The sequence below is a fragment of the Pseudomonas sp. LBUM1648 genome, assembly GCF_059716145.1.
The window spans coordinates 2015687-2073191 of record NZ_CP166808.1 but is presented as its reverse complement, the minus strand read 5'-3'; the positions used below and the strand labels follow the sequence as shown (position 1 = coordinate 2073191).

At 58.9% G+C, this 57505-nt stretch carries 51 protein-coding genes and 1 tRNA gene (2 of these 52 cut by a window edge); 18 read left to right on the top strand and 34 right to left on the bottom strand.

What is annotated here, in order from left to right:
- On the bottom strand, positions 1-1388 hold the 5' portion of the coding sequence (locus ACA043_RS09570) for a sensor domain-containing diguanylate cyclase (protein ID WP_187680658.1). 994 nt of this gene lie to the left of the window's left edge; 1388 of the gene's 2382 nt are visible here — the first part of the coding sequence; the start codon lies at positions 1386-1388; its stop codon lies off the left edge, out of view.
- Between the two features lie 145 nt (positions 1389-1533).
- Positions 1534-3804: a bifunctional 23S rRNA (guanine(2069)-N(7))-methyltransferase RlmK/23S rRNA (guanine(2445)-N(2))-methyltransferase RlmL gene (gene rlmKL, locus ACA043_RS09565; protein WP_497659050.1), complete on the bottom strand. Its 2271-nt coding sequence runs from the start codon at positions 3802-3804 to the stop codon at positions 1534-1536.
- Between the two features lie 530 nt (positions 3805-4334).
- On the opposite strand from rlmKL, the gene rmf reads away from it, so the two are divergent.
- The gene (gene rmf / locus ACA043_RS09560; protein WP_003223300.1) at positions 4335-4550 is read left to right on the top strand and encodes a ribosome modulation factor; all 216 of its coding nucleotides are present in this window, start codon (positions 4335-4337) and stop codon (positions 4548-4550) included.
- 146 nt (positions 4551-4696) lie between these two features.
- On the opposite strand, the gene ACA043_RS09555 is transcribed toward rmf, so the two are convergent.
- The 9 genes from ACA043_RS09555 to ppsA all read right to left on the bottom strand — a co-directional run bounded on the left by ACA043_RS09555 (position 4697) and on the right by ppsA (position 14024).
- A complete protein-coding gene (locus ACA043_RS09555) occupies positions 4697-5716 on the bottom strand; it encodes a quinone-dependent dihydroorotate dehydrogenase (protein ID WP_497659049.1) in 1020 nt (339 codons plus the stop codon).
- Positions 5717-5862: 146 nt separating this feature from the next.
- Positions 5863-6897, bottom strand: a complete 1035-nt coding sequence (locus ACA043_RS09550; RefSeq protein WP_095120047.1) for an OmpA family protein — start codon at positions 6895-6897, stop codon at positions 5863-5865.
- Between the two features lie 107 nt (positions 6898-7004).
- Complete coding sequence (sigX, locus tag ACA043_RS09545; protein WP_166222309.1) at positions 7005-7595, bottom strand: RNA polymerase sigma factor SigX; 591 nt, start codon at positions 7593-7595, stop codon at positions 7005-7007.
- Between the two features lie 90 nt (positions 7596-7685).
- The gene (locus ACA043_RS09540) at positions 7686-8510 is read right to left on the bottom strand and encodes a mechanosensitive ion channel family protein (RefSeq protein ID WP_007916401.1); all 825 of its coding nucleotides are present in this window, start codon (positions 8508-8510) and stop codon (positions 7686-7688) included.
- A 2-nt stretch (positions 8511-8512) separates the two neighbouring features.
- Complete coding sequence (locus tag ACA043_RS09535; protein ID WP_008076827.1) at positions 8513-8761, bottom strand: hypothetical protein; 249 nt, start codon at positions 8759-8761, stop codon at positions 8513-8515.
- Between the two features lie 63 nt (positions 8762-8824).
- Positions 8825-9820: a divalent cation transporter CmaX gene (gene cmaX, locus ACA043_RS09530; RefSeq protein ID WP_187680655.1), complete on the bottom strand. Its 996-nt coding sequence runs from the start codon at positions 9818-9820 to the stop codon at positions 8825-8827.
- Between the two features lie 21 nt (positions 9821-9841).
- Positions 9842-10333, bottom strand: coding sequence for a ribonuclease E activity regulator RraA (gene rraA / locus ACA043_RS09525; RefSeq protein ID WP_008061717.1), 492 nt, complete (start codon positions 10331-10333; stop codon positions 9842-9844).
- A 226-nt stretch (positions 10334-10559) separates the two neighbouring features.
- Positions 10560-11549, bottom strand: a complete 990-nt coding sequence (locus ACA043_RS09520) for an alpha/beta fold hydrolase (RefSeq protein WP_489878659.1) — start codon at positions 11547-11549, stop codon at positions 10560-10562.
- A 99-nt stretch (positions 11550-11648) separates the two neighbouring features.
- Positions 11649-14024 carry a phosphoenolpyruvate synthase gene (gene ppsA / locus ACA043_RS09515; protein ID WP_489878658.1) on the bottom strand — a complete coding sequence of 792 codons (2376 nt, stop codon included), beginning with the start codon at positions 14022-14024 and terminating at the stop codon, positions 11649-11651.
- A gap of 174 nt (positions 14025-14198) precedes the next feature.
- Between ppsA and ppsR the strand changes: the two genes are divergently transcribed.
- Complete coding sequence (ppsR, locus tag ACA043_RS09510) at positions 14199-15017, top strand: posphoenolpyruvate synthetase regulatory kinase/phosphorylase PpsR (protein WP_008076822.1); 819 nt, start codon at positions 14199-14201, stop codon at positions 15015-15017.
- Positions 15018-15113: 96 nt separating this feature from the next.
- Here the strand turns inward: ppsR and ACA043_RS09505 are convergent, their stop codons facing one another.
- Positions 15114-16523, bottom strand: a complete 1410-nt coding sequence (locus tag ACA043_RS09505) for an aminotransferase-like domain-containing protein (protein WP_497659048.1) — start codon at positions 16521-16523, stop codon at positions 15114-15116.
- A 90-nt stretch (positions 16524-16613) separates the two neighbouring features.
- On the opposite strand from ACA043_RS09505, the gene ACA043_RS09500 reads away from it, so the two are divergent.
- The gene (locus tag ACA043_RS09500) at positions 16614-17534 is read left to right on the top strand and encodes a DMT family transporter (RefSeq protein ID WP_489878656.1); all 921 of its coding nucleotides are present in this window, start codon (positions 16614-16616) and stop codon (positions 17532-17534) included.
- A gap of 30 nt (positions 17535-17564) precedes the next feature.
- Positions 17565-18293 (top strand): alanyl-tRNA editing protein, encoded by a 729-nt coding sequence (locus ACA043_RS09495; RefSeq protein ID WP_497659047.1) that lies wholly within the window; start codon positions 17565-17567, stop codon positions 18291-18293.
- Between the two features lie 3 nt (positions 18294-18296).
- Here the strand turns inward: ACA043_RS09495 and prpD are convergent, their stop codons facing one another.
- The 6 genes from prpD to ACA043_RS09465 form a co-directional block, all read right to left on the bottom strand.
- Positions 18297-19781, bottom strand: coding sequence for a 2-methylcitrate dehydratase (gene prpD, locus ACA043_RS09490; RefSeq protein ID WP_497659046.1), 1485 nt, complete (start codon positions 19779-19781; stop codon positions 18297-18299).
- 177 nt (positions 19782-19958) lie between these two features.
- Positions 19959-21149, bottom strand: coding sequence for a 2-methylaconitate cis-trans isomerase PrpF (prpF, locus tag ACA043_RS09485; RefSeq protein WP_497659045.1), 1191 nt, complete (start codon positions 21147-21149; stop codon positions 19959-19961).
- A 54-nt stretch (positions 21150-21203) separates the two neighbouring features.
- Positions 21204-23798, bottom strand: a complete 2595-nt coding sequence (acnD, locus tag ACA043_RS09480) for a Fe/S-dependent 2-methylisocitrate dehydratase AcnD (protein ID WP_497659044.1) — start codon at positions 23796-23798, stop codon at positions 21204-21206.
- A gap of 196 nt (positions 23799-23994) precedes the next feature.
- Complete coding sequence (gene prpC / locus ACA043_RS09475; RefSeq protein WP_187680646.1) at positions 23995-25122, bottom strand: bifunctional 2-methylcitrate synthase/citrate synthase; 1128 nt, start codon at positions 25120-25122, stop codon at positions 23995-23997.
- Positions 25123-25165: 43 nt separating this feature from the next.
- A complete protein-coding gene (gene prpB / locus ACA043_RS09470) occupies positions 25166-26056 on the bottom strand; it encodes a methylisocitrate lyase (protein WP_489878653.1) in 891 nt (296 codons plus the stop codon).
- Positions 26053-26775 (bottom strand): GntR family transcriptional regulator, encoded by a 723-nt coding sequence (locus tag ACA043_RS09465; RefSeq protein ID WP_174244498.1) that lies wholly within the window; start codon positions 26773-26775, stop codon positions 26053-26055. The genes prpB and ACA043_RS09465 overlap by 4 nt, the downstream gene beginning before the upstream one ends.
- 292 nt (positions 26776-27067) lie before the next feature.
- Here ACA043_RS09465 and rloA point away from each other — a divergent pair, with 292 nt between their 5' ends.
- From rloA to pabB, 4 genes are all read left to right on the top strand, one after another.
- Positions 27068-27604: a retropepsin-like aspartic peptidase RloA gene (gene rloA / locus ACA043_RS09460; RefSeq protein WP_489878652.1), complete on the top strand. Its 537-nt coding sequence runs from the start codon at positions 27068-27070 to the stop codon at positions 27602-27604.
- Positions 27605-27609: 5 nt separating this feature from the next.
- Complete coding sequence (rloB, locus tag ACA043_RS09455) at positions 27610-29145, top strand: osmotic stress tolerance membrane protein RloB (RefSeq protein WP_187680644.1); 1536 nt, start codon at positions 27610-27612, stop codon at positions 29143-29145.
- Entirely contained in the window at positions 29145-30131 is a 987-nt protein-coding gene (locus tag ACA043_RS09450) for an alpha-L-glutamate ligase-like protein (RefSeq protein WP_095189425.1), read from the top strand. The genes rloB and ACA043_RS09450 overlap by 1 nt, the downstream gene beginning before the upstream one ends.
- Positions 30132-30344: 213 nt before the next feature.
- Complete coding sequence (pabB, locus tag ACA043_RS09445; RefSeq protein ID WP_497659043.1) at positions 30345-31688, top strand: aminodeoxychorismate synthase component I; 1344 nt, start codon at positions 30345-30347, stop codon at positions 31686-31688.
- Positions 31689-31782: 94 nt separating this feature from the next.
- Here the strand turns inward: pabB and thrH are convergent, their stop codons facing one another.
- Entirely contained in the window at positions 31783-32400 is a 618-nt protein-coding gene (thrH, locus tag ACA043_RS09440) for a bifunctional phosphoserine phosphatase/homoserine phosphotransferase ThrH (protein ID WP_497659042.1), read from the bottom strand.
- Between the two features lie 163 nt (positions 32401-32563).
- Here thrH and ACA043_RS09435 point away from each other — a divergent pair, with 163 nt between their 5' ends.
- From ACA043_RS09435 to ACA043_RS09425, 3 genes are all read left to right on the top strand, one after another.
- Positions 32564-33298, top strand: a complete 735-nt coding sequence (locus tag ACA043_RS09435) for a phosphoadenylyl-sulfate reductase (RefSeq protein ID WP_347907781.1) — start codon at positions 32564-32566, stop codon at positions 33296-33298.
- Between the two features lie 486 nt (positions 33299-33784).
- On the top strand, positions 33785-35323 hold the full coding sequence (locus ACA043_RS09430; protein WP_497659041.1) for an NCS1 family nucleobase:cation symporter-1: 1539 nt from the start codon (positions 33785-33787) through the stop codon (positions 35321-35323).
- A 55-nt stretch (positions 35324-35378) separates the two neighbouring features.
- On the top strand, positions 35379-36107 hold the full coding sequence (locus ACA043_RS09425) for an aspartate/glutamate racemase family protein (protein WP_497659040.1): 729 nt from the start codon (positions 35379-35381) through the stop codon (positions 36105-36107).
- 131 nt (positions 36108-36238) lie between these two features.
- On the opposite strand, the gene ACA043_RS09420 is transcribed toward ACA043_RS09425, so the two are convergent.
- Positions 36239-37165, bottom strand: a complete 927-nt coding sequence (locus ACA043_RS09420; RefSeq protein WP_497659039.1) for a LysR family transcriptional regulator — start codon at positions 37163-37165, stop codon at positions 36239-36241.
- A gap of 126 nt (positions 37166-37291) precedes the next feature.
- Here ACA043_RS09420 and ACA043_RS09415 point away from each other — a divergent pair, with 126 nt between their 5' ends.
- Positions 37292-38038 (top strand): 3-oxoacyl-ACP reductase family protein, encoded by a 747-nt coding sequence (locus ACA043_RS09415; protein WP_187680108.1) that lies wholly within the window; start codon positions 37292-37294, stop codon positions 38036-38038.
- An 82-nt stretch (positions 38039-38120) separates the two neighbouring features.
- Here ACA043_RS09415 and ACA043_RS09410 read toward each other — a convergent pair whose 3' ends face one another.
- Positions 38121-38816 carry an HAD-IA family hydrolase gene (locus tag ACA043_RS09410; RefSeq protein ID WP_489878648.1) on the bottom strand — a complete coding sequence of 232 codons (696 nt, stop codon included), beginning with the start codon at positions 38814-38816 and terminating at the stop codon, positions 38121-38123.
- Positions 38817-39062: 246 nt separating this feature from the next.
- On the opposite strand from ACA043_RS09410, the gene ACA043_RS09405 reads away from it, so the two are divergent.
- Together ACA043_RS09405 and ACA043_RS09400 are read left to right on the top strand one after the other, a co-directional pair.
- The gene (locus ACA043_RS09405) at positions 39063-43916 is read left to right on the top strand and encodes an RHS repeat-associated core domain-containing protein (RefSeq protein WP_497659038.1); all 4854 of its coding nucleotides are present in this window, start codon (positions 39063-39065) and stop codon (positions 43914-43916) included.
- Positions 43913-44299: a hypothetical protein gene (locus ACA043_RS09400; RefSeq protein WP_489878646.1), complete on the top strand. Its 387-nt coding sequence runs from the start codon at positions 43913-43915 to the stop codon at positions 44297-44299. Before ACA043_RS09405 ends, ACA043_RS09400 begins: the two co-directional genes overlap by 4 nt.
- A 113-nt stretch (positions 44300-44412) precedes the next feature.
- Here the strand turns inward: ACA043_RS09400 and ACA043_RS09395 are convergent, their stop codons facing one another.
- The 7 genes from ACA043_RS09395 to ACA043_RS09365 all read right to left on the bottom strand — a co-directional run bounded on the left by ACA043_RS09395 (position 44413) and on the right by ACA043_RS09365 (position 47135).
- On the bottom strand, positions 44413-44571 hold the full coding sequence (locus tag ACA043_RS09395; RefSeq protein WP_187680104.1) for a hypothetical protein: 159 nt from the start codon (positions 44569-44571) through the stop codon (positions 44413-44415).
- 122 nt (positions 44572-44693) lie between these two features.
- The gene (locus tag ACA043_RS09390) at positions 44694-45116 is read right to left on the bottom strand and encodes a glycine zipper domain-containing protein (RefSeq protein ID WP_497659037.1); all 423 of its coding nucleotides are present in this window, start codon (positions 45114-45116) and stop codon (positions 44694-44696) included.
- Positions 45117-45250: 134 nt separating this feature from the next.
- Complete coding sequence (locus tag ACA043_RS09385; RefSeq protein ID WP_489878644.1) at positions 45251-45622, bottom strand: bacteriocin; 372 nt, start codon at positions 45620-45622, stop codon at positions 45251-45253.
- Between the two features lie 329 nt (positions 45623-45951).
- Positions 45952-46140, bottom strand: a complete 189-nt coding sequence (locus ACA043_RS09380; RefSeq protein WP_187680101.1) for a hypothetical protein — start codon at positions 46138-46140, stop codon at positions 45952-45954.
- Between the two features lie 201 nt (positions 46141-46341).
- Positions 46342-46662, bottom strand: a complete 321-nt coding sequence (locus ACA043_RS09375) for a YbjQ family protein (RefSeq protein WP_187680100.1) — start codon at positions 46660-46662, stop codon at positions 46342-46344.
- A gap of 151 nt (positions 46663-46813) precedes the next feature.
- Positions 46814-46903: transfer RNA gene (locus tag ACA043_RS09370), tRNA-Ser, on the bottom strand.
- The gene (locus ACA043_RS09365; RefSeq protein WP_497617207.1) at positions 46899-47135 is read right to left on the bottom strand and encodes a hypothetical protein; all 237 of its coding nucleotides are present in this window, start codon (positions 47133-47135) and stop codon (positions 46899-46901) included. The genes ACA043_RS09370 and ACA043_RS09365 overlap by 5 nt, the downstream gene beginning before the upstream one ends.
- A 63-nt stretch (positions 47136-47198) precedes the next feature.
- Between ACA043_RS09365 and ACA043_RS09360 the strand changes: the two genes are divergently transcribed.
- From ACA043_RS09360 to ACA043_RS09350, 3 genes are all read left to right on the top strand, one after another.
- Entirely contained in the window at positions 47199-47888 is a 690-nt protein-coding gene (locus tag ACA043_RS09360; protein WP_187680099.1) for a crotonase/enoyl-CoA hydratase family protein, read from the top strand.
- 217 nt (positions 47889-48105) lie between these two features.
- On the top strand, positions 48106-48828 hold the full coding sequence (locus ACA043_RS09355; RefSeq protein WP_187680098.1) for a 1-acylglycerol-3-phosphate O-acyltransferase: 723 nt from the start codon (positions 48106-48108) through the stop codon (positions 48826-48828).
- Between the two features lie 134 nt (positions 48829-48962).
- Positions 48963-49934, top strand: coding sequence for a magnesium and cobalt transport protein CorA (locus ACA043_RS09350; protein ID WP_187680097.1), 972 nt, complete (start codon positions 48963-48965; stop codon positions 49932-49934).
- Positions 49935-49981: 47 nt separating this feature from the next.
- On the opposite strand, the gene ACA043_RS09345 is transcribed toward ACA043_RS09350, so the two are convergent.
- From ACA043_RS09345 to ACA043_RS09335, 3 genes are all read right to left on the bottom strand, one after another.
- Entirely contained in the window at positions 49982-50710 is a 729-nt protein-coding gene (locus ACA043_RS09345; protein WP_187680096.1) for an amidotransferase, read from the bottom strand.
- A gap of 94 nt (positions 50711-50804) precedes the next feature.
- The gene (locus tag ACA043_RS09340; RefSeq protein ID WP_497659036.1) at positions 50805-52949 is read right to left on the bottom strand and encodes a 3-hydroxyacyl-CoA dehydrogenase NAD-binding domain-containing protein; all 2145 of its coding nucleotides are present in this window, start codon (positions 52947-52949) and stop codon (positions 50805-50807) included.
- A 24-nt stretch (positions 52950-52973) separates the two neighbouring features.
- The gene (locus tag ACA043_RS09335; protein WP_401269751.1) at positions 52974-54179 is read right to left on the bottom strand and encodes an acetyl-CoA C-acetyltransferase; all 1206 of its coding nucleotides are present in this window, start codon (positions 54177-54179) and stop codon (positions 52974-52976) included.
- A gap of 585 nt (positions 54180-54764) precedes the next feature.
- Between ACA043_RS09335 and ACA043_RS09330 the strand changes: the two genes are divergently transcribed.
- Positions 54765-55586 carry a c-type cytochrome gene (locus ACA043_RS09330; protein ID WP_497659631.1) on the top strand — a complete coding sequence of 274 codons (822 nt, stop codon included), beginning with the start codon at positions 54765-54767 and terminating at the stop codon, positions 55584-55586.
- Positions 55587-55699: 113 nt separating this feature from the next.
- Here the strand turns inward: ACA043_RS09330 and ACA043_RS09325 are convergent, their stop codons facing one another.
- The 3 genes in view from ACA043_RS09325 to ACA043_RS09315 are tightly spaced (at most 12 nt apart) and all read right to left on the bottom strand, a layout consistent with a single transcriptional unit that may run on beyond the window.
- The gene (locus ACA043_RS09325) at positions 55700-56509 is read right to left on the bottom strand and encodes a transglutaminase family protein (RefSeq protein WP_401269748.1); all 810 of its coding nucleotides are present in this window, start codon (positions 56507-56509) and stop codon (positions 55700-55702) included.
- Positions 56506-57456 (bottom strand): alpha-E domain-containing protein, encoded by a 951-nt coding sequence (locus ACA043_RS09320; RefSeq protein WP_007914063.1) that lies wholly within the window; start codon positions 57454-57456, stop codon positions 56506-56508. Before ACA043_RS09320 ends, ACA043_RS09325 begins: the two co-directional genes overlap by 4 nt.
- Positions 57457-57468: 12 nt before the next feature.
- Positions 57469-57505, bottom strand: partial view of a circularly permuted type 2 ATP-grasp protein gene (locus ACA043_RS09315; protein ID WP_187680092.1) — the 3' end only. The gene runs 1373 nt beyond the window's last position; 37 of the gene's 1410 nt are visible here — the last part of the coding sequence; the start codon falls outside the window, past its right edge — the gene reads right to left on this strand; its stop codon occupies positions 57469-57471.

Below are 57505 nucleotides of genomic sequence, written 5' to 3'. Positions count from 1 at the left end.
TGACTGCCATCGCTGCGCACCAGCGTCCATTCGCGTGCCTCATGACCGCCGACTTCACCGCCCTCGACCAGCATCGCCTGGCAGGTCGGAATGCTCTTGCCGTAACGCGCGCTCAACTCCGCAGAACGCGCCGTCAGCTCGCGTGGCAAGTGCAGGTTTTCCAGGGTCATATGACCAACAACATCGACGCTTCTGTATCCGAGCAACTGTTCCGCGCCGGGATTGAAGGTGTTGATTACGCCGCGCAAATCGGTAGCAATGATTGCGACTTGCGTGGCGGCATTCAGCACCCCGCGTAATTGACCGTGAGTGCCGCGCAGTTCCTGTTCGCGCTCGTGCAGCTCCTGTGTGCGTAGCTCGACCAGACGCAAGGCACGTTGGCGCTGGCTGACCAGGACATAGAGCAGCGCGCTGAGCAGCAAACTGAGCAAACCACCCAGTATGACGACGCTGCTGACTGACGAGTGGTTAGCCTGCATAAAGGCATCGCTCGGCAGGATATCGACCTGATAGTCGTGATCGGCCATGCGCACCAGTCGCGTCGCCGACAAATCACTGGGGGCCGGCTCATTGATCGACTCGAACAGCACTTCATGTTGGTCATTAGTCGACAAGTCGAGGATGCGCACCGAAAGGTAGTCATGAAACGCTTCCGGTAAACCATCCGCCAGCAACTGGCGCATGCTGATCACCGCCATCACGTAACCGAACGGCTTTTTTTCGCCAGCGCGCGTCACCGGCGCGACCAGCAGCACACCACGCGCGTAAGACGCTTCGATACTGACGAGATGCATGGGTTGCGACACCGCCAGACTGCCCAGCTTGTCTGCGCGTTGCAGAGTGTCGCGGCGTAGCGGTTGCGCCAGCAAGTCATAACCCAGCGGCGAGCCCAGACGACTTTGCGTCTGGCTGTACAGCACCGACACGTATTCATCACGGTCGGCGGCCAGTTGCAGTTCGCCCTGCGCATTGAGTTCACGAATGGTGAAGTTGCTCAGCCCTTCCTCACGCACTCGCTGCTCGAACGCCGCGCGTTCGGCAGCGCTGACCCTGAGTGCGAACGAATAGGCCTGGGTGCGCAGCAATAGAGGTTGGGTGTAGCCGTCGAATTCGGCGCGAGAAACCGATTCAGAGTTGGCGAAGAAGCGGCGCAAGCCGTCCAGACGCTGTTCCTGGTCCTGAAAGCGCTCTTCGATGCGGCTGTAGCGTTCGTTGGCCAGCAATTGAAAGCGCTGACGCAATTGTTGCTGAAACTGATTGAGGGTGCCCCAGGCGAGCAGCCCCGTGAGAATCCCGCCGACGAGCAATACCAGCATCGCGACCAGCCAGGCCGAAACTTCTTCGCTGATAAAACCCAGTATCTTCGGGCGCACGGGGTGCAACGACATAAGGGCAACTCACTACGCCAGTATTCCGGGAAAACCCCTTTGGCCGTGAGTTGAGTTATAGCTATTAGCCACTAATTTGGCTAGCTCGGAAAGAGTCCAAGAGCCTTTAAAAATCAAGGCTCTGTGGATCCAATATTTCCGAGTGTCAACGAGCCGTGATTTTCCAGGCGCGGTGGATCTTGGTATTACGGGCAAAATCCGGATCAATGGTCTGCGCGCTGATTTCCTCGACCGCATAACGCTCGGCGAGGTTTTCTTCCAACTGGAACTTGCGGAAGTTGTTGGAGAAGTACAACACGCCACCTGGCGCCAGACGGGCCATGGCCAGGTCGATCAGTTGAACCTGGTCACGCTGCACGTCGAAGATGCCTTCCATGCGCTTGGAGTTGGAGAAGGTCGGCGGATCGATAAAGATCAGGTCGTACTCTTCACGGCAGCTTTCCAGCCACGACATCACGTCGCCCTGCTCCAGACGGTTCTTGTCCGAATAGCCGTTCAGCGACAAGTTGCGGCGCGCCCAGTCGAGGTAGGTTTTCGACAGGTCGACGCTGGTGGTGCTGCGCGCGCCGCCCTTGGCCGCGTGCACACTGGCGGTCGCGGTGTAGCAATACAGATTGAGGAAGCGCTTGCCGGCCGCCTCTTTCTGAATGCGCAGGCGCATCGGCCGGTGATCGAGGAACAGGCCCGTGTCGAGATAGTCGGTGAGGTTGACCAACAGCTTCACGCCGCCCTCGCTGACTTCATTGAACTTGCCCTGCGCAGCCTGACGCTCGTACTGCTTGGTGCCACTCTGGCGCTCACGGCGTTTGACCACTACGCGGCTCTTGTCGACGTTCAGCGCCTGTGGAATGGCTGCTAGTGCGTCGAACATGCGTGCAGAGGCTTTTTCCGGGTCAATCGACTTCGGCGCGGCGTATTCCTGGACGTGCACCCAATCGTGGTACAGGTCGATGGCCATCGCGTATTCCGGCATGTCGGCATCGTAGACGCGGTAGCAATCGATGCCTTCGCGCTTGACCCACTTGCCCATCGCCTTGAGATTCTTCTGCAAACGGTTGGCAAACATCTGCCCGCCTTCGCTCAAGCGCGGCTGCTCGATCACCGGAGCCGGGGCTGGCGTCGGTTTGATCGGGTTGCCGTTCTTGTTGAACTTGCGCTCTTGCGGCTCGTCCGGGGTTTGATCGTAAGCTGCTTGCTCACGCTCGGCCTGACGCTGCTCCGGAGTACGACGCTCGCCCGTGACGAACTGATCCGGCAGCACTTTGATCAACAACAGCTTGCACGGCAGCGCGCCGTTCCAGAACGAATACTGTTTGTGGCTGCGGATGCCCATGCGCTTGCCAAGATCCGGGGCACCGGTGAATACCGCCGCTTCCCAGTTCAGGCAGGCCTGACGCAGACGTTCGCCGAGGTTCTGGTAGAGATAAAGCAGGCTGGCTTCGTCACCCAGACGCTCACCGTACGGCGGGTTGCAGATGACCAGACCTTTCTGGTTCTGGTCCGGACGCGGCTCAAAGGTCGCGACCTCACCTTGATAGATCTTGATCCACTCGCTCAGGCCGGCGCGTTCGACGTTGTTGCGGCCCGGTTGAATCAGTCGTGGGTCAGCTTCGTAACCGCGAATCCACAGCGGTGGCTTGGCCAGACCGGCAGCGGCGCGCTGGGCGGCTTCTTCATGAAGTTTTTTCCACAGCGCCGGCACGTGACCGAGCCACGCGGTGAAGCCCCACTGTTCGCGACGCAAGTTCGGCGCCATATCGGCGGCGATCATCCCGGCTTCGACGAGGAACGTACCGACACCGCACATCGGGTCAGCGAGCGCGCCGCCTTCTGCCGCAATACGCGGCCAGCCGGAACGGATCAGGATGGCTGCCGCGAGGTTTTCCTTCAGCGGCGCCGCACCCTGCTGCAAGCGATAGCCGCGCTGGTGCAGGCTGTGGCCAGAGAGGTCTAGGGAAAGAATGGCTTCGCCACGATCCAGACGCAGGTGAATGCGCAGATCCGGGTTGAGCTTGTCGATCGACGGACGGTCGCCTTGCGGCGTACGCAGTTTGTCGACGATGGCGTCTTTGACTTTCAGCGCGCCGAAGTGAGTGTTGTCGATGCCCGAGCCGTGGCCGCTGAATTCGACGGCCAGGGTGCCATCGCTGAGCATGTGATCCTGCCACTCGACATCGAGCACGCCGTGGTAAAGGTCTTCGGCGTCCTTCATCGGAAAGCGCTTGAGCACCAGCAGCACACGGTTGGCCAGACGCGACCACAGGCACAGGCGATAGGCGGTTTCCATGGTCGCCATGCCACGCACCGCGGACGTGTGCTCGCGGGCTTCTTCAAGGCCAAGCCCGACGGCTTCCTCGATAAGCAGGCCTTCGAGGCCTTTGGGGCAAGTGAGGAAGAGTTCAAAACTGTCGGACATGGTATTTCCAGAGCCTTTGGCTAGTGGATCGGCAACGCATTGCCGACCCGGTTTTCAATCAGGCGCTTTTCTAAAAGAACGCCCGCGTGGCACGAAGGTGTGCCGTTCCATCCCCGCTGCTCGGGTTAACAGAGCTTAGATGCAAGGACAGATAAAAAAGTTGGTGTAACAAATTGCCTGAAATCGACCCTTCGTCGAATAGTACCTGACGCTAAACGTAGGTCATTCTCACTAAAGAATTAACCCCATCATCCAGCGCGGGGCCGATCATACCGGGGTTTGCTGAAAAAACGTGCATGAAACCCAAAGTTACTTATGGCCTAAGCACTAATTTCGTTACGTCCTTATGACAAAACGATCATTCCATCGGTGTGACTCATTGGTTAGAACTGACAACAGGTTGACGTCGCAACGGCGTCAACACCTTGGCTCGCCACGCCGGCAGCGAGCCGCCCCCGGCAGAGTTTTTCTGCCAGACCTCGGTTGAGGTCAACGCGACACAAACAGTCAACAAGTGAGGGAAACACCCTATGAGAAGACTTAAGCGTGATCCGTTGGAAAGAGCATTTTTGCGCGGATATCAATATGGCGTTGGTGGCAAATCCCGTGAGCTTTGCCCATTTACTCTACCGTCGGTACGTCAAGCCTGGATTAACGGCTGGCGAGAAGGACGCGGCGACAACTGGGACGGTATGACCGGCACTGCGGGAATCCACAGACTCAACGAACTTCACGCCGTCGGCTGACACAGGGCATTTATTCCGACACGACAATCTGAATTTGTAACGCACTAACCACGCACGTCCTTCCCGGACGGCGGGCTTCGGCCCAGGGGCTCCTTCGAGGAGCCCTTTTTATTGCCTTGGTGTTTTGATGCCCTGTAGGAGGATGATCAGCGCAGGGCTGCGATGGCGTCTACCGACTCACGAATCAGCGCCGGGCCCTTATAGATGAAGCCCGAATAAATCTGCACCAGGCTCGCACCCGCGGTGATCTTCTGCGCCGCATGCTTGCCTTCAGTAATCCCGCCCGCCGCAATAATCGGCAAACGACCCGCCAGCTCAGCCGCCAGCACCTTCACGGTGTGGGTGCTCTTGTCGCGCACGGGTGCGCCGGACAAGCCGCCCGCCTCGTCACCATGCTCCATGCCTTCAACCCCAACACGGCTCAGGGTGGTGTTGGTCGCGATAACCGCGTCCATCCCGGTTTCGATCAGCGCTTGCGCCACCTGCGCGGTTTCTTCGTCGGTCATGTCCGGCGCGATCTTGATCGCCAGCGGCACGTGCTTGCCATGGCGCAGCGCCAGTTCGGCACGGCGCGTGGCCAAATCCGCGAGCAACTGCTTGAGCGAGTCACCGAACTGCAGACTGCGTAAACCCGGGGTGTTCGGCGAGCTGACGTTGACCGTGATGTAACTGGCGTGGGCATAGACCTTGTCCAGGCAGATCAGGTAGTCGTCCACCGCGCGCTCGACCGGCGTGTCGAAGTTCTTGCCGATGTTGATGCCCAGCACACCCTTGTATTTCGCCGCTGCCACCCGCTCCAGCAGGTTATCGACACCGAGGTTGTTGAAACCCATGCGGTTGATGATCGCCTCGGCTTCCGGCAGACGGAAGATTCGTGGTTTCGGGTTGCCCGGCTGTGGACGCGGGGTCACGGTGCCGATTTCGACAAAACCGAAACCCAATTGCGCGAAGCCGTCGATGGCCGCGCCGTTCTTGTCCAGACCGGCCGCCAGACCCACCGGGTTCGGGAATTCCAGGCCCATGACTGTCACCGGCATCTTCGCCGGCGCCTTGCACAGCAAGCCGTTGAGGCCCAAACGCCCACCCGCGCCGATCAGATCCAACGACAGATCATGGGAGGTTTCCGGGGAAAGTTTAAACAACAGCTGACGGGCCAGGGAATACATGGGCGGCGATGACTCGGACGGCGAAATGAGGCGGCGATTATAGCCGGGCATCGACCTACCGCGCGAGGCGCGAATACCGACATTATTCAAATCGCAGACAAAGAAAAGCCCGGCCTAAGCCGGGCTTTTCTCAGAGCGGCAGCTAATTACTTAGCTTGAGCTTCAACCTGCGCTTCTACGCGACGGTTAACAGCACGGCCAGCTTCAGTTTTGTTGTCAGCAACTGGGCGGGATTCGCCGTAGCCAACAGACTGAACGCGGGACGATTCAACACCGTACTGGTTGGTCAGAACTTGCTTAACGGCGTTTGCACGACGCTCGGACAGTTTCTGGTTGTAAGCGTCAGGACCGACGGAGTCAGTGTGACCTTCAACAGTAGTGGTGGTGGATGGGTACTGCTTCATGAAGTCAGCCAGGTTCTTGATGTCGCCGTAGCTGTTGGTCTTAACGACCGACTTGTCGAAGTCGAACTTGACGTCCAGCTCAACACGAACAACTTCAGCAACTGCAGGGCAGCCGTCAGCGTCAACAGTTACGTTGGCTGGGGTGTCTGGGCACTTGTCAACGTTGTCGCAAACGCCGTCGTTGTCGCTGTCGGAGCAGACTTCAGCTGGTGCTGGAACTGGAGCAGCAGCAGGCTTGGAGCCGCCACCGAAGTTCACACCGATACCGACGCTAGGAGCCCACTCGGTGTCGCCCTGGTCGATGTTGTACTGAGCTTCAACGCCGGCACGGGCGTAGAAGTTCTCGGTGAAGTACAGCTTGGCACCGCCGCCAACGTTGGCGAAGGTGGAACGGTTACGACCGTTCGAACCGTTCTGGTCGATGCTCTGGTCAGAGAAACCGGCCGAAACGTACGGACGCAGCATGTCGCCCGGGTTGTTGAAGTGGTACAGAGCGTCCAGAGCGGTGTTAGCGCCTTTAACGTTCTTGCCATCATCGGCACGTACGTTGTGAACTTCGTCGTAGCCCAGACGCAGTTCAACGTCGTCGGTCAGGAAGTAACCGATCGAGCCGCCGAACAGGTTGCCGTTGTTCTTGAAGTTACGAGCGCTGTCGAATTGTTCTTTCTTAGCGAAGCCTTCGATTTCAACTGCGCCTTGGCCTTGTGCCAGAGCGCCGAACGAAGTGGCAGCGATAAGAGAACCAATGGCCAAGCCCAAGGTGTTTTTCAGTTTCATCCGTTAAATCCCCATCTGGTGATTGTGAAGCAGTCCCGCAAACCGGGGGACAACTCGGCGGCAAGTCTATCAGAACTTGCCTACACGTAAGAGATATTTGCGCTGAACTAAGTTTCAGCAATGCCTGCAAATTTCTCACGCAATTTATCTAGAGCACGTTTGTAACGCATTTTTGTCGCACTCAAACCCATGTGCATGATGTCTGCGATCTCCTGAAATTCAAGCTCTGCGACAAATCGCAGCACCAGAATTTCGCGGTCAATCGGGTTCACATACACCAGCCAGCGATCAAGCCCGCCCTTCTCCTCGGGTTTCGGCGCCTTTTCTTCGGACGCCTCTTCGAGGGGGTCAAGACTCAATGCGTCCATCAAGCGACGCTTTCGCCGTTCCTTTCGATACTGCGTAATACATTCGTTGTACGTGATGCTGTAGAGCCACGTTTTGAACTTCGATTTCCCCTCGAAGTTCTTCAGGCCGTACAGCACCTTTAACATGACTTCCTGACAGACATCGTCTGCATCGCGATCGTTCCCAAGATATCTCGCGCAGACGTTAAATAATGTTCGCTGGTAACGCCGCATCAGTTCTTCATAAGCGCGCGTTACGTGAAAAAGCTCGGTATGCGAGCGCGCGACCAACTCCTCATCAGAGAGCTCGCGGGGGTCGTAGCGCGTGGATAGCGTATGGGCTTTATTCAAAACAAGTCGTGCCGACAGTCAGGTCAATGTCCGCCGCAACCAGCATCAGCTGGCATTTTGCGGCGGCATACATTAGCAGGGTTTGCCGGGTTAGCGGCTACTCACATGCTGTTCCAGCAGGATCCGATTGGAAAGAGAGACTAGCTCACCCTCATCGGTCAGCAATGTGGTTTTAACCGTGCCGATCTCTTCGATCTGGCCTTCGACCTCGCCAACACGCACTTGTTGCCCAACCTGATACAACTCACGCACATAGATTCCCGCAAGAATCTGACCGGCAATTTCCCGGCTTCCCAGGCCCATGGCCAGCGCAACCGCCAGACCAACGGTAATCAAAACGATGACGATCACATGGTTCAGCAGGTCGGTCTTGACCTCAAGCTGACTGATCGCTACCGAGATGCTGATGATGATCACCAGCCCCTGAGCAATTCGCCCCAGCCCCGAAGCGTAGTCCAGGCCTACGCCCTCTGCCGCCCCGCGCACCAGTCCGTTCGCCAGTTGAGCAAGCAAAACCCCCACCAGCAACACCAGCGCGGCGCCGAAAACCTTCGGCAAATACAGCGCCAACATATCAAGCGTAGCTGAAACTCGCTCAAGTCCAAGGGATTCTGCTGCAGAAACCAGGAATATCAGCAGAACGAACCAGTAAACAATCTTGCCAATCAGAGTCGAGATCGGTACTTGCAGCCCCGCCCGCGACATCAATTTGGTCAGCCCGGTGCCGCCCATCAGGCGATCAAGACCCAGTTTGGCGAGCAGTTTGGACAGCAAGGTATCGAGCAGCTTGGCCACGACGAAACCCAACAGCAGCACGACCAGTGCGCCGAACAGGTTCGGAATGAAGTTGGCGACTTTGGTCCACAACGCAGTCATTGCAGTGACGAGGCTCTGAGTCCAGAGATCAAGTTCCATATTCAATCAGCCTTATCAGCAGTGCGAGCGGTAGGTTTACGAAGACGGGAAACCGGCGACACGTGGGCCGATCCGTTATTCAGGGCGATCATCAGCGCGGGCAGCCAGCGGCCCAGCAGACTGAACAGATCACCGGCGCCGACCTGACGGTTGGCGGTTTTGAGTACGCGGCCCAGGCATGCATCGTCGTCGCGGCTGGACGGCGAGGCGTTGAGCATGTCGCGCAAAGACTGTTCAAACGGATCGTGCATACGCACCTCTCGTGATGTCTGTGAAAGACGCGGGCAAATTTGGTCGGGTCACATGCGCCATTTTCAAACCCAGCGCAAACGGCGGAATAACCACCATTGTCCGAACGCCATGGCGAGCACCGTCAGACAGGCGATCAGGAAACCATAAGGGCTGCTCGCGAAAGGAATTCCGCCAACGTTGATGCCCAATAGACCGGTGATAAAACTCATCGGCAAAAAGATGCAGGTGATGATCCCGAAGCGATACATCGTGCGATTCATGCGCAGGCTCAAACGCCGGTCTTCAGCCTCCAGGACAAGCCCCACGCGCTCTCGAGTCAATTCAAGCTCTTCCAGATAGCGGGTCAGACTGTTGTTCAACTCGTTCCAGTAGTCGGCGTCGTCATCGACGAACCAAGGCAGTTTTATCCGCGTCAGCTGTCCGAAAATATCCCGCTGCGGCGCGAGAAAACGCTTCAGCCCGGCCGCTCTGCGACGGATGTGCAAAATGGCGCCATGCTCCGGGGTATACCGTTCGTCGGCATCCATCTTTTCTTCTTCCTCGTCGGCGATTTCCGAGAGGCAAGTGACCAGATCCTGCACTTTATTAGTGAGCAACTGCGCCATATAAAGCATCAATTCAGAGGAGGTTTTCGGGCCCTTGCCCTCCTCCAGCATCGTCAGCAACTCATCGGTGGCCCGTAGCGGGCGCAAACGCAGGGAGATAACGCGCTGAGCGGAGGCGAAAATCCGCACCGAGACCATGTCTTCCGGTTCGGCGCCCGGATTGAGGTTGACCCCGCGCAAAAACAGCAGCAGCTCAGAGTCGGGCAACGGCAACAGGCGCGGCCGGGTGTTCTCTTCCAGCAGCAGGTCACAGGTAAACTCATTGAGACCGCTGGATTTGCGTAGCCAGGTCTGGGTTTGCGGATGACTGCGATCCCAGTGCAGCCACAGGCTTTCATGGGCCTGCAGCTGCAAATCGTCGAGCTCAGTTCGGGCTATCGAACGCGCACCGCCATTACCATCCAGCACCAGGGCATGCACCAGCCCCCATTGCGCGTTTTCTTCCTCGAACATCCTCATCCCTATGTCGAAAGCTTATTCAGGCATCTTCAGCGGGCTCGGCGAGACGATCACGCCGTTGTTGTCCGCATAGATGTAGTGGCCTGGGTGAAATGTCACGCCAGCAAACGTGACTGCAACGTTGAGATCGCCAATGCCGCGCTTGTCGGTTTTCATCGGGTGGCTGGCCAGCGCCTGAACGCCAAGATCAGTCTGGGCAATGACGTCGACGTCACGGATGCAGCCGTAGATCACCAGCCCTTCCCAACCATTTTTCGCGGCTTTCTCGGCGATCATGTCGCCCAGCAGTGCGCGGCGCAGAGAACCACCACCATCGACCACCAGCACCTTGCCGTTACCCTTGAGCTCGGCTTGTTCCTTGACCAGCGAGTTGTCTTCGAAGCATTTGATGGTCACGATTTCGCCGCCGAACGAATCACGGCCGCCGAAATTGCTGAACATCGGTTCCAACACCTGCACCAGCTCCGGATAGGCGTCGCACAGGTCAGGCGTGAGGTAATGGTTCATCGAAAAACTCCTGTAAAAAGGAAGACGATCAAGGATGACGCACTCTTTTGAGACGAGTCCCGGCGGTCGCTGTTTACCTTAGTTCATCCCATGGTTGCTGAACGAACCTGAACAAACGCTGAAACGTAATAGCGAAACAGCCACCAAATATGACCAGAACCGCACAATGCGTCATATCTTAGCCGCAAGCTGATCCGAGCGAAATGCCCTTTTCAGAGCCCTCGCCTCAGACCGCAGCAGCCAGATCCGGCTTATCGCCCAGCAACGGTGTGTGCTGATCCTGAAGCCAACGCGCCACCAGTGGCCATACTTCGGCTTGTGCAGCCTTGCTCACCAGCATCTCGACGTGACCGAAATTATCCTTGAAGCCCTGCTCACGCCCCAGATTGATGAATTGCTTGTGCTCGGAACCGATCTGCTCGAACAGTTTGCGACAAGCCCAGGCAGGATCCTGATGATCCCCTGTCGCACTGACCGCCAGCACCGGCACCTGAACATCGGCAAGACCGGCCCACCAGTCCTTGTCCTTGTCGCCAAAGCGGCCGAACAGGCCGTACCAACGCATGCTTTCCAGTGCCAGCCCGATCGGCTCGTCTTCCGGGCCGCGCTTGAGGCGTGAACCAGACAGCTGCGCAAAGCGCTTGAGAATGAAGCGACCGCTCCATTCCACCGGCGGAATTTTCAACGGCCAATAGGTGCGGCTCACCTGCGTTCCAAAAAACGCCGCCGAAGCCACCGCCGGCTCGCCCAGGTATTCGCCGCCGAGCGCGGCAGCCAACGTGATGCCGCCCAGCGAATGGCCGATCCAGTGCGGCACCTGCCCGCTCTGCTCACGCACGAATGCGGCAATCGCCGGCAGATCGTAACGGGCGTAGTCGGCAACGCGATTGCGCCGGTACTCCTCGTTGCGCTGCGACAGGCCGTGGCCGCGCATCTCCGGAATCCACACATCAAAACCCAGACGCGCCAGATACGCCCCCAGCCCCAGGCCTTTGGGTGAAAACCAGAAGCGCCGATTGGAAAAACTGCCGTGCAGCAGAATGACCGGCACCCCGCGCACCGCCGGTTCATCGGCCATGCCCAGACGGGTGACGGCGATTTCCACGGACCAGTCCGGGCTGTTGCCGGGCTTCAATCGATAAACGTCTTCGCTCAGATCACCGCGCCGCTCGGCGCTGATCAGGGCGACAGGAAATAGGTTGCTGCTGCTTTGCATAATGCTCTTGCACAAAAAAGGGCGGCATCCGAAGGCGCTCGCCCTGTTTGAAACACTAAAAGAACCGCTCCGTGTGGGAGCGGCCCGTTCACATACTTATCAAGCCTGCGGCTGGCCTTCGGCGAGGAAGAACCAGGTTTCCAGCACGGTGTCCGGGTTCAGCGACACGCTTTCGATGCCCTGTTCCATCAGCCACTTGGCCAGATCCGGGTGGTCCGAAGGGCCCTGACCGCAGATACCGATGTACTTGCCAGCCTTGTTGCACGCGGCAATCGCGTTGGCCAACAGCTTCTTGACCGCCGGATTACGCTCGTCGAACAGGTGCGCGATGATCCCGGAGTCACGATCCAGACCCAGCGTCAGTTGAGTGAGGTCGTTGGAACCGATCGAGAAGCCGTCGAAGAATTCGAGGAATTCTTCAGCGAGAATCGCGTTCGATGGCAGTTCGCACATCATGATCACGCGCAACCCGTTCTCGCCGCGCTTCAATCCGTTCTCTGCCAGCAGATCCACAACCTGGCTGGCTTCGCCGAGGGTACGCACGAACGGCACCATGATTTCGACGTTGGTCAGGCCCATCTCGTTGCGCACACGTTTCAGCGCGCGGCATTCGAGCTCGAAGCAGTCACGGAACGATTCGCTGATGTAACGCGAAGCGCCACGGAAGCCCAGCATCGGGTTTTCTTCTTCCGGCTCGTACAGTTTGCCGCCGATGAGGTTGGCGTATTCGTTGGACTTGAAGTCCGACAGACGCACGATGACCTTCTTCGGAGCGAACGCGGCCGCGAGGGTACTGATGCCTTCAACCAGTTTTTCGACGTAGAAACCGACCGGATCGTCGTAACCGGCGATGCGCTTGTCGACGCTTTCCTTGATTTCCGGCGGCAGGCCGTCGTAGTTCAACAGCGCTTTGGGGTGGACGCCGATCATGCGGTTGATGATGAATTCCAGACGGGCCAGGCCCACACCGGCGTTCGGCAGTTGCGCGAAGTCGAAAGCGCGATCCGGGTTGCCGACGTTCATCATGATCTTGAACGGCAGATCCGGCATGGCATCCACGGAGTTCTTCTTGATGTCGAAGCCCAGTTCGCCTTCGAAGATGTAACCGGTGTCGCCTTCGGCGCACGAAACGGTCACACCCTGGCCATCTTTCAGCAATTGGGTGGCGTTACCGCAACCTACAACCGCCGGAATACCCAGTTCACGAGCGATGATCGCCGCGTGGCAGGTACGGCCGCCACGGTTGGTGACGATGGCGCTGGCGCGTTTCATGACCGGTTCCCAGTCCGGGTCGGTCATGTCGGAGACCAGCACGTCGCCCGGCTGGACTTTGTCCATCTCGGACACGTCCTTGATGATACGAACCTTGCCGGCGCCGATGCGCTGGCCGATGGCGCGACCTTCAACCAGCACGGTGCCGGTTTCTTTCAACAGGTAACGTTCCATGACGTTGGCCTGGGTGCGGCTTTTCACGGTTTCCGGACGGGCCTGCACGATGTACAGCTTGCCGTCGTCACCGTCCTTGGCCCACTCGATGTCCATCGGGCACTGGTAGTGCTTTTCGATGATCATCGCTTGTTTGGCCAATTCGCTGACTTCAGCGTCGCTCAGGCAGAAACGTGCGCGGTCAGCCTTGTCGACATCGACGGTCTTGACCGAACGACCGGCCTTGGCCTCGTCGCCGTAGATCATCTTGATGGCTTTACTGCCCAGGTTGCGACGCAGGATCGCCGGACGACCGGCCTCCAGCGTGCCCTTGTGCACGTAGAACTCATCCGGGTTCACCGCGCCTTGTACAACGGTTTCGCCCAGGCCGTAGGCGCCGGTGATGAACACCACGTCACGGAAACCGGATTCGGTATCGAGGGTGAACATCACGCCGGCGGTGCCGGTTTCCGAACGCACCATGCGCTGCACGCCAGCCGACAGGGCGACCAGTTTGTGGTCGAAGCCCTGGTGCACGCGGTAGGAAATCGCACGGTCGTTGAACAGAGAGGCGAATACCTCTTTGGCGGCGCGGATAACGTTTTCCACACCACGGATGTTCAGAAAGGTTTCCTGCTGGCCGGCGAAAGAAGCATCCGGCAAGTCTTCGGCAGTAGCGGAAGAACGCACGGCTACGGCCACGTCAGGGTTGCCGGCCGACAGCGCGGCGAACGCGGTGCGGATTTCGGCATTCAGTTTTTCGGGGAATTCGGCGTCCATGATCCATTGGCGGATCTGGGCGCCGGTCTTGGCCAGGGCATTGACGTCGTCGACGTCGAGAGCGTCGAGGGCCTGGTGGATCTGGTCGTTGAGGCCGCTCAGTTCGAGGAAGTCGCGATAGGCCTGCGCGGTGGTGGCAAAGCCGCCAGGGACCGACACACCGGCACCTGCCAGGTTGCTGATCATCTCGCCCAGGGATGCGTTCTTGCCCCCCACATGCTCAACATCGTGTTTGCCGAGCTTATCGAGGGAAACTACGTACTCTACCAAGGTGATCTCTCCACTAACTGTGTTGGAAAAGCTCAGAAACCGGCAGCTCGGGGGAGCATTGGCCGGTTGTATGGCCTGGACCTGGAAAATAAGTGAGAATGCGGGCCATTGGCGGCCGGCAAATCGCGCCTATCATATCCAAGAATCGTCACTAGCTTAAGGCCCAAGGTGCAAATGAAACGATCTGCTTTCTTTATCTCCGATGGCACCGGCATCACCGCCGAAACCCTGGGTCAAAGCCTCTTGGCGCAGTTCGAAAACATTACCTTCAGCAAATTCACGCGCCCGTACATCGACAGCGTGGAAAAAGCCCGGGCCATGGTACAACAAATCAACAAAGCCGCCGAAACCGACGGCTTTCGCCCGATCATCTTCGACACCATCGTCAATCAGGACATCCGTGAGATTCTCGCTACGTCCAATGGTTTCATGATCGACATTTTCTCGACCTTCCTGGCGCCTCTCGAACAGGAACTGACCGAGCATTCTTCCTACACCGTCGGCAAGTCCCATTCGATCGGCCACAACTCCAATTACATGGAGCGTATCGAGGCGGTGAACTTTGCCCTCGACAACGATGACGGCGCCCGCACCCACTATTACGACAAGGCCGATCTGATACTAGTGGGCGTGTCGCGATGTGGTAAGACGCCGACGTGCCTGTACATGGCCATGCAATTCGGCATCCGCGCGGCCAACTACCCGCTGACCGAAGACGACATGGAGCGCCTGACCCTGCCAGCGGCCCTGCGCGCGCACCAGCACAAGCTGTTCGGCCTGACCATCGACCCGGACCGCCTCACCGCTATCCGCAACGAGCGCAAGCCCAACAGCCGCTACTCGAGCTACGCCCAGTGCGAATTCGAAGTGCGCGAAGTGGAAAACCTGTTCCGCCGCGAGAACATCCCGAACATCAACTCCACGCATTTTTCGGTGGAAGAGATCTCGGCGAAGATTCTGGTGGAGAAAGGCGTGGAGCGGCGGTTCAAGTAGTTTTGCGGTGTCTGCAACACCGCCATCGCGAGCAGGCTCACTCCTACAATCTGAAATGCATTCCCTTGTAGGAGTGAGCTTGCTCGCGATCAATGATTACACGGTGTCTGTTAATGCCCTGGCCAAAGCTTCAAACCCGCCGAGCAACAACCCGTCATCCCCCACCGAATTACACACACTCACCCGAATGAACTGCGGCACCGCCGCATGCCCGACCGCGAACGCCTCGGCAGTCGCCACCAGATAGTTGTTCTCCTTCAGCTCCGCGGCAATCTGCGAAGCGCGCCACAGCTCCGGCACTTGCAGCCAGAAATGCGGACTGTGGATATGTGTCTTGTAGCTCAGCCCCTCCAGCGCCCCCGCCACCCATGCCTTGCGCCGACCAATCTCACTGATCTGCTCATCCAGCAAACGCTGGGCCATGCCGTTTTCGATCCACAGGCTCGCCACTTCCATCGCCAGTGGATTGGCCATCCAGCAGGTGCCGCGAATGGCTGAACTGATACGCCCGAGCAACGCTTGCGGCGCATGTAGATAGCCGACCCGCAATCCCGCCGAGACAGCCTTGCTCAGACTGCCGATCAACACAGAGCGCTCGGGGGCGAAATAACTCAGTGGCAACGGCCGCTGGCGATCCAGTACTGCGTGGGCTTCGTCTTCGAGGATCAGCAGATTGTGCCGGCGACACACCTCTGCAATCGCCTGGCGTCGTGAGACAGACATGACCGCAGCCGTAGGATTCTGGATCGTCGGCGTGCAATACAGCGCGGATACCCGGTGCTGACGACAAATATCCTCCAGCGCCGAAGGCAACAGTCCTTCGTCATCCAACGCGGCACCCACCAGTTTTATCCCGAGCTGGCGTGCGACGCTGATCAATCCGGGGTAGGACAAATGCTCGGTGACCACCGTATCACCCGCCTTGAGCAACCCCATCAACGCGCACAACAGACCATGCTGGCCACCGTTGACGCACAGCACCTGATCGGCGTGCGGGACAAAGTCCCCGTGACGCAGCCACTCGGCACCTGCCGCCCGATGCCGTGGCAGGCCACCTTCGGCGGTGTACCCCGTCAACCGCTGCAAGCGGTGCGAATCAACGGCCAGAGTCTGTAGGGTCTGGCTCATGAACGCCGCTTCCTGCCCGGGAATCGGCTGATTCCTACTCATGTCGAAGCAGGCTGGCGGCTCATCGCTGACATTGCGAAAGCCCTTGTCTTGCGGCCGTTCCATTCCGCGCTGACGCACGTAAGTGCCGTCTCCTACACGGGCCACGACCAATCCCACACGCTCCAGTTCGCCATAAGCACGGCTGATGGTGCCGATCGTGACGCCCAAGCTATCGGCCAACAGCCGGTGGGGCGGCAACTTGCAGCCCGCCTCAATCACGCCTGCATTAATGGCCTTCTCGACCGCATCCGCGAGGCGCTTGTACTTCACGCCGACGCCATGGGCGAGGCCATCACGGAGGATTGACACCATGGCAATACTTACTTTGACAGTCATTCTTGCCCCGAATAGCGTACTGAAAACAGGTTCAATCAGGGATAGACCTTTTCAGTAACCAGGTCAATTCTGCCGTTCGGAGCACACCGCATGTCCATCGCCCTCAGCACGCCATTGAACACCAGCAAACCCTGGCTCGCCGGGTTGGTCACCAGCGTGTTGTTTCTGATTGTCTGCCTGAGTTGGGGCACTACGTGGTTGGGGATCAAGATTGCCGTGGAAAGCGTGCCGCCCCTGACGGCGGCCGGGCTGCGCTTTCTGATTGCCTTTCCGGTGTTTTTGGGCTTCGCCGCATTACGCAAGGAACCATTGCTGTTCCCCCGGCAGAGTCGCTGGTTCTTTGTGTTCGTCACGCTGTCGTATTTCAGCCTGCCCTACTACCTGCTCAACTATGGCGAAATGCACGTGTCGTCAGGCCTGACGGCGCTGCTGTTCAGTTGCATGCCGGTGTTCATCCTGATTTTTTCTGCGCTGTTTCTGCGGGAGAAAATCCACCCAGCGCAAATGCTCGGCATCGCCATCGGTTTCGGCAGCCTGTTCATGATTATCCGCAGCCAGGGTTTGCATCTGGATCAGGCGGAATGGCTCGGTGTCCTGGCGATTCTCGGCGCGGCACTCCTGCATGCGCTGTGCTATGTGGTGACCAAAAAGCACGGCAGCGCGATCAGCGTGATCACCTACAACACCCTGCCCATCGGCATCGCCGGTTTGATGCTGCTGGTCGCTGGCCTTTCGCTGGAAAGTCCGACGTTCGCCACCATCACCCCACGCTCGTGGGGCGCCCTGCTCTACCTCGGACTGGTGGCGTCGGTCGGCGGCTTCATCGTCTATTTCGTCCTGCTCAAGCGCCTGAGCCCGGTGCTTCTGTCATTCGTGTTCATCATCTTTCCGGTGTTCGCCGTGATCATTGGCGCCTGGTACGAAGGCACGGAAATTTCTCGGGACCTGATGCTCTATTCGGCAATCCTGCTCGCCGGTTTTGCGATCACCAAGCTGCCTGCCAAGCGCTGAAAAACCATGCATTGAACATCGGAGGTTCAAATGTCGGTACACACCATGGAAACCCTTAGCCTGTTTAACAATGCCCCTTACCAGCGCGATTTCAGCGCCCGGGTGATCGCGGTGGTTGATCAGGCCGTCGTCCTCGAACACACGCTGTTCTATCCCACCGGTGGCGGGCAACCGGGAGACACCGGGCACTTCAGCCTGCCGGATGGCACACGAATCGACGTGACGGCAACGCTGCGCGATCCCTTGCTGCCATCGATCATCTGGCACAACGTGGCGCAGTGCCCGCCGCAGTTGTGTGTCGGCACACTGCTCAATGCCAGCCTCGACTGGGCGCGTCGTTATCAACACATGAAGATGCACACCTGCCTGCACCTGTTGGGTTCGCTCATCAATGCGCCGGTCACCGGGTGCAGTATCAGCGCAGACAAGGGACGCCTGGATTTCGATCTGCCAGAAATGACCCTCGACAAAGACAGCCTCACCCGCGAACTCAACGCGCTGATCGAGCAGGCCATTCCAGTCACCACTCTGTCGATGCCGGCCTCGGAACACTCCGCCCTGCTGGAAAAAACCGGCAGCCCAACGGTTAAAGCACCCGCGATTCAGGGTGAGCTGCGGATGGTTGAAGTGATCGGCATCGACATCCAGCCCTGTGGCGGCACCCATGTGCAAAACACCCGGGAAATCGGCCGGGTGTTTTGCGAAAAAATCGAGAAGAAGAGCAGGACCAACCGCCGGGTGATTCTGCGGTTTGAATGAGCCTTAGATCACGAACAGGTCGACAAAGCGGTTCACCGGGGTCGCCTCAAGCTGCGCCTGATCCTTGCACAGCGCGAAGATCTCGCCGCTGCGCTGGCCGGTGAAACGGGTGGCCAGGTTCGCCTTGAACTTTTCTTCGAGCAGCGGAATGCCCTCGGCACGGCGGCGGCGATGGCCGATCGGGTATTCCACCACCACGTTGTCGGTACTGGAGCCGTCCTTGAAAAACACCTGCACGGCGTTGGCAATCGAGCGTTTGTCGGCTTCCAGGTATTCGCGGGTGAAGCGCGGCTCTTCGACGATGACCATTTTTTCGCGCAGCACATCGATGATCGGATGGGCCTTGTGGAAGTCATCTTCGTATTGCTCGGCCACCAGATTGCCGAAGGCCAGTGGTACGGCGGTCATGTACTGGATGCAGTGATCGCGGTCAGCGGCGTTGGCCAGCGGCCCGACCTTGGAAATGATGCGGATCGCCGATTGGTGGGTGGTGATGACGATTTTGTCGATTTCGTGCAGGCGATTGCGCACGTGTGGATGCAACGTGACGGCGGCTTCGCAGGCCGTTTGTGCGTGAAATTCGGCGGGGAAGCTGATCTTGAACAGCACGTTCTCCATTACGTAACTGCCGAAAGGGCGCGAGAAACTGAAGGTACGTTTGTCTTCGGGTTTCAGCGCCAGATCGTTGTTGGTGTGGCTGAACAGCACGTCGTAAAAGCCCCACTGTTTCGCACTCAAAACACCCGGAATGCCCATCTCGCCGCGCATGGCGATATCGGCCAGTCTCACGCCTCGGCTTGAAGCATCCCCCGCCGCCCAGGACTTTCGCGAACCGGCATTCGGCGCATGACGATAAGTGCGCAACGCCTGACCATCAGCGAAGGCATGAGAGAGCGCCGACAACAGTTGCTCGCGATTGGCGCCCATGAGTTTGGCAGTAACGGCGGTCGAGGCGACTTTCACCAGAATGACGTGATCGAGTCCTACGCGATTGAAGGAGTTTTCCAGGGCGATGACGCCCTGAATCTCGTGGGCCATGATCATTGCTTCAAGCACATGACGAATGGTCAGCGGCGCTTCACCGTTGGCCAGACGTTTTTGCGACAGGTGATCGGCGACGGCGAGGATGCCGCCGAGATTGTCCGACGGGTGCCCCCATTCGGCGGCGAGCCAGGTGTCGTTGTAGTCGAGCCAACGGACGATACAGCCGATATCCCATGCGGCTTTGACCGGGTCGAGACGATAACTGGTGCCTGGGACCCGCGCACCAAACGGCACGACGGTGCCTTCGACGATAGGCCCGAGGTGTTTGGTGCATTCGGGAAAACGCAGGGCCAGCAGGCCACAGCCCAAGGTGTCCATCAGGCAATTGCGGGCAGTGTTCAGGGCTTCGGTGGATTCGGTTTTGAAAGTGAGGACGTAATCGGCGATGTCCTGCAGGACAGGATCGTAGTCGGGGCGGTTGTTCAGGTCGACGTTGGCGCTCATGTTCGATTCACTCTTGAAGTGGTTCGTTGATGGGACCTCGGTTCAGGCGATGGATTTTTATTATTGAAATACGAACTCATGTAGGAGCTGCCGGAGGCTGCGATCTTTTGACTTTGTTTTTTAAATCAAGATCAAAAGATCGCAGCCTTCGGCAGCTCCTACAGTGGCGAGGTAGGGTTAGAAAGAATCCCCGGGGACGCGAACATAGCCTTCCATGAGTACCCGCGCACTGCGGCTCATGACCGCTTTCTTCACCACCCACTCACCGTTTTCCAGACTGGCCTCAGCACCCACCCGCAACGTCCCGGACGGATGCCCGAAGCGCACGGCATTACGTTCAACACCGCCCGCCGCGAGGTTCACCAGCGTCCCGGAAATCGCCGCCGCCGTGCCGATCGCCACCGCTGCAGTGCCCATCATTGCGTGGTGCAACTTGCCCATCGACAAGGCGCGCACCAGCAAATCAACGTCACCGGCGGCAATCGCCTTACCGCTGGACGCCACGTAATCCGCAGGCTTGGCCACGAAGGCGACTTTCGGTGTGTGTTGGCGCTTGGCGGCTTCATCCAGATTGGCGATCAGCCCCATGCGCAAAGCACCGTAGGCACGGATGGTTTCAAACATCTGCAAGGCTTTCGGATCGCTGTTGATTGAGCTTTGCAGCTCGGTGCCGGTGTAGCCGATGTCTTGGGCGTTGACGAAGATCGTCGGAATCCCGGCATTGATCATGGTTGCCTTGAACGTGCCGACACCCGGCACTTCCAGCTCATCGATCAGATTGCCGGTGGGAAACATCGACCCACCGCCGCCCTCTTCTTCCGCCGCCGGGTCCATGAACTCGACCTGCACTTCGGCGGCGGGAAAGGTCACGCCGTCGAGTTCGAAATCACCGGTCTCCTGCACTTCACCGTTGGTGATCGGCACGTGGGCAATGATGGTTTTGCCGATGTTGGCCTGCCATACACGCACCACCGCGACACCGTTGTGCGGAATGCGGCTGGCGTCGACCAGACCGTTGCTGATGGCGAACGAACCGACCGCGGCCGACAGGTTGCCGCAGTTGCCGCTCCAGTCCACAAAAGGTTTGTCGATGGAAACCTGGCCGAACAGATAATCGACGTCGTGATCGGCTTTGATGCTTTTCGACAGGATCACGGTTTTGCTGGTGCTCGAGGTGGCGCCGCCCATGCCGTCGATCTGCTTGTCGTAGGGGTCGGGGCTGCCGATCACCCGCAGCAGCAAGGCGTCGCGTGCCGGGCCAGGAATCTGCGCGGCTTCGGGCAGATCCTTGAGGCTGAAAAACACGCCTTTGCTGGTGCCGCCACGCATGTAGGTGGCGGGGATCTTAATTTGAGGTGCGTGAGCCATGGTGCTCCTTAACGAGGGCGCGGGACTTAAAATCCCACGCCCACATCCGATGATTTAAACGGCAACCGCCGACTCTTCGAGGAAGTCCTGTGCGAAGCGCTGCAACACGCCGCCGGCCTCGTAGATCGACACTTCTTCAGCGGTATCGAGACGGCAAGTCACCGGCACCTCAACACGCTCGCCGTTCCTGCGATGGATGACCAGCGTCAGATCGGCGCGCGGCTTGCGGTCGCCGATCACGTCGTAGGTTTCGCTACCGTCGATGGCCAGGGTGTGACGGTCGGTGCCGGGCTTGAACTCCAGCGGCAACACGCCCATGCCCACCAGGTTGGTGCGGTGAATACGCTCGAAACCTTCAGCGGCAATCGCTTCGACACCGGCCAGACGCACGCCTTTGGCCGCCCAGTCGCGGGACGAGCCCTGACCATAGTCGGCGCCAGCAATGATGATCAGCGGCTGCTTGCGTTCCATGTAGGTTTCGATGGCTTCCCACATGCGCATCACTTTGCCTTCCGGCTCGACACGCGCCAGCGAGCCCTGTTTGACCTTGCCGTTTTCCACCACCATTTCGTTGAACAGTTTCGGGTTGGCAAAGGTCGCGCGCTGCGCGGTCAAGTGGTCGCCACGGTGCGTTGCATAGGAGTTGAAGTCCTCTTCCGGCAGGCCCATTTTCGCCAGGTATTCGCCGGCGGCGCTGTCGAGCATGATCGCGTTGGAGGGCGACAGGTGATCGGTGGTGATGTTGTCCGGCAGCACCGCCAGCGGGCGCATGCCCTTGAGCGGCCGAGCGCCGGCCAGCGCGCCTTCCCAGTACGGCGGACGGCGAATGTAGGTGCTCATCTCGCGCCAGTCGTACAGCGGCGTGACTTTCGGGCCGGTGTCCTCGTGGACGGCAAACATCGGGATATAGACTTGGCGGAACTGCTCAGGCTTGACCGAAGACTTCACCACCGCGTCGATTTCTTCATCGCTCGGCCAGATGTCTTTCAAGCGGATTTCCTTGCCATCGACCACGCCCAGCACGTCTTTCTCGATATCGAAACGGATGGTGCCGGCAATCGCATACGCGACCACCAGCGGCGGCGAGGCAAGAAACGCTTGCTTGGCGTACGGGTGAATCCGGCCGTCGAAGTTGCGGTTACCGGAGAGTACGGCCGTGGCGTACAGATCGCGGTCGATGATTTCCTGCTGGATCACCGGGTCCAGCGCGCCGGACATGCCGTTGCAGGTGGTGCAAGCGAACGCGACGACGCCGAAACCAAGCTGTTCCAGTTCCGTGGTCAACCCGGCTTCGTCGAGGTACAGCGCCACGGTCTTCGAACCCGGCGCCAGCGACGATTTCACCCACGGCTTGCGGGTCAGGCCCAGCTTGTTGGCATTGCGCGCGATCAGGCCGGCGGCGATCACGTTGCGCGGGTTGCTGGTGTTGGTGCAACTGGTGATGGCGGCGATGATCACGGCGCCGTCGGGAATTTGCCCCGGCACTTCATCCCACTGGCCGGAGATGCCTTTGGCGGCAAGATCGCTGGTGGCGACGCGAGCGTGCGGGTTGCTCGGGCCGGCCATGTTGCGCACGACCGTCGACAGATCGAAGGTCAGACCGCGCTCGTATTGCGCGCCTTTCAAGCTGTCAGCCCACAGGCCGGTGGTCTTGGCATAGTGCTCGACCAGTTGAACTTGCTGGTCTTCGCGGCCAGTGAGTTTCAGATAATCGATGGTCTGCTGATCGATGTAGAACATCGCGGCAGTAGCACCGTATTCCGGGGCCATGTTGGAAATGGTCGCGCGGTCGCCGAGGGTCAGCGCGGAGGCACCTTCGCCGAAGAACTCCAGCCAGGCGCCGACGACTTTCTGTTTGCGCAGGTATTCGGTCAGCGCCAGCACCATGTCGGTGGCGGTGATACCTGGTTGCAACTTGCCGGTCAACTCGACGCCGACGCTTTCCGGCAAGCGCATCCACGAGGCGCGGCCGAGCATCACGCTCTCGGCTTCGAGGCCGCCGACGCCAATGGCGATCACGCCCAGCGCATCGACATGCGGAGTGTGGCTGTCAGTGCCGACGCAGGTGTCGGGGAACGCCACGCCGTCACGCACCTGGATCACCGGAGACATTTTCTCCAGGTTGATCTGGTGCATGATGCCGTTGCCCGGCGGGATCACGTCGACGTTCTTGAAGGCCTTTTTGGTCCAGTTGATGAAGTGGAAACGGTCTTCGTTGCGACGGTCTTCGATGGCGCGGTTTTTCTCGAACGCCTGGGCATCGAAACCGCCCGCCTCGACGGCCAGCGAGTGGTCGACGATCAATTGTGTCGGCACCACCGGGTTGACCTGCGCCGGGTCGCCACCCTGCAACGCAATCGCGTCACGCAGGCCCGCCAGATCGACCAGTGCGGTCTGGCCCAGAATGTCGTGGCACACCACACGGGCCGGGAACCACGGGAAGTCGAGGTCGCGTTTGCGCTCGATCAGCTGTTTCAGGGAATCGGTCAGCGTGGCCGGATCGCAGCGCCGCACGAGGTTTTCCGCCAGCACGCGTGAGGTGTACGGCAGGGTGTCGTAGCTGCCGGGCTGAATCGCATCGACCGCCGCGCGGGTGTCGTAGTAATCCAGAGGGCTGCCGGGCAGGTTTTTGCGGAATTCTGTGTTCATCGGGTCAGGACTCGGGTCACGGTAGTTTCAAAGGGTGGCCAGCACGGACCTGAGTTACACACCGTTCACTGTGGGAGCGAGCCTGCTCGCGAAAGCGGTAGATCAGTCGACATCAATGTTGGATGTCAGTCCGTCTTCGCGAGCAGGCTCGCTCCCACAGGGTCTAGCGGTGTTCTCGGGCTCCGGGCACCACCATTCAGCGGCGTTCGATTGGCACGAACTTGCGCTGTTCGACGCCGGTGTACTCGGCGCTCGGACGGATGATGCGGTTGTTGGCACGCTGTTCGAACACATGCGCGGCCCAGCCAGTCAGGCGCGAGCAGACGAAGATCGGCGTGAACAACTTGGTCGGGATGCCCATGAAGTGATACGCCGAGGCATGGTAGAAGTCGGCGTTGGGGAACAGTTTTTTCTGCTCCCACATGGTCTTGTCGATGGCTTCGGAGACGGGGAACAACACCTTGTCGCCCACTTCGTCCGCGAGTTTTTTCGACCAGCCCTTGATCACCTCGTTGCGCGGATCGTTGTCCTTATAGATCGCGTGGCCGAAGCCCATGATCTTGTCTTTGCGCTCAAGCATGCCGAGGGTGCCCTTGATCGCCTCTTCCGGCGACGAGAAGCGTTCGATCATTTCCATCGCCGCTTCGTTGGCGCCGCCATGCAGCGGGCCGCGCAGCGAACCGATGGCCGCCGTGACGCAGGAATAAAGGTCGGACAGGGTCGAGGCACAAACCCGCGCGGTGAACGTCGAGGCGTTGAATTCGTGTTCGGCGTAGAGGATCAGCGACACGTTCATGACTTTGACGTGCAGCTCGCTTGGTTTCTTGTCGTGCAGCAGGTGCAGGAAATGCCCGCCGATGGTCGGTTCATCGCTGACGCAGTTGATGCGCTTGCCGTCGTGGCTGAAGCGATACCAGTAACACATGATCGCCGGGAACGCGGCCAGCAGACGGTCGGTCTTGTCGCGCTGTTCGGAGAAGTCTTTCTCCGGCTCGATGTTGCCCAGAAACGAGCAACCGGTGCGCATCACGTCCATCGGGTGGGCATCGGCAGGGATGCGCTCGAGCACTTCCTTCAGCGCCTGCGGCAGGTCGCGCAGCTTGCTCAGCTTGCCCTGATAGGCGTCGAGTTGCGCTCGGGTCGGCAGCTCGCCGTAGAGCAGCAGATACGCCACTTCTTCGAATTGTGCGTCTGCTGCCAGTTCACGCACGTCGTAGCCGCGATAGGTCAGCCCGGCACCGGCCTGGCCCACGGTGGACAGTGCGGTTTGCCCGGCGACCTGGCCACGGAGCCCGGCGCCACTGAGTACTTTTGCTTCGGCCATCGTTTTCTCCAATCTTGAATTTGTTAGGGAGTACGGCTGCGGCTTATTTTTTTGCCGCAAACAACGCGTCGAGCTTCTGCTCGAAGGTGTGGTAGTCGATGCGATCGTAGAGCTCCATGCGAGTCTGCATGGTGTCGATGACATTCTGTTGCGTGCCGTCGCGGCGGATCGCGGTGTAGACGTTTTCCGCAGCCTTGTTCATCGCGCGGAACGCCGACAGGGGATAAAGCACCAGCGACACGTCGGCGCCGGCCAGTTGCTCGGTGGTGTACAGCGGCGTCGCGCCAAACTCGGTGATGTTGGCCAGAATCGGCGCCTTCACGCGGCTGGCGAACAGCTTGTACATCTCCAGCTCAGTGATGGCTTCCGGGAAGATCATGTCGGCACCCGCCTCGATGCACGCGGCGGCGCGATCCAGTGCCGACTCCAGACCTTCAACCGCCAGCGCATCGGTGCGGGCCATGATCACGAAGCTGTCGTCGGTGCGCGCATCGACGGCTGCCTTGATGCGGTCGACCATTTCCTGCTGGCTGACGATCTCTTTGTTCGGGCGATGACCGCAGCGCTTGGCGCCGACCTGATCCTCGATGTGAATCGCCGCTGCGCCGAACTTGATCATCGACTTGACGGTGCGCGCCACGTTGAACGCCGAAGAGCCGAAACCGGTGTCCACGTCCACCAGCAGCGGCAAATCGCAAACATCGGTGATGCGACGCACGTCGGTCAGTACGTCATCCAGGCCGGTGATGCCCAGATCCGGCACGCCGAGAGAGCCTGCGGCCACCCCGCCACCGGACAGGTAAATCGCCTTGAAACCGGCACGTTTGGCCAGCAGCGCGTGATTGGCGTTGATCGCGCCGACCACCTGCAATGGGTGTTCGCTGGCGACCGCATCGCGAAAACGCTGGCCTGGAGTGTTCAGGTTGGAACTCATGACTCACCTCGTTCAGTGGCTGTCTTATTGTGGGTGCCGTCCTGGTAATGACGGGCGATGTTGCGTTTCGAGGCGCCGATGTGACGGCGCATCAACAATTCCGCGAGTTCGCCGTCACGGTCGGCGATGGCATCGAGAATCCGGTGGTGTTCGGCGAAGGCCTGGCGTGGGCGGTTCGGCGTGGTGGAAAACTGGATGCGGTACATACGCACCAGTTGATAGAGCTCGCCGCAAAGCATCTGGGTCAGGGTGCGGTTGCCGCTGCCCTGAATGATCCGGTAATGGAAGTCGAAATCGCCTTCCTGCTGGTAGTAACCGACGCCAGCCTGAAACGCCGCATCGCGCTCGTGGGTTTCCAGCACCCGACGCAGTTCGTCGATTTCTTCGACGCTCATGCGCTCAGCCGCCAGACGACAGGCCATGCCTTCGAGGGATTCGCGGATTTCGTAGAGTTCGAGCAATTCGGCGTGGCTCAGCGACACCACCCGCGCGCCGACATGCGGTACGCGCACCAACAGGCGCTGACCTTCCAGACGATGAATCGCCTCACGCAGCGGCCCGCGGCTGATGCCATAGGTACGCGCCAGTTCCGGTTCAGAGATCTTGCTGCCCGGGGCGATCTCGCCTTTGACGATGGCCGCCTGAATGCGCCGAAAGACGTTTTCCGAAAGCGTCTCGGAATCGTCGCCGCTGATGACCGGGGGATCGAGTTGATCCAGCATGATTGTCGACACCTTTAAATCCAATGCGGCAAAAACTAGCCAATTCGCCCGCATCAGTCAAAGGATAAATAGACATTGTCGACAATCGTCTAATAACCCTCTTCAACAACCCCAAGGGTTATAGACCGGCTCGGGCGCTGGCGCCATAAAACCACCGTGCTAGAATGCCGCCCGCATTTGCTGGCCATTTGTACGGCTTGTCATAAAAAGCTGATAGGCACACGAAGGGCCTTGCGCAAGTTTTTGCCAGGGACCTGAACCGAAAACGGAACGCTGCGCACCAGGATTTATGAGACTCAAGCCTTTCCCCACATTTTTCGCTCTGTTCTGCCTGCCCGGCCTCGCCGCCGCGGGGGAAAAGACCGTGTACGGCCTCAACGAATACGCCGCCCTTGATGGCATCAATCTGGAAGTTGCGGCCAAACTCGACACCGGCGCGAAAACCGCCTCGCTGAGCGCCCGTGACATCAAACGTTTCAAACGCAACGGCGAGTCCTGGGTGCGCTTCTATCTGGCTATCGACGCTGCGCATTCGCACCCGATCGAGCGACCGCTGGCACGGGTCAGCAAGATCAAGCGCCGCGCCGGCGACTACGATCCGGAAGAAGGCAAGAAGTACACCGCCCGCCCGGTGATCGAGCTGGATATCTGCATGGGCACAGCGATGCGCAGCATCGAAGTGAACCTGACCGACCGAAGTGCGTTCCAATATCCGCTTTTGATCGGCTCCGAAGCGCTGAAACGCTTCGACGCGCTGGTCGACCCCAGTCTTAAATACGCTGCCGGCAAACCCGCCTGCACCATCGCCGCTCATACCGCCGAGTAATTTTCATGCGTTCTCTAACCTTCCACCTGAAAATCCTGATCACCATTCTGGTGCTGCTGGGCGTTTCGGTTACGGCCTATCAGATTTTCGTGCTCGGCATCCCCGTGACCGAAGACGCCACCGACGATTTGTGGAACATCGACGCCAAAGTCGAGTTCGTCGCCAGCACCAAGGATCCGGTAAAGATCCAGATGTTCGTGCCGCCGCTGAGCCGCGATTACGTCAGCCTCAACGAGAGCTTCATCTCCAATAACTACGGTGTGGCCGTGAACCGCGTCGACGGCAACCGAAAGGTGACATGGTCGGCACGCCGGGCCAAAGGCAACCAGACCCTGTATTACCGTCTGGTGCTGACCAAGCGTTACACCGCAGAAAAAACCAAGATCAAAGGCCCGACTTTCCGCGACAGCATGGTTATCGAAGGCCCGGAAAAAATCGCTGCCGAAGCCCTGCTCGCACCGATCCGCCAACACTCGGCCGACGTCGAAACCTTCATCGGCGAGGCGATCAAACGGGTCAACAACGTCAACGACGACAACGTGAAACTGCTGCTGGCCGGCGATACATCGACGCCGCACAAAGCCAAAATCGTCGAATTGCTGCTGTCCATCGCCCATGTCCCGGTGGAAAAAGTCCACACCATCCGCCTCGTTGCGGACCAGCCACAAACCCCTGAACTCTGGCTGCGCAGCTTCAACGGCAATGACTGGCTGTACTTCAACCCGGAAACCGGCGAACAGGGCCTGCCGACTGACCGCCTGCTGTGGTGGACCGGTGATGAGAACCTGATCACCGTCGACGGCGGCAAGAAGGCCAACGTGACCTTCAGCCTGAACAACAGCGAGATGAACGCGATTCGTCTGGCCAAGCTGACCGACGAAAACACCGACGCCAACTTCCTCGAATACTCGCTGTACGGCCTGCCGCTGCAGACCCAGCAAACGTTCATGATCATGGTGATGATCCCGATCGGCGTGCTGGTGATTCTAATCCTGCGCAACCTGATCGGCCTGCAGACCCTCGGCACGTTTACCCCGGTGTTGATCGCCCTCGCCTTCCGTGAAACGCAGTTGGGCTTCGGCATCCTGCTGTTCACCGTGATCACGGCGCTGGGCCTGTCATTACGTTCGTACCTGGAACACCTGAAGCTGCAAATGCTGCCGCGACTCTCGGTGGTACTGACCTTTGTCGTGGTGCTGATTGCCGCGATCAGCCTGTTCAGCCATAAGCTCGGCCTGGAGCGCGGTCTGTCGGTGGCACTGTTCCCGATGGTGATTCTGACCATGACCATCGAACGCCTGTCGATCACCTGGGAAGAGCGCGGTGCCAGCCATGCGATGAAAGTCGCCATCGGTACGCTGTTCGCCGCGTCCCTGGCGCACCTGATCATGACCGTGCCGGAACTGGTCTACTTCGTGTTCACCTTCCCGGCGATCCTGCTGATTCTGGTGGGTTTCATGCTGGCAATGGGTCGCTATCGCGGTTACCGCCTGACCGAGCTGGTGCGTTTCAAGGCGTTCCTGAACAAGGCTGATCACTGATGTTCGGTTTCTGGAAGACCTGGAAGGCCCTGGAAGCCCGGGGCATCATGGGCATCAATCGGCGTAACGCAGACTATGTGCTCAAGTACAACAAGCGCAGCCTGTACCCGATCGTCGATGACAAGATCATCACCAAGGAACGCGCCATCGCGGCCGGCATTCATGTGCCGGAACTGTATGGCGTGATCTCCACCGAGAAGGAAATCGACAAGCTCGGCGAGATCATCGGCGGGCGCAGCGACTTCGTGATCAAACCGGCCCAGGGCGCCGGCGGTGACGGCATCATCGTGATTGCCGACCGGTTCGAGGGACGCTACCGCACGGTGTCGGGCAAGATCCTTGCCCACGAGGAGCTGGAACATCACATCTCCAGCATCCTCACCGGCCTGTATTCGCTGGGCGGCCACCGCGATCGCGCACTGATCGAATACCGCGTGACCCCGGATCAGATCTTCAAAAGCATCAGCTACGAAGGCGTGCCGGACATCCGCATCATCGTGCTGATGGGCTACCCGGTGATGGCGATGTTACGCCTGCCGACCCGCCAGTCCGGTGGCAAAGCCAACCTGCACCAGGGCGCCATCGGTGTTGGTGTCGACCTGGCCACCGGTCTGACCCTGCGCGGCACCTGGCTGAACAACATCATCACCAAACACCCGGACACCACCAACGCGGTGGACGGCGTGCAACTGCCCTACTGGGACGGTTTCATGAAACTCGCCGCCGGCTGCTATGAGCTGTGCGGATTGGGTTACATCGGTGTCGACATGGTGCTGGATCAGGAAAAGGGCCCGCTGATTCTTGAGCTCAATGCGCGGCCGGGGCTGAATATTCAGATCGCCAATGACTGCGGGCTAACGCTGCGCACTCATGCAGTGGAAGCGCGGCTGGAAGAGCTGAAGGCACGTGGGGTGACGGAGTCGGTTGAAGAGCGGGTGGCGTTTACTCAGGAGATGTTTGGGCATATTCCTGCGGTAGAAGGCTGATCCGCGACCGAGTCGCGGCCTTCGCGAGCAGGCTCGCTCCCACATTGGAATGCATCCTCCTGTGGGAGCGAGCCTGCTCGCGAAAGCGGCTCCCCAGCCACCCCAAGGCTCAACCCTGTCGCCAATCTGCCAATCCCCGACATCCCCTCTAGGAGCAACTCCCGCAGAAGACTACAATCCCCACCCCGCCTCAACGGCCGATCTGCCCCGCCCATGTTGACTTGTTCCGTACACCCGCTGCCCTACCGTGCCAATCCCGCCGACTACTTCGCGGCAATCCGCAACGCCCCCGGCGCCGTGCTGCTCGACAGCGGCCGACCGAGTGCCGACCGTGGCCGTTATGACCTGCTCAGCGCTTGGCCGCTGGAACAACTGGCGGTCTTGCCGGACGAAAGCGGCAGCCATTTCCTGCAACGTCTGCGCGACCATCTGGGCCGTTTGGGCGAAGCGCAATTCCCTGACGCTTATGAGCTGCCGTTCGCCGGCGGGCTGATCGGTTATCTGAGTTATGACTTCGGCCGGCATCTTGAGAGTCTGCCGAGTCTGGCGCGGGATGATCTGCAATTGCCGGATGCGCGGTTCGGGCTGTATGACTGGGCATTGGTCAGCGATCACCAGGCCAGCACCAGCCAATTGGTGTTTCACCCATCGGTTGACGACAGTGAAAAACAGCGGCTGATCGCACTGTTCGCTCAGCCCATTACTGGCTCACTGACACCGTTCAAGTTAAACAACCCGATGACAGCCGATCTCTCGGCCGACGATTACCGTCAGGCGTTCGAACGTATCCAGCATTACATCCAGGCTGGCGACTGCTACCAGGTCAACTTCGCCCAGCGTTTCCGCGCGCCATGCCAGGGCGACCCATGGCAGGCCTATTGCGCACTGCGCGAAGCCTGTCCGACGCCATTTTCCGGCTTCCAGAGTTTGCCCGACGGCGGCGCTGTGCTGAGTCTGTCACCGGAGCGTTTCGTCAGAGTCAGCCAGCGCCAAGTCGAAACCCGCCCGATCAAGGGCACCCGCCCCCGTGGCCTGACGCCCGCCGAAGACGCCGCCAACGCCGCCGAACTGCTGGCCAGCCCCAAGGATCGCGCGGAAAACCTGATGATCGTCGACCTGCTGCGCAATGACCTCGGCCGCACCTGCCGCATCGGCTCGGTGCGGGTGCCGGAGTTGTTCAGCCTGGAAAGCTATCCGAACGTGCATCACCTGGTCAGCAGCGTGACCGGCGAACTGGCGCAGGATCGCGATGCGCTGGACCTGATCGCCGGCAGCTTCCCCGGCGGCTCGATCACCGGTGCGCCGAAGATTCGGGCGATGCAGATAATCGATGAGCTGGAGCCGACCCGGCGGGGGTTGTATTGCGGATCGTTGCTGTATCTGGACGTACGCGGCGAGATGGACAGCTCCATCGCCATTCGCAGTCTGTTGGTCAAGGATGGGCAGGTGTGCTGCTGGGGTGGCGGCGGGATTGTCGCGGATTCGGACTGGCAGGCTGAGTATCAGGAGTCGATTACCAAAGTGAAAATCCTCCTTCAAACCCTGCAAAACCTCTAAACGCCCCCCCCCTGTAGGAGCTGCCGCAGGCTGCGATCTTTGCCTTTAAAGATCAAAAGATCGCAGCCTGCGGCAGCTCCTACAGAGGTCGGGTTTACAGGCTGAGGTCGCGGTTCGAAGCTTTGATGAACTCCTGCTTCAACGCTTCAAACGTATGCACCGCCGGAAACTGCGGGAACTCGCGGATCACATTGTCCGGCGCATGGAACAGAATCCCCGCATCCGCCTCGCCCAGCATGGTCGTATCGTTATACGAATCACCCGCCGCAATCACCCGGTAGTACAGGCTTTTGAACGCCAGCACCGACTGCCGCTTGGGATCTTTCTGACGCAACTGATAGCTGGTCACCCGCCCGGTTTCGTCGGTAATCAGACGATGGCAAAGCAAAGTCGGGAAGCCCAGTTGACGCATCAGCGGCTGGGAAAACTCATAGAAGGTGTCCGACAGAATCACCACCTGAAAGCGCTCACGCAGCCAGTTGACGAACTCCACCGCGCCATCCAGCGGTTTCAGTGTGGCGATCACTTCCTGAATGTCCGAGAGCTTCAAGCCATGCTCATTAAGAATGCGCAGACGCTGCTTCATCAGCACGTCGTAATCGGGAATGTCCCGGGTGGTGGCCTTGAGGGATTCGATTCCGGTTTTTTCAGCGAAGGCGATCCAGATTTCCGGCACCAGTACCCCTTCAAGATCCAGGCAAGCAATTTCCACAAGACACTCCCGTTTGTATTGATTATTGAGTCGAGCGAGCCCGAACTCTAGCGGCTCCACCAAAGCCGCGCAACGCACAGCACGTCCCGCCCGGCGCCGCTTTTTGTTACCATCGCCGCCATATAGAGCGCCCAGCGCCACCGACCTGTAGGAAGCCGCCCTGATGAGCCCAACGTTCGATGTCGTGGAACTCGCCACGACCTATGCCAACAAATCCGCCCAAGACATCCTGAAACTCGCGTTTGCCGAGTTCGGTGATGACCTGTGGATATCTTTCAGCGGCGCCGAGGATGTGGTGCTGGTGGACATGGCCTGGAAGCTGAACAAGAACGTCAAGGTCTTCAGTCTCGACACCGGCCGCCTGCATCCGGAGACCTATCGCTTTATCGATCAGGTGCGCGAGCACTACAAGATCGACATCGAACTGGTCTCGCCGGACTACACGAAACTGGAACCGTTCGTGAAGGAAAAAGGCTTGTTCAGCTTCTACAAGGACGGCCACGGCGAGTGCTGCGGGATCCGCAAGATCGAACCGCTGCGGCGCAAACTGTCCGGCGTCAAAGCCTGGGCCACCGGCCAACGCCGCGACCAGAGCCCGGGCACTCGCAGTGCCGTGGCGGTGATGGAAATCGACACCGCGTTCTCCACACCGGAGCGCACCCTGTACAAGTTCAACCCGCTGGCGCAGATGACCAGCGAAGAGATCTGGGGCTACATCCGCATGCTGGAACTGCCATACAACAGCCTGCACGAGCGCGGCTTCATCAGCATCGGTTGCGAGCCGTGCACCCGCCCTGTCCTGCCGAACCAGCACGAGCGCGAAGGCCGCTGGTGGTGGGAAGAAGCGACCCAGAAAGAATGCGGATTGCATGCGGGGAATATCATCAGCAAGGGGTAAACCTCTGCCCCGATGATTTCCCCTTGTGCTTTGTGAAACCTCAAAAAATGTGTACACACGAATGTCACCATCAGTGCCATTTATGTGTGCACTTTTTATTTTCGCGCCCTGAAAAGTTACATCCCGCCTGAATCTCCCTTCCTTCTGCCCCTCGCCACGATACCGCGCAAAAAATAAATACCTGGCCAATCGGTCAATTTATATCGGCGTCGATTCAGTCACTTAGCAATCAGAAATAACATTTCAAAATCAGCGATGGCCTTCATGGATCGGCAATTGGCACACATCTGGCTTTAGTGCATACATGTTTTGTATACAAAACTGCAAAACATGCACACCTTCGATCCGCAAGCCTGAAGCGCCCTATCCCGTACAGGCTGCAGATGCCCCGTAACCAGTGATGCTTTCACTGCCGCGACGAAGATATGTCGAGCCTGGCGGCTCATGCACAGTCATCGCGGCCCTGAACATCAGGAGCCTGCCGGAATGCGTACAAGTCTCTCCAACAACATCGCGCTGAATCTGCCCTCCTCTGCACTCGATCAACCTTTGCCACATGACGGACTGGTCGAGCCGCTGCATCTGAGCCCTCGTCTGCACAACAGCGATCTGGCACCGACCAAGGCCGAAGGCCGACGCTGGGGCAAATACAGCATCTTCGCCCTGTGGACGAACGACGTGCACAACATCGCCAACTACTCGTTCGCTATCGGCCTCTACGCCCTGGGCCTGGGGGGCTGGCAGATTTTGCTGTCGCTGGGGATCGGCGCGGCGCTGGTGTATTTCTTCATGAATCTGTCCGGCTACATGGGGCAGAAAACCGGGGTGCCGTTTCCGGTGATCAGCCGGATCAGTTTCGGCATCCACGGGGCGCAAATTCCTGCGCTGATACGGGCAGTTATCGCCATCGCCTGGTTCGGGATTCAGACGTATCTGGCGTCGGTTGTTTTCAGGGTTTTACTCACGGCGGTGCATCCCGGCTTCGCGGAATACGACCACAACTCGATCCTCGGCCTGTCGACGCTGGGCTGGGTGTGCTTCGTGGCAATCTGGTTCGTGCAACTGGTGATCCTCGCCTACGGCATGGAAATGGTCCGCCGTTACGAAGGGTTTGCCGGGCCGGTGATTTTGCTGACCGTCGCCGCCCTCGCCGCCTGGATGTACACGCAAGCCAACGCAACCATCGCCTGGTCGATCCGCGAACCGCTGAGCGGTGGCGAGATGTGGCGCAACATCTTTGCCGGCGGCGCACTGTGGCTGGCGATCTACGGCACGCTGATCCTCAACTTCTGTGACTTCGCCCGCTCCTCGCCCTGCCGCAAAACCATCAAAGTCGGAAATTTCTGGGGTTTGCCGGTGAACATTCTGCTGTTCGCCGCGATCACCGTCCTGCTGTGCGGCGCGCAATTTCAAATCAACGGCCGGATCATCGAAAGCCCGACCGAGATCATCGCTTCGATTCCCAACACCTTCTTCCTGGTGCTGGGTTGCCTGGCGTTCCTGATCGTCACCGTGGCGGTGAACATCATGGCCAACTTCGTTGCCCCGGCGTTCGTGCTGAGCAACCTGGCGCCCAAGTACCTGACCTTCCGCCGCGCCGGGATGATCAGCGCGACCATCGCGGTGCTGATCCTGCCGTGGAACCTCTACAACAGCCCGTTGGTGATCGTGTACTTCCTGTCCGGCCTCGGCGCCCTGCTCGGCCCGTTGTACGGGGTGATCATGGTCGACTACTGGTTGATCCGCAAAGGCCGGATCAACGTCCCGCAACTCTACAGCGAAGACCCGAACGGCACTTATTACTACAGCCGTGGCGTCAATTTCCGCGCCGTGGCGGCATTTATTCCGGCGGCACTGATCGCCATCGTCCTGGCGCTGGTACCGGGGTTCCACAGTATTTCGCCGTTCTCCTGGCTGATCGGTGCCGGGATCGCCGGAACTCTCTACCTGATCATCGCCAAACGCGAACCGCACTACGCCGACGTCAGCGGCGAATCCTTCGCGGTCGATAACGCCTGTCACTAAATCCTCGCGGCCCGCCTTTCGGGCCGCTGAACCACCCTGCCAAAAAGGACTTCCCATGCGTATTCTCGTGGTCAACGTCAACACCACCGAATCCATCACCCAGGCCATCGCCCGCTCGGCGCAGGCTGTCGCGTCACCCGGTACAGAGATTGTCGGACTCACGCCGTATTTCGGCGCCGATTCGATTGAAGGCAACTTTGAAAGCTACCTGGCCGCCATCGCCGTGATGGATCGGGTGATGTCCTATGACCAGCCGTTCGATGCGGTGATTCAGGCCGGCTATGGCGAACATGGCCGCGAAGGCTTGCAGGAATTGCTCAATGTACCGGTGGTGGACATCACTGACGCGGCGGCCAGTACGGCGATGTTTCTCGGGCATGCGTATTCAGTCGTCACTACGCTGGATCGCACCGTGCCGCTGATCGAGGATCGGCTGAAACTCTCCGGTCTTTGGGATCGTTGCGCGTCGGTGCGGGCCAGTGGTTTGGCCGTGCTGGAACTGGAACATGAGCCGCAACGTGCGCTGGAGGCGATCGTGCATCAGGCTGAATTGGCGGTTACGCAGGACAAGGCCGAGGTGATTTGCCTGGGTTGTGGCGGCATGGCCGGACTTGATGAACAGATACGTCGCCGCACCGGGGTGCCGGTGGTGGATGGGGTGACGGCGGCGGTGACGATTGCTGAGGCGCTGGTGCGTTTGGGGTTGTCGACGTCCAAGGTGCGGACTTATGCGACGCCTCGGCCGAAGAAAATCATTGGCTGGCCGGAGCGGTTTGCACGATAAGACCGCGTTATCGTTTATCGCGAGCAGGCACACTCCTACAGGGTTAGTGTCGTGCCTGAAATCTGTGAGCAACATCGATCCTGTAGGAGTGAGCCTGCTCGCGATGGCCGCCATTCGGTTAAAAGCCAAACTCAGAGAGCACTGAACCGCCGCGCCAACCCCTGCTGCGCAAACTGCTCAATCACAAAATCGACAAACGCCCGAGTCTTGCCCGGCAACAATTTATGTTCGGCGTAGTAGATCGAAATGTTGCCGTCATCGATGTACCACTCCGGCAGCACGCGCTGTAACGTACCCGCCTCGAGATAACCCACGGCAAACGGCATGCTGACCAGTGCAATCCCCAAACCTTGCGCCGCCGTCGCGCAGGCGGCCTCGGAGTCGCTCATGGTCATTCGCGTCTTGAGGGTCAATGGTCGACAGAGCTGACTGCCATTACTGATCAATTGCCAAGAGCGTACTCGACCGGTTTGCGGCGACCGAATCAGAATGCCATCGTGGTATTGCAGGTCATCCGGCTCGATGATCGCTGCGTGCTTTTCCAGGTAGTCAGCAGACGCCACCAACACTCGATGTGCGGGTGCCAATTTGCGTGCGACGACGCCTTGGGGCAATTCAAATCCCCCGCCAATCGCCGCATCGAAACCCTGCCCGATCAAATCGACCTGACGGTTATCAAAATGCCAATCAGGGTTGATCGCCGGAAATCGACGTAAAAACTCTTCCAGCAACGGCACGACATACAAGCGCCCGAACACCGTGCCCATACTGACTTTCAAAGTTCCCGCTGGCAGGCCTTCGACACTGGCCAGATTGGCCACGGCGTTCTGGATCGTGGTCAGACTGGCACTGACCTGACTCAAAAACAGCTGCCCCGCCTCAGTCAACGTCAGGCTGCGGGTGCTGCGCTGAAACAACCGCACGCCTAGCTTCGCTTCGAGTTTCGCCACGCTTTTGCCGACCGCTGCCGGGGTCAGGCTCAAACGCCGCGCCGCTTCGGCAAAACTGCCAACTTCGGCGCTGCGCACGAAGCATTCGATACTGTTAAAGTTTTCCATGGTCGCCACTGTAAACTTTTGGTTTACACAGACTATAGCAATCATGGGCTAGTGGGTTGTGGATCAGAGGTCGATACTCGGCTCCAACAACAAGGCATCTCGCCTTGAATATTCTGGAGATCGAACATGACCACTCAACACCTCAGCGGCAAAGTCGCTCTGATTCAAGGCGGTTCCCGTGGTATCGGCGCCGCGATCGTCAAACGTCTGGCCGCTGAAGGCGCTGCAGTTGCCTTCACCTACGTCAGCTCTACCGCAAAAGCTGAAGAGTTGCAGAACAGCATCACCGCAAATGGCGGCAAAGCCCTGGCGATCAAGGCTGACAGCGCCGACGCCGCTGCCATCCGCCATGCGGTCAGCGCCACCGTCGAAGCCTTTGGCCGCCTCGACATTCTGGTCAACAACGCCGGCGTACTGGCCGTCGCCCCACTGGAAGACTTCAAACTGGAAGATTTCGACCAGACCGTAGCGATCAACATTCGCAGCGTATTCATCGCCTCCCAGGAAGCCGCCAAACACATGGGCGAAGGCGCGCGAATCATCAACATCGGCAGCACCAACGCCGACCGCATGCCCTTCGCCGGTGGCGGTGTGTATGCGATGAGCAAATCGGCGCTGGTCGGCCTGACCAAAGGCCTGGCCCGCGATCTCGGCCCACGCGGTATCACCATCAACAACGTGCAGCCTGGCCCGGTCGACACTGACATGAACCCGGCGCACGGTGACTTCGCCGAAAGCCTGATTCCGTTGATGGCCGTGGGTCGCTACGGCAAAGCCGAAGAAATCGCCGGTTTCGTCGCTTATCTGGCAGGCCCGGAAGCCGGGTACATCACCGGTGCCAGCCTGACCATCGACGGTGGTTTCGGCGCCTGATTTGACTGAGTTACCTGTACGAAAAACGCCGCCCCTCCTTTAACTGAGGGGCGGCGTTTTTGTTTATAGCTTTATGGCCCGATCAAGCCCATTCCAGTGCCGGCAAACCACAAGCGCTCGGGGTGAACGCTTTCAACGAGCGAAGAATCCCGTCGGCGTGTGCGTATTTTTCATCGGCCATGGCGGCATCCGGAATGGCGATGGCGGTCATGCCCGCCGCTTTCGCCGCGGTCACGCCAAACGGCGAATCTTCGAACACCAGACAATCCTCGGGCGCGACACCCAGACGCCGGGCCGCCGTGAGGAAAATATCCGGCGCAGGTTTGGCTGCACCCACTTCCGGATCGTCCGCCGTGACGATGAAATCGAACAGCGCGAACCAGTCGCGGTGCAACGTGGTTTTCTGACCGAACGACTGACGCGACGAACTGGTGCCCACAGCGATTGGAATGTTGTGCGCCTTGAGGTGGCGAACCAATTCCTCCGCACCGGGCATGGCTTGCGCCGTGGGGAAACGCTCACGCATCAGCGGCTCTCGGATCACCAGAAACTCTTCGGCGGTGATCGGCAGATCCAGCGCCTGCACCACGTAGTTGGCCAGATCGTTGGCACCGCGGCCAATGATGTTCTGCTTGATGCTCCAGTCGAAAGTCCGCCCGTAACGCCCGGCAATCAGCGAGGTGACCTCGGTGTAAATGCCCTCGGTGTCCAGCAGCAAACCGTCCATATCGAAAATCACGGCCTTGATCGGGCCGAACGCCTTCAGCGGTGCATTCATCATCGGATCCGTTATCAAAGACATCCCGGGCGGCGAATAGCGCCGCTGCTCGGATCTGATTAATGGGTTCAGCAGCATAACGAGCGCAACGGGCATTGAGCAACGGGCAATGTCCGCTGGGGCGCTGAACGACTCGTGAGTATTTAGCGAAAAGTCCTACAGACATCCCCTACTTGCCCGACTTCTTTACTTTTTGATCCCCCGCAAAGTCCGCGCACCTCTTTTGACGTGCGCGAGTGCCTGCGAATGTTCCAAACCGATCGGCTTCTGGCCTTGAACAACAGCATCGGCCTGCTGGTGGTTGCCGCCCTGAATCCAGAACACCCGGACTTCGAAACGTTGATCCGGGAGTTTCGCCTGTGCCTGAACAACTACGACGCCTGGGCCGAACAATTCTGGACGGGGTCGATGCTGGACATCGAGCAGGTGTTCAGAGTCGGCAACGACGTTCACCTCAGTGCGCCGGTCAAAAGCCGTAAACCCATCAGTTCATCCGTATTCATGTGCCCCGCCAGCGGCCCGTTGACCCTGGTGCACATGTTCGAGGCTGCGCGCTTCGTCCCCATCGGCAACACCCCACTGACGCTCGAACCGGTGATGTCCGATGTCGGCGGCGTTCTGACCTTCGGCGCCCCGCAGCACTATGAAATCGGACCGAGCGGCATTCTGGAGGTGACCGACTGCGACCGGGGCCAGCGTTATCGCATCACCTTCTTTCCCGATGTTTCCAGCCAGCATGTGCAAGCGCTGTATGCCTCTTATCAAGGCATGCTCGACGGGCTGGAAGTCTGGTTGCGCCAGGAGTGGGACGGGTTTCAGCCACTGTGGACAGAGTTCTCCAGTGCAGGATTTCTCGACCGTTACGGCCAATTGCAACAGGCGGATTGGCGCGGATTCGAGAAGGCCCTGCACGGTGTCTGGGATGACATCAAGCAACTGTTCGCCCTGCTCGCCGACTTGCAAGCCAACAGCGAAAAGCTGCTGGAGTACCTGACCGAGGTCGAACTGGACGCTTTGCTGGAGGCGTCCAGCGAAGCCATTGCCAACGGTTTGTTGATCCTCAGCGACGAGCCGCTGCTGTTTATTCATCTGGCGGCCTTCACCAGTTGGCTGAGGATGCTGCCACCGCAGTACCTCGCGGAGGTGGTAGCCGAGGTTCGTGTCGAACTGTTAATCAGCTTTCTGTTGATGCGGGTATCGGGCGGCGTCGGCGTGCCACTGCGGTTGAGCAGCAAAGTGCTCGCGAAGATCAAATCGCCACGCGCGCGGGAATGGCTGGCGGCTTCTGCGTTGCGCCTGGCGGAACTGAGCTCTGCGCCCGAACTGAGCAAGCACGCAAGCGCACTGAAACCACTGATGCTCAATGTGCGTGACGTTGAGTTGAAACCGACGCCGTCGATACCGCTGAACATTCGTCAGGCGGATTCCTTGGTGTTGACGGTGCCGAACCCGGCGCCTCTCGCACGGGACAAGTCGCATGGCATGAGCCGGATGGAGCGCCATGAGCCACGCGATGACGCCTCCGATCAAGCGAAAAACCCCAACGGCAACAGCGCCGACTGTGTGCCCTCGACCTGCACCAACGGCTGCCCGGTGTCGATGGTTACCGGTGAGGAACTGCTGACCCTGACTGACGGCACGCTCGATGGATTGCTGCCGTTCGATTTCACCCGCTTGTATCGCACCAGCGCGGCCGAAATCGATGTCGGGCTGGGGTTTGGCTGGAGCCATTCGCTGGCGCATCGGCTGGAGTTTGAGGGCGATTTTGTTGTTTGGGTCGATCACGAAAATCGGCGCACGCGGTTTCCGTTGCCGAGTGTGGAGCGGCCGGCGATTCACAACAGTCTGTCGCGGGCGGCGATTTTTCTTGGAGATGAGCCTGAGGAACTGATTCTTGCGCTGGCGGGGGACACGGCGCGGTTTTATCACTTTCGGGCTGGGCGGCTAACGGCGGTCAGTGATGGGTATGGCAATCGTCTGCGCATCTCTCGGGATCGTCAGGATCGTATTGAGCGGCTGGATAACGGGGCGGGTCGATCGCTATTACTGCGCTACGACCGCCAGCATTTGGTGGCCGTCGATTATCAGTCGTTTCAGTTGGCTGAATGGACGACTGAACAAACCCTCGTCAGTTATCGCTACGACGCTTATCAACACCTGATCGAAGCGTGTAACGCCGTTGGCGACAGCGAGCGTTACGACTACGACGATCAGCACGTCATCCTCCAGCGTCAGTTGACCGGTGGGGCGAGTTTTTTCTGGGAATGGGAACGCGCCGGCAAGGCTGCCCGATGCGTGCGGCACTGGGCGTCGTTCTCGCAGATGGACACGCGTTACGTCTGGGATGACAACGGCAGCGTGGCGGTGCATTACGTCGATGGCACCGAAGAAACCTACGTGCACGACGAGCGTGCGCGGCTGGTGCGCAAGGTCGAGGCCGACGGTGGCGAGCACCTCAAGGCCTACGACGACGCGGGGCGTTTGATCGCCGAGCAGGGTCCGCTCGGCGCGGTCACCGAATACCGTTACGACGACGTCGGACGCCTGATCGCGCTGCTTCCGCCGGACGACGAGCCAACGTCCTACGAGTACCGCAACGGTTTCCTGCACAGCCGCTCTCGCGGCGAGGCGGTGTGGACGTACCGGCGCAATGCCCAGGGCGATGTCACCGAGGCGGTTGATCCAGACGGGCAGGTCACCCATTACCACTACGATGCGCGTGGGCAGTTGCTGTCGATCCGCTATCCGGACACTGGTCGGCATGTGCTGGTCTGGAACGCTCTCGGCCAGTTGGTTGAAGAAACCCTGCCCGACGGCGGTGTGCGGCGCTTTTCCTACGATGCGCTGGGGCGGCGGACCACCAGTCAGGACGAACACGGTGCGCTCACGCGTCAGCACTGGGATGCCGTGGGCCGACTAATTCAGACGACGTCTCCGGGCGGCAGCACCCGCGCCTACAGCTACGGCGCCTATAACCAGGTCACCGCCGAACGTGACGAACTCGGCCGCATCACCCGTTACGAATATGACGACGATCTGCATCTGGTCTCACGCCGAATCAACCCCGACGGTACGCGGGTGCAATACCGCTACGACCATGCACAACTTCTGCTCACCGAAATCGAAAACGAGTCCGGCGAAAAGTACCGTCTGGACTACACGCCGACCGGACTGATCCGACAGGAAACCGGCTTCGACGGCCGCCGCACGGCGTACGCCTATGACCTCAACGGTCATCTGCTGGAAAAGACCGAATTCGGCGATGACGGCTCGACGTTGGTCACCGGATACGAACGCGATACCGCCGGTCGCCTGCTGGTCAAAACCCTGCCCGACGGGATCAAGGTTGCATACCGCTATGACCGCCTCGGTCGTTTGGTCGGTGTCGACGACGGCCAGAAACATCCACTGGCCTTTGAGTACGACCTGCAAGATCGGCTGATCACCGAGCATCAGGGCTGGGGCACCCTGCGTTACACCTACGACGCCTGCGGCCAGCTCAAACGCATGCGCCTGCCGGACAACAGCAAACTCGATTACCACCACGCCAAGGGCGGTGCGCTGAGAGCCATCGACCTCAACGGCGCGTCACTGACGCGCCACGTCTATCAGTCAGGACGCGAGCAACAACGCCAGCAAGGCCTGCTGCTCAGCGAATACACCTACGACGATCAGGGTCGCTTGCTCGCCCATGCCGTAGGCCATCAGCACGATTCGCTGTATCGCCGCGACTATGCCTACAGCGCCAACGGTAATCTCGAGCACATCGCCGACACCCGCCACGGCCAGCGCACCTACGGCTACGACGCCCTCGACCGTTTGATTCGCGTCCGCCACTCACGCGACGAACTGCCGGAATCCTTCGCCCACGACCCAGCCGGCAACCTGCTGATGCAGGATCGCCCCGGCCCGACGCAGATCAAGGGCAACCGCCTGCTGATGCAGGGCGACCGCCACTACGACTACGACGCCTTCGGCAACCTGATCCGCGAACGCCGCGGCACCGCGCAGAAACTCGTCACCGAATACCGCTACGACTGCCAACACCGCCTCATCGGCCTGACCCGCCCCGACGGCAAAACCGCCCGTTACCGCTACGACGCCTTCAACCGGCGCATCAGCAAAACCGTCGACGGCGCCACCACCGAGTTCTTCTGGCAAGGCGATAACCTCGTCGCCGAAAGCAGCCAAACCCACCACCGCAGCTACGTCTACGAACCCGGCACCTTCCGCCCGCTGGCGCTGCTCGACGGCAAAGGCCCGAAGCGCGCCTGCCCGTTCTACTACCAACTCGACCACCTCGGCACCCCACAGGAACTCACCGACTACAGCGGCGAAATCGTCTGGTCGGCGCAATACGACGCCTACGGCAAAGTTGCCGCGCTGACCCTCGCCGCCGAGGAATACCTCGACCAGCCACTGCGGTTTCAGGGGCAGTATTTCGATGGGGAGAGCGGACTGCATTACAACCGGCACCGGTATTACGACCCACGGCTGGGCCGGTATCTGACGCCGGACCCGATCAAGTTGGCGGGTGGGTTGAATCAGTACCAGTACGTGCCGAATCCAACGGGGTGGGTGGATCCGTTGGGGTTGAGTGATTGTCCGGGTGGGGACAATTGCGGAAAACCTTCACGTGAAGTCAACACTTTTAGCAACGTTCGTGTAGAGGAAGGGGCACCTGCAACTCCAGCCCCAATACAAGAAAACCATTATTTGTACCGCGGTGATGATCGAGAACCATGGGAAATTTTCGATGCTGGGTTTGAACCGTGGGGCGATAGTAAAGATCTTTTCCTGCATGCTTTGGATAATAAAATTCCTCCAAGCTGGTACGTGAGTACTTCTTTTTCAGAAAAGCAGGCAACAAAATTTGCAACGGGCTACGGCATTGCCGACGGCTATATATATGTCCTGAAGAACGTTAAAGGGATTGACGTAAACAAAGAACTTGGTGCCCTTTCACCCCATCGACGTGAAGTAGAAATTGCAGTCCCAGGGGGCATTAAAAGTCAAGATATAGTAGGAGCCACGCCAGTCTACGAAGATGGCAGCTATAAAGGTTATTCAGTGCTCAACCCAAACAGGAGCAAACAATGAAACCGATAGAAATCCAGATTAAAACAGCTCAAGGGCTGGAAGCAGCCCTTATTGAATGTGACAGAAGGAATAGGGCACTAACTTTTACAAGAAAAGATGGCCTAAAAAAAATCTATACGTCTTACGACATGTTTGGCTGTTTCGGTGCGCTGAGGTCAGAATTTCCGGGAGTTACGTTTTTATGTAAGGGCTCTAAAATAAACGTTTATCCATCGGGTATGAGCTCACAAATGTCCTGCGGACTTGTTGCGTACGAACTCCGTGAAGGACGACCCACAGAAGAGGAAGATATTGTCCGAATTTTCGATTACGAGGACAGAGACCTAACAAACAACATAGAGGATCAAAAGGCCTTCTATCGTTCATGGTTAAAGTCTTTTTAGTTTGTAAGGATCACACAATTTGACTTAACACTCACAGGGCCTGCACCGACAGGCCCCTGAGAAATAGAGGTTTCATACCGCAAACGACACCAAAGACCAAACCAGAAATTTCCTCACTGCTCATCTTCCTCCTCATCAAACTCATCATCCGAATCAATTAGCGGCACCGTCGCATCATCCATCAACGACCCCGGATCCTCATTCCCCGGATCATTGATAAACGGCAGCCCACTCGAGCCTTTTTCTTCCTTGCCTTCGGTTTCGGGAGTCATTGCAAACCTCATGATGTCGGGGAGTGTATGACGTTCGAAAGGCCCTGCTGCCAATCGTTCCCGAGTCGAACCTGCAGAAACGAAAAACCCGGCACACGGCCGGGTTTCTGTTTAATCGTCAATCAATGATGTTTGTTTTTATGCTTGTTCTTATGCTTATGGCCACCACCGGAATGAGACTTCCCGCCATCGTCACCCAGGTTGTTGCCGAGCGCACCACCTGCGGCACCACCCAATCCTGCACCGACAGCCGAACCGGTCGAACCGCCCAGGCTGTTACCGATCACTGAGCCGCCCGCAGCTCCAAGGCCACCGCCAATGGCGGCTTCCGTGCGATTGTTTTTATTCGCACCGACGGCGCTGCCCGCCGCGCCACCCACACCGGCACCGACCGCAGCGCCTGTGCTGCCGCCGAGCTGTCCGCCGACCACGTTGCCCAGCACACCACCCAGCCCGCCGCCAACGGAGGCCGAACCATCACCGGCAGCCATTGCGCCTTGAGCCACCAGCAATCCGAAAAACAGTGCAGATAATGACAAACGCATATGAACCTCACAGTTCCCGAGCCGGGACAGGCTGCCCATGCAGGGCTTATGTGTTATTGGAGACGATTACGGGTAAAACGTTCACCAACGTAAAGCCCGACATCGAGCCGGACTTTTCTGACCTGCAATCAATCTCAGTGACGCTTGTGCCCTTTGGACAGATTGCTGCCAACCGCGCCGCCGGCTGCACCGCCCAGGCCCGCGCCAATAGTAGCGCCATTCTTGCCGCCGAGACTGTTGCCGATCACCGAACCGCCGGCAGCGCCGACACCACCGCCGATGGCCGCTTTGGTCCGGCTACCTTTGCGTGCCGCCACTGCACTGCCCGCTGCGCCTGCGACGCCGGCACCAATCGCAGCACCGGTGCTGCCGCCCATTTTCTGGCCGACAACGTTACCCAGCGCGCCACCCAGACCACCGCCCAGCGCAGCGGTGCCGTCACCGGCAGCCATCGCACCTTGAGCAACGAGAAGGCCCAGAACCAGAGCAGGCAATGTTAAACGCATGACAAAAACCTCAAAAAATGGGTATGACAAAAAGGGCCGGGATTTAATGCCGTCGGAGCGCAAAAGTCCAGACAGCATGAGTGAGCTGCACACACTCGGCGCCGTTTGGACAGCGATTCTGGAAAAGGTTTTATGACAGGCAAAAAAAAGCCCGCTGGGGAGACGGGCTGGAGACTTGCTTTCTAACGGATGGCTTCACCCTACTTTGGCAGACGTGAAAAGTTTGTGAAAAGCGTTTACATCCACACTGCGCGCGTAGGAATTTTTCCCGATAGGTTGCGCCAGGCACAAAAAACCCCGCTCATTGACGGGGTTGTGGGTTGCAAGACTTACTTGCGGGCGCGGGTCGCGATCCTGGGTAAAAACTTCGCCTTCGGCCCTTTAGGTACCGTGGACTTGATCTTGCCGGTCTGCACCGGATCCTCACCAAAGCCCGACTGGTACTCGGTCTGGCCACATCGCACGCAGTTGTTGAAGGAAAATTCAGCGCCATCGTCTTCGATATACGGATCAGTCATGCCTTTTCCCCTTCGAAACGGGTCGACACCGGCAAAGCTCTTTGCCTGAAAGAATATCGACCTCCAGTACTTTTGAGACTAGCCGGTCATTCCTGGACTTGTGATTCAGAAACGCTGACGCCCGACGAATGGCCTACAAAAGACCGGATGGCAACAAGTCAAAACGTCGAGATCCACAAATCCCAACGTTCCGTCCAATAATCAGCGCAACTTCACCGCAGTACCTGTCACGAACACCACAACCATACCGCCCTTGCCGGCCGGCATACTGATCTCGAAATCCACCCCAACCACAGCGTCCGCCTGCAAGGCTCGCGCTCGCTCCTTGATCTCCTCAGTCGCCTGGATACGCGCCTCCTTCAGCGCCCGCTCCAGCGTCTGAGAGCGCCCACCAAAAAAATCACGCATGCCGGCAAACATGTCGCGGATCACATTGACGCCCTGCACCGATTCGGCACTGACAATGTCTAGATAGGCGGTGATCTGACGGCCTTCGATGGCTTGAGTGGTGGAGATGATCATGGAAACAGTCCTTTTTCAGGCAGATAAAAACCGCGATTGTAATTCAATCGAGGATTAAGCCGATTTCAGCAGACACCCAACAAAATCCAGACGCCAGAAACCACAAAACCCCTGACTTCTTTCGAAATCAGGGGTTCTGTGTAATCGAATATGGCGGTGAAGGAGAGATTCGAACTCTCGATACAGTTTCCTGTATACACACTTTCCAGGCGTGCTCCTTAAGCCACTCGGACACTTCACCGTATCTCTTCAAACATGTTCTGTCTGTCGAGGCGCGCTAATGTAGTCGAAAGCTTTTCCGATGGCAAACTTTTTTTCAGAATTTTCATGCGGTTAAGAGAAAAAACAGTTTTCCCCGCCAACAGGCCATGGCAAACCGGCCAATCTCCGGTGGGCACGCCCCCTTCTATATAGAAGACAGATAGCAGTCTGCGGGGCATGAGCCGATAAAGGGTGACCGACGGGTCAGTCACGGTGCTTTACCTGGCCTGCGGTGGTGGGTAACGTCTGCCCATCTTTCTTAAAGGAATAGCGTCATGAGTGAGTTGATTTCTTACCACCTCGAAGACGGTATCGCGACCCTGACCTTGAGCAATGGCAAGGTCAATGCCATTTCCCCGGACGTGATTGCAGCGTTCAACGCGGCGCTGGATAAGGCGGTGACTGATCGTGCCATCGTGATCATTACCGGTCAGCCAGGGATTCTGTCCGGTGGCTATGACCTGAAAGTGATGACCGCCGGCCCTAAAGAAGCGGTGGCACTGGTGACTGCCGGTTCGACGCTGGCTCGCCGTCTGCTCTCTCACCCGTTCCCGGTGATCGTCGCGTGCCCGGGCCATGCCGTGGCCAAAGGTGCATTCATTCTTCTGTCCGCCGATTACCGTATCGGCGTCGACGGCCCGTTCAGCATTGGTCTGAATGAAGTGCAGATCGGTATGACCATGCACCACGCCGGTATCGAGCTGGCCCGTGATCGTCTGCGTCGTTCGGCTTTCCACCGTTCAGTGATCAACGGCGAGATGTTCGATCCGCAAAGCGCTGTGGATGCTGGCTTCCTCGATAAGGTGGTTTCCGCCGAGGAGCTGCAAGGTGCTGCCTTGGCCGCCGCACGGCAGTTGAAGAAGATCAACATGACGGCGCACAAGAACACCAAATTGAAGGTGCGCAAGGCGCTGCTGGAAACCTTGGATAACGCGATCATTCAGGATCAGGAACATCTGGGGTAAGCACCCGGTTCCAGCGGTCAAGAAAAGCCCGACCGTCGTGTCGGGCTTTTTCTTACGCACCTGGTTGAAAATACCGTTGCAGCTCTAGGACGGGTCTGACAACCAAGCTTGAAACATGCGCTTAAACATCGGCTATCTCCGCACTCTATAGCAGCAATTGCCGAAAACAGTGCACATCCGTACACTGCGCCACCTTTTGTCCCGGTGGGGCCTGAAAATGCTGTTTGTGTTTCGTATGTTGTTGATGGGCCTGCACTTTATTCTGGCTGGCATGCTTGGGGTGATTCTCGGGTTGTGCCGTCCATTTAATCCGGACAACAGCCGTCTGTGCGCCCGCCTCTACGCGCTGCCGGCCATGTGCATTTTGCGTCTGCGGGTGAAATCCGATGTCAGCGGTTTGATGAACAAACCCGACAGTTGCGTGATCATCGCCAACCATCAGTCCAACTATGATCTGTTCGTGTTCGGCAATGTGGTGCCGCGCCGCACCGTCTGTATTGGTAAAAAAAGCCTGAAATGGGTGCCGCTGTTCGGGCAACTGTTCTGGCTGGCGGGCAACGTGTTGATCGATCGTGGGAATGCGCAAAAGGCGCGTCAGTCGATGCTCACCACGACCAACACCTTGCAGAACGAAGACACGTCGATCTGGGTATTCCCGGAAGGCACGCGCAATCTCGGTGAAGAGCTGCTGCCGTTCAAGAAAGGGGCATTCCAGATGGCAATTGCCGCTGGCGTGCCGATCGTTCCGGTGTGTGTCAGCAGTTACGTCAAACATATGCGCCTGAACCGCTGGCGCAGCGGGAAAATTCTCATACGTTCACTCCCGGCAATTCCTACTGTAGGACTGACCATGGATGACATGCCGATGCTCATCAGCCAGTGCCGCGAACAGATGCGCGAGTGCATCGAATCGATGGATCGGCAACTGCAAGCTGCCTGAAAAGCAAACCCGCCTTGTGCGGGTTTTCTTTTGCCGGGTGAACTGTGCAGATTTCACTGACTCTGAAGCAGCGACACGGCTAAGCTGATGCCTTGTATTCCCTGCCATCTGCCAAGAAGAAGTGAACCACCACCATGGGTCGAGTTGTTGCCGCTGCGGTGTACAGCGCGGGTAAGAAAGTCACCAATATTGCCATCGATGAGGGCGCGGCCTGGGCCGCCAAAACCGGGCACTTTGTGTGGATCGGTCTCGAAGAGCCAGACGCTCAGGAACTGGCCAACCTGCAACGTCAGTTCAACCTGCACGAACTGGCGATCGAAGATGCCCTGGAAAAACACAGCCGGCCGAAGCTGGAAACCTTTGGCGACGCTTTGTTTATCGTCACCTACTCACCCATTCGCGAACACGGGGTTCTGCAGTTCATCGAGACCCACATCTTCGCCGGCAAGGGTTACATCATCACGGCGCGTAACGGCCACTCGGCGTCCTACGCCCATGTCCGCCAACGTTGTGAGGCACGTCCACTGTTGCTGGAGCATGGGGAAGATTTCGTACTCTATGCGTTGCTCGATTTTGTCATCGAGAACTATCAGCCAGTAGGCGAAGCGATCCATGCCGAGATCGATGAGCTGGAACGCAACGTGTTGTGCAGTGCGTTGAATGAACGTGACGTACAGAAACTCCATGGCCTGCGCCGTGATGTGGTGCGCCTGCGCCGTTACGCAGCCCCTATGGTGGAAATCAGCGAGGAACTGCAGAAGCTGAGTTTCCCGTTCATCGACAAGAACATGCGCCCGTACTTTCGCGATGTGCAGATTCACGTCACTCGGCAGATGGAAGACCTGACGACACTGGCCGACATTGCCAGCCAGACCATCGAGATCGGAGTGTTGCTGGAAGCGTCACGGCAGAGCGTGGTGCAGCGCAAGTTTGCGGCATGGGCGGCGATTCTGGCGTTTCCGACCGCGGTAGCGGGGATTTACGGAATGAACTTCCAGAACATGCCGGAGTTGAGCTGGCACTACGGCTATTTTGCCGTGCTGGGGTTTATTACGGTGGGGTGTGTGAGTTTGTGGGCGAGTTTCAAGAAGTCAGGGTGGTTGTAATTCTGTGGTGAGGGATTGCTCCCTCATCACAAATTCCGCATCAGACTTTAAACAGCTTTAGCTTCAGGCTTGTGCGCCACAAAGCGCATCATCCACTCCGCCACCGTAGCGCCATGATGCTCTTGCTCCAGGCTGGCCAAGCCTTTGCTATAGATCTGCGTGCCCAACGCTTCCTGACGCAGATCCAGCAGCGCACGGGAATAGTCGTGAATAAACTCAGGATGCCCCTGGAAGCACAGCACCTGGTCGTTGATGTGGTACGCCGCAAACGGGCAGAAATCGCTCGAAGCAATTACCGTGGCGTTTTCCGGTAACGCAGTCACCTGATCCTGGTGGCTGATCAGCAACGTCAGTTCTTCACGCACCGGGCTCATCCACGGCGCCTTGGCCGCCAGTTTGTAGTTGTGAGTGCCGACGCCCCAACCTTGCGTGGCGCGTTCGCTCTTGCCACCGAGGAGCAGCGCCAGCAGTTGATGACCGAAACACACGCCAAGCAATTTGTCGCCTCGCTCGTAACGAGTCAACAGATAGTCCTTGAGGGTCTGGATCCACGGATCGGTGCCAAACGAATCGGCCTTGCTGCCGGTGACCAGGTACGCGTCGAAAGTCTGATCATCGCTCGGGTATTCGCCCTGCATCACGTTGTAGACGGTGAACTCGGCGGCAATCGGCTGCTGCGAGAACAGGCGCTGAAACATCTGCCCGTAACCCTGATATTGATCGACCAGTTCCGGACGCAGGATGTCGGTTTCCAGAATGCAGATGCGTAGCGACATAAAAAATACCTAACACGTGATGGGAATAATGAACACCCCAGAGCCTGCCTTGAAACACCCTGGCAAGGCAAGCCCCGGATTGGCTTCCCACCCTTTAGAACAGCTCCCCTTTCGCCGCTTTTTCCAGTAACAGGGCCGGTGGCGCGAACCGATCGCCATATTGTTCGGCCAGATACTGCGCACGGGCGACAAAATCCTTCACCCCGTATTGATTGATGAACTGCAGGGCACCGCCGGTCCAAGCAGCGAAGCCGATGCCGAAGATCGATCCGACGTTGGCGTCCGCCGTCGAAGTCAGGACACCCTCCTCCACGCAGCGCACGGTTTCGATGGCTTGCACGAACAGCAGGCGATCGCGCACATCCTTCGGCGAAATTTGCCCGTCAGCCTTCTCGAAGCGAGTCTTCAGCTCGGGCCACAAATGCTTCTGGCTACCAGCCGGGTATTCATAGAAACCGCCACCAGCGGCCTTGCCGGGACGCTTGTATTCATTGAGCAACAAGTCAATCACGGCGAACGCCGGATGATCTATCAGCGGTTTCTCTTCCGCTTGCAGGTCTTTAGCAGTTTGCTTGCGGATATGGCTCATCAGGCTGAGGGAAACTTCGTCAGAGATCGCCAGAGGCCCGACCGGCATCCCGGCCTTGCGCGCTTCGGTCTCGATCATCGGTGCGCTCACGCCCTCGCCGAGCATGGCGATGCCTTCATTGGTGAAGGTACCGAATACCCGCGAAGTGAAAAAGCCGCGACTGTCGTTGACCACAATCGGGGTTTTCTTGATTTGCAGAACGAAATCGAAACCCCGCGCCAGGGTTGCATCGCTGGTCTGAGCGCCTTTGATGATTTCCACCAGCGGCATTTTCTCGACCGGGCTGAAGAAATGAAGGCCGATGAATTTGCTCTGATCGGGTACGGCAGTCGCCAGCCCGCTGATCGGCAAGGTCGAGGTGTTGGAGGCAATTACAGCGTCGGCGCCGACAATTTCCTGCGCGGCCGCCGAGACTTTGGCTTTCAGTTCGCGATCCTCAAACACCGCTTCAATGATCAAATCGCAACCGGCCAGATCGGTATCGGTTTCAGTCGGATGAATTCGCGCCAACACCGCTTCGCGCTGTTCAGCAGTCATTTGCCCACGGGCTACTTTCTTGTCGAGCAGCGCTGCCGAATGGGCCTTGCCCTTCTCGGCTGCAGCGAGGTTGATGTCCTTGAGCACCACTTCGATGCCGGCCGAGGCACTGACAAAAGCGATCCCCGCGCCCATCATGCCGGCGCCGAGTACGCCGACTTTCTGCGTTTTATAAGGCGCAAAGCCCTGAGGCCGTGAGCCACCAGCATTGATCTCGTTGAGCTGAAACCAGAACGTGCCGATCAGGTTTTTGGAGATCTGGCCGGTGGTCAACTCTGTGAAGTAGCGGGTTTCAATCAGGTGCGCGGTGTCGAAATCGACCTGAGCGCCCTCCACCGCCGCACACAGAATTTTCTCCGGTGCCGGCAGCGTGCCTTGGGTTTTGGTGCGCAGGATCGACGGTGCTATCGCCAGCATCTGTGCGACTTTCGGATTCGACGGCGTACCGCCCGGGATCTGATACCCCTTCACGTCCCAACGCTGCACCGCCGTCGGATTGGCAACGATCCACGCACGAGCCTTGGCGAGCAGCTCATCCCGATCCGTCGCCAGCGCATCGATCAAACCGGCCTGTAACGCCTGTTGCGGACGAACCTTTTTGCCTTCGAGCAGATACGGTAGCGCTTTCTCGATGCCAAGCATACGCACCATGCGCACCACCCCGCCGCCGCCCGGCAACAAACCGAGAGTCACTTCCGGCAGACCGAGCTGCACGGACGCATCGTCCAACGCTACCCGGTGATGACAGGCAAGGCAGATTTCCCAACCACCGCCCAGTGCCGCACCGTTGATGGCCGCGACCACCGGTTTACCTAAAGTTTCCAGAGTGCGCAGTTGCCCTTTGAGGGTCAGCACCATGTCATAAAAGGCTTTGGCTTCGGGCTTGCCAACCCTGATCAACTCATTGAGGTCGCCGCCGGCAAAAAAAGTTTTCTTCGCCGACGTGATGATGACCCCGGCAATGCTGTCTTTTTCCGCGACAAGTCGGGCGACGCAGGCGGCCATGGCCTCACGGTAGACCGCGTTCATGGTGTTGGCGCTCTGGCCCGGCATGTCGATGGTCAAAACGACGATCGCGTCCTGGCCTTTTTCGTAACGAATGGCTTCGCTCATAACAGGGTTCCTTGAATTCGGGACTCAGAGACGTTCGATGATGGTGGCAATGCCCATGCCGCCGCCGACACACAGCGTCGCCAGGCCGTAGCGCAGACGCCGGGCTTCAAGTTCATCGAGCAGGGTGCCGAGGATCGCGCAACCGGTGGCGCCCAGCGGGTGGCCCATGGCGATGGAGCCGCCGTTGACGTTGACCTTGTCCGGGTCGACCGCCATGTCTTTGATGAATTTCAGTACTACTGAGGCAAACGCTTCGTTGACCTCGAACAGGTCGATGTCTTCCACACGCAAGCCAGCCTTCGCCAGCGCTTTGCGAGTGGCCGGCGCCGGGCCGGTGAGCATGATGGTCGGATCGGTGCTGGTGACCGCCGTGGCGACGATGCGCGCCCGAGGCTGCAAGCCCAGCGCCCGCCCCTTGGCTTCTGAGCCGATCAGCATCAACGCCGCGCCATCGACGATTCCGGAACTGTTTCCCGGTGTGTGCACGTGATTGATTCGCTCGACATGGCTGTAAACACGCAACGCGGTCGCGTCGAAACCCATTTGACCGATCATTTCGAAACTCGGCTTGAGCTTGCCCAGCCCTTCCAGCGTCGATTCGGCGCGAATGAACTCATCGTGATCGAGCAAGATGATGCCGTTTTGATCCTGCACCGGCACCAACGATTTGTTGAACGAGCCATCGGCCCTCGCCCGCGCGGCTTTCTGTTGTGAGTACAGCGCGTAGGCATCGACGTCTTGGCGGCTGAAGCCTTCCAGGGTGGCGATCAAATCCGCCCCCACACCCTGTGGCGTGAAGTGACTGTGCAGATTGGTCTGGGGGTCCAGCGCCCAGGCGCCGCCATCACTGCCCATCGGCACCCGCGACATCGACTCGACGCCGCCGACCACCACCAAGTCTTCGAAACCCGAGCGCACCTTCATGGCACCGAGGTTGACCGCTTCCAGTCCTGAAGCGCAGAACCGGTTGATCTGCACACCTGCCACGCTAACGTCCCAATCGGCCACTTGCACGGCGGTTTTGGCGATGTCCGAGCCTTGATCGCCAATCGGCGTAACGCAGCCGAGCACAACGTCATCGACCTGGCTGGTGTCCAGTGAGGTGCGCTCTTGCAGCGCGGTCAACAGACCTGCCACCAGATTTACCGGTTTGACACTGTGCAAGGCGCCGTCGGCCTTGCCTTTGCCACGGGGCGTGCGTAACGCGTCGAAAATCAAAGCTTGGGTCATGACGTCCTCGAACCTGCGCGGTGAGTGAATTTCGTACTGTCACTGTTGTCCCCGACGGTCACGGATTCAATGACCACAGCGCTCAATGACATTGACGCGCACGCTCAGACGGACGGTCATCGGCGATTGGGTGAACCGGTTCAGGTCGGCGAGTTGTCTAGCAAGCGGGCGGCAAAGAAGCTGGCAATACGCCTCATGCCTTTTTAATCGCACTCAGCAGCAAGTACATATGAAATGGATCTAAGCCAAGCGTGACGCGGGCCCTAAGGTAAGACATGTACGTCATGGCCGTCGGGTTTTGCCGAGGCAGGCGTCATTCAACAGGAAGTGCAGCGCTTGCCGTCATGGATATGCAGGCAAGCATCAGGAAATAACAATAAAGGCGGTCAAGCCATGTTCAAACAACCGAAAGTTCGTCAAGCAGGACTCATTCTTTTCGCCACGACGCTGTTGTTGATTTTGCCGAACCTGACCAAGGTCATCGGCTGAGTTCAAGCGGCAGGTGCTGTAATTCGCCACTAAAAATGTGACTGGCCCGCTACCCGGGCCAGCGTGGCTGTGCCAACCTTTGCGCACATCCACGACATGGACGGCGATCATTTGAAAGCGCTCATTGTGTTTGGGGCCATGCTGCTGAGCATGCCCTTGTCTGCCGCGCAACTGGATCTGCAGTTGGGCGCAAATAGCCGCACCTGGCAGACCGAGGAGCTGCTCAAGCATCCTCAGGTACAAACGCTCACGGTAAAAAGCGACGTGTCCTACAAGAAGGACATGACCTATCGCGCCTTGCCCGTCGCGGCGTTGCTGACGGGCATCAAACCTGAGGATCATCTGCAAGCGGTCGCACTGGATGGCTTTGCCGCCGAGCTTGCCGCTGCGCAGTTGCTCAATCAGAAAGGCGCGCGGGCCTGGCTGGCCATCGAGGACCCGGCCAAACCCTGGCCGCCGTTGTCAGAGGGCAAACACAGCGCCGGGCCGTTCTATCTGGTGTGGACCGATCCGCAAGCGGGGAATATCAGCCCGGAACAATGGCCGTTTCAAGTCGCCAGCATCAAGCGCATGGCGCCGGTGGCCGAGCGTTTTCCCGCCCTCCGGCCAGATCCTGCGTTAAAGGCCAATGACCCGGTCAATCAGGGTTTTGCGCTGTTTCAGAAAAACTGCCTCGCGTGTCATCGCTTGAACGGCGCAGGAGATGCGCAGTTCGGGCCGGATTTGAATATTCCGTATAACCCGACCGAGTATTTCGGTGCAGATTTCCTCAAGCGCTACATTCGTGATCCGCAGAGTTTGCGCCAGTGGCCGCAGGCGAAGATGCCGGGGTTTTCTGCGGATGTGCTGCCGGATGGGGATTTGCAGATGTTGATCGGGTATTTGCAGCACATGGCCGGGCGCAAAAACAAGCCCTGAACACAGATCCAATGTAGGAGCGAGCCTGCTCGCGATAACGGTGTGCCAGCCTTGCATGTGCTGGCTGACAGATTGCTGTCACGAGCAGGCTCGCTCCTACAGGGGTTCGGTGTTTATTGCTGCTGCACGGAGATCACCGGCGCCGGCGTCGGCGACACAAACACCTTCGCATGCATCTGCTCACACCCACCACCCCGGCGCATGCCGCGCACCGGGCAGGCATCGAGGTAATCCAGACCCACCGCCAGTTTCAGGTGCCGCTCAGGTCGCGCCAGTTCATTGGTCACGTCAAAACTGTACCAGGCGTCATCCAGCCACGCTTCCGCCCAGGCATGGCTGGCCAGGTGTTCGCAATCCTCGCTGTACAGATACCCCGACACATACCGCGACGGAATCCCCAGGCTGCGCGCGCAGGCCAGAAACGCGTGGGTGTGATCCTGACAAACGCCCGAGCGCCCGGCGAAAGCCTCGGCAGCGCTGGTGTCGACTTCGGTGGAACCCGGCGTGTAGGTCATGTGCTGATTCAGGCCGTGCATCAAATCGATCAGTGCGGTGCGGTCGCGACGCTGCTTGCAGGATTTTGCAGCGAACGCGCGTAGCGCCTCGTCCGCCTCGGTCAACCGGGTGAACCGCAGAAACGGCAACGCCGACTGGCTTTCATGCTCGGCCTCACGCAATTCGTCGATGTCGACCTGACCACGAGCACCGATGATGATCGATTCGTGCGGCTCGTCCATGGTTAGCACGTGCAGGATGTTGCCGAACGGATCGAGTTGCGCGCGCACCGGGCGCGGCAGGTCGAGCTGCCAGCTCAGCACATGCTGCCGCTCGCTGTCGTGGGGGGTCAGTCGCAAGTACTGGATGCTCGCCCGCACCTGATCTTCGTAGTGATAGGTGGTCTCGTGGCTAATGGAAAGTCTCATGCAGCCTCCAGGTAGGAACTGTGAATGGCGTTGCCCAACTGGCGCACCAATGGGATGAACTCGGTCAGCCAGGCGTGCAGGCCTTCCTCGAGAATTTCGTTGATGCCGGTGTAGCGCAGGCGTGCGTCCATTTCGGCCGCCAGACGTTGCGCGGGACGACCGTTGGCGCCTGGCAACTGGGCGAGTATCTGGTCGATTTCTTCGGTGCAGGCACGCAGGGAGCGTGGTACATCGGCGCGCAACAACAGCAGCTCGGCGACATGTCGGGCGCCGGGCGCATCGCGATAGATTTCGGTATAGGCCTCGAACGACGACAACGCTCGCAGCAACGCACTCCACTGGTAATACGCGTGGGCCGTCCCGTCACTGACGGCTTCGGCCTGATCGCCGGCCATCTCGTAACGCGCGTCGAGCAGTCGCAACGTGTTGTCGGCGCGCTCGATGAACGTCCCCAGGCGAATAAAGCGAAACGCATCGTTACGCATGATCGTGCCGTAGGACGCGCCACGAAACAGGTGCGAACGCTCCTTGATCCATTCACAGAAGCGGCTCATGCCATAGCGGCTCAGGCCCTGTTCGGCGATCCCGCGAATTTCCAGCCACGTTGCGTTGATGTTTTCCCACATGTCTGCGGTGATGCGCCCGCGCACCGCGTGCGCGCTGGCCCGCGCCGCGCCGAGGCAGCTATAGATGCTCGCCGGATTGGCGGCATCGAGGGCGAAGAAATGCAGCAGGCGTTCGGCATGCAAAGCACCGTGACGCTCGAGGTAATCATCCAGGGTGCCGGTAATCAGCAGCGGCATGGCCAGTTCGTGCAAACCGTCACCGCGACCGTCTTGCGGCATCAGCGACAGCGAATAACTGATGTCGAGCATCCGCGCGAGATTTTCCGCCCGCTCCAGGTAACGCGACATCCAATACAGATCCGAGGCAGTTCTACTTAACATGGCAAGCTTCCTTCAATCCTCGACCACCCAGGTGTCCTTGGTTCCGCCA

Excerpts from the sequence above, each read along its gene's own strand:
- rlmKL (WP_497659050.1), bottom strand. The coding sequence starts at position 3,804 with ATGTCCGACAGTTTTGAACTCTTCCTCACTTGCCCCAAAGGCCTCGAA.
- rmf (WP_003223300.1), top strand. The coding sequence starts at position 4,335 with ATGAGAAGACTTAAGCGTGATCCGTTGGAAAGAGCATTTTTGCGCGGA.
- ACA043_RS09555 (WP_497659049.1), bottom strand. The coding sequence starts at position 5,716 with ATGTATTCCCTGGCCCGTCAGCTGTTGTTTAAACTTTCCCCGGAAACC.
- ACA043_RS09550 (WP_095120047.1), bottom strand. The coding sequence starts at position 6,897 with ATGAAACTGAAAAACACCTTGGGCTTGGCCATTGGTTCTCTTATCGCT.
- ACA043_RS09540 (WP_007916401.1), bottom strand. The coding sequence starts at position 8,510 with ATGGAACTTGATCTCTGGACTCAGAGCCTCGTCACTGCAATGACTGCG.
- ACA043_RS09535 (WP_008076827.1), bottom strand. The coding sequence starts at position 8,761 with ATGCACGATCCGTTTGAACAGTCTTTGCGCGACATGCTCAACGCCTCG.
- cmaX (WP_187680655.1), bottom strand. The coding sequence starts at position 9,820 with ATGTTCGAGGAAGAAAACGCGCAATGGGGGCTGGTGCATGCCCTGGTG.
- rraA (WP_008061717.1), bottom strand. The coding sequence starts at position 10,333 with ATGAACCATTACCTCACGCCTGACCTGTGCGACGCCTATCCGGAGCTG.
- ACA043_RS09520 (WP_489878659.1), bottom strand. The coding sequence starts at position 11,549 with ATGCAAAGCAGCAGCAACCTATTTCCTGTCGCCCTGATCAGCGCCGAG.
- ppsR (WP_008076822.1), top strand. The coding sequence starts at position 14,199 with ATGAAACGATCTGCTTTCTTTATCTCCGATGGCACCGGCATCACCGCC.
- ACA043_RS09505 (WP_497659048.1), bottom strand. The coding sequence starts at position 16,523 with ATGACTGTCAAAGTAAGTATTGCCATGGTGTCAATCCTCCGTGATGGC.
- ACA043_RS09500 (WP_489878656.1), top strand. The coding sequence starts at position 16,614 with ATGTCCATCGCCCTCAGCACGCCATTGAACACCAGCAAACCCTGGCTC.
- ACA043_RS09495 (WP_497659047.1), top strand. The coding sequence starts at position 17,565 with ATGTCGGTACACACCATGGAAACCCTTAGCCTGTTTAACAATGCCCCT.
- prpD (WP_497659046.1), bottom strand. The coding sequence starts at position 19,781 with ATGAGCGCCAACGTCGACCTGAACAACCGCCCCGACTACGATCCTGTC.
- prpF (WP_497659045.1), bottom strand. The coding sequence starts at position 21,149 with ATGGCTCACGCACCTCAAATTAAGATCCCCGCCACCTACATGCGTGGC.
- acnD (WP_497659044.1), bottom strand. The coding sequence starts at position 23,798 with ATGAACACAGAATTCCGCAAAAACCTGCCCGGCAGCCCTCTGGATTAC.
- prpC (WP_187680646.1), bottom strand. The coding sequence starts at position 25,122 with ATGGCCGAAGCAAAAGTACTCAGTGGCGCCGGGCTCCGTGGCCAGGTC.
- prpB (WP_489878653.1), bottom strand. The coding sequence starts at position 26,056 with ATGAGTTCCAACCTGAACACTCCAGGCCAGCGTTTTCGCGATGCGGTC.
- rloA (WP_489878652.1), top strand. The coding sequence starts at position 27,068 with ATGAGACTCAAGCCTTTCCCCACATTTTTCGCTCTGTTCTGCCTGCCC.
- rloB (WP_187680644.1), top strand. The coding sequence starts at position 27,610 with ATGCGTTCTCTAACCTTCCACCTGAAAATCCTGATCACCATTCTGGTG.
- ACA043_RS09450 (WP_095189425.1), top strand. The coding sequence starts at position 29,145 with ATGTTCGGTTTCTGGAAGACCTGGAAGGCCCTGGAAGCCCGGGGCATC.
- pabB (WP_497659043.1), top strand. The coding sequence starts at position 30,345 with ATGTTGACTTGTTCCGTACACCCGCTGCCCTACCGTGCCAATCCCGCC.
- ACA043_RS09435 (WP_347907781.1), top strand. The coding sequence starts at position 32,564 with ATGAGCCCAACGTTCGATGTCGTGGAACTCGCCACGACCTATGCCAAC.
- ACA043_RS09430 (WP_497659041.1), top strand. The coding sequence starts at position 33,785 with ATGCGTACAAGTCTCTCCAACAACATCGCGCTGAATCTGCCCTCCTCT.
- ACA043_RS09425 (WP_497659040.1), top strand. The coding sequence starts at position 35,379 with ATGCGTATTCTCGTGGTCAACGTCAACACCACCGAATCCATCACCCAG.
- ACA043_RS09420 (WP_497659039.1), bottom strand. The coding sequence starts at position 37,165 with ATGGAAAACTTTAACAGTATCGAATGCTTCGTGCGCAGCGCCGAAGTT.
- ACA043_RS09415 (WP_187680108.1), top strand. The coding sequence starts at position 37,292 with ATGACCACTCAACACCTCAGCGGCAAAGTCGCTCTGATTCAAGGCGGT.
- ACA043_RS09410 (WP_489878648.1), bottom strand. The coding sequence starts at position 38,816 with ATGAATGCACCGCTGAAGGCGTTCGGCCCGATCAAGGCCGTGATTTTC.
- ACA043_RS09405 (WP_497659038.1), top strand. The coding sequence starts at position 39,063 with ATGTTCCAAACCGATCGGCTTCTGGCCTTGAACAACAGCATCGGCCTG.
- ACA043_RS09400 (WP_489878646.1), top strand. The coding sequence starts at position 43,913 with ATGAAACCGATAGAAATCCAGATTAAAACAGCTCAAGGGCTGGAAGCA.
- ACA043_RS09395 (WP_187680104.1), bottom strand. The coding sequence starts at position 44,571 with ATGACTCCCGAAACCGAAGGCAAGGAAGAAAAAGGCTCGAGTGGGCTG.
- ACA043_RS09390 (WP_497659037.1), bottom strand. The coding sequence starts at position 45,116 with ATGCGTTTGTCATTATCTGCACTGTTTTTCGGATTGCTGGTGGCTCAA.
- ACA043_RS09385 (WP_489878644.1), bottom strand. The coding sequence starts at position 45,622 with ATGCGTTTAACATTGCCTGCTCTGGTTCTGGGCCTTCTCGTTGCTCAA.
- ACA043_RS09380 (WP_187680101.1), bottom strand. The coding sequence starts at position 46,140 with ATGACTGATCCGTATATCGAAGACGATGGCGCTGAATTTTCCTTCAAC.
- ACA043_RS09375 (WP_187680100.1), bottom strand. The coding sequence starts at position 46,662 with ATGATCATCTCCACCACTCAAGCCATCGAAGGCCGTCAGATCACCGCC.
- ACA043_RS09360 (WP_187680099.1), top strand. The coding sequence starts at position 47,199 with ATGAGTGAGTTGATTTCTTACCACCTCGAAGACGGTATCGCGACCCTG.
- ACA043_RS09355 (WP_187680098.1), top strand. The coding sequence starts at position 48,106 with ATGCTGTTTGTGTTTCGTATGTTGTTGATGGGCCTGCACTTTATTCTG.
- ACA043_RS09350 (WP_187680097.1), top strand. The coding sequence starts at position 48,963 with ATGGGTCGAGTTGTTGCCGCTGCGGTGTACAGCGCGGGTAAGAAAGTC.
- ACA043_RS09345 (WP_187680096.1), bottom strand. The coding sequence starts at position 50,710 with ATGTCGCTACGCATCTGCATTCTGGAAACCGACATCCTGCGTCCGGAA.
- ACA043_RS09340 (WP_497659036.1), bottom strand. The coding sequence starts at position 52,949 with ATGAGCGAAGCCATTCGTTACGAAAAAGGCCAGGACGCGATCGTCGTT.
- ACA043_RS09335 (WP_401269751.1), bottom strand. The coding sequence starts at position 54,179 with ATGACCCAAGCTTTGATTTTCGACGCGTTACGCACGCCCCGTGGCAAA.
- ACA043_RS09330 (WP_497659631.1), top strand. The coding sequence starts at position 54,765 with ATGGACGGCGATCATTTGAAAGCGCTCATTGTGTTTGGGGCCATGCTG.
- ACA043_RS09325 (WP_401269748.1), bottom strand. The coding sequence starts at position 56,509 with ATGAGACTTTCCATTAGCCACGAGACCACCTATCACTACGAAGATCAG.
- ACA043_RS09320 (WP_007914063.1), bottom strand. The coding sequence starts at position 57,456 with ATGTTAAGTAGAACTGCCTCGGATCTGTATTGGATGTCGCGTTACCTG.